The 49,772-nt window shown below is 60.3% G+C and carries 50 protein-coding genes, 2 pseudogenes and 1 riboswitch; of the genes and pseudogenes, 27 read left to right on the forward strand and 25 right to left on the reverse strand.

Features of this window, described 5'->3' with window-relative positions; translation table 11 throughout:
• Window positions 1–24: 24 nt before the first annotated feature.
• A riboswitch (cobalamin riboswitch) is annotated at window positions 25–166 on the reverse strand.
• An 81-nt stretch (window positions 167–247) separates the two neighbouring features.
• The 3 genes from NW860_RS09875 to NW860_RS09885 all read right to left on the reverse strand — a co-directional run bounded on the left by NW860_RS09875 (window position 248) and on the right by NW860_RS09885 (window position 4,489).
• Complete coding sequence (locus tag NW860_RS09875; protein WP_414424960.1) at window positions 248–814, reverse strand: formylmethanofuran dehydrogenase subunit E family protein; 567 nt, start codon at window positions 812–814, stop codon at window positions 248–250.
• A gap of 94 nt (window positions 815–908) precedes the next feature.
• Window positions 909–3,506, reverse strand: a complete 2,598-nt coding sequence (gene leuS / locus NW860_RS09880; protein ID WP_414411969.1) for a leucine--tRNA ligase — start codon at window positions 3,504–3,506, stop codon at window positions 909–911.
• Window positions 3,507–3,598: 92 nt separating this feature from the next.
• Entirely contained in the window at window positions 3,599–4,489 is an 891-nt protein-coding gene (locus tag NW860_RS09885; RefSeq protein ID WP_414396182.1) for a ferredoxin--NADP(+) reductase, read from the reverse strand.
• 269 nt (window positions 4,490–4,758) lie between these two features.
• On the opposite strand from NW860_RS09885, the gene NW860_RS09890 reads away from it, so the two are divergent.
• The 6 genes from NW860_RS09890 to NW860_RS09915 all read left to right on the forward strand — a co-directional run bounded on the left by NW860_RS09890 (window position 4,759) and on the right by NW860_RS09915 (window position 9,468).
• Window positions 4,759–5,766: a phosphoribulokinase gene (locus tag NW860_RS09890; RefSeq protein ID WP_414396180.1), complete on the forward strand. Its 1,008-nt coding sequence runs from the start codon at window positions 4,759–4,761 to the stop codon at window positions 5,764–5,766.
• 40 nt (window positions 5,767–5,806) lie between these two features.
• A complete protein-coding gene (gene pgl / locus NW860_RS09895; RefSeq protein ID WP_414411971.1) occupies window positions 5,807–6,538 on the forward strand; it encodes a 6-phosphogluconolactonase in 732 nt (243 codons plus the stop codon).
• A 92-nt stretch (window positions 6,539–6,630) separates the two neighbouring features.
• Window positions 6,631–6,825: a hypothetical protein gene (locus NW860_RS09900; RefSeq protein WP_414513933.1), complete on the forward strand. Its 195-nt coding sequence runs from the start codon at window positions 6,631–6,633 to the stop codon at window positions 6,823–6,825.
• A gap of 171 nt (window positions 6,826–6,996) precedes the next feature.
• Window positions 6,997–8,151, forward strand: coding sequence for a homocysteine biosynthesis protein (locus tag NW860_RS09905; protein WP_414513935.1), 1,155 nt, complete (start codon window positions 6,997–6,999; stop codon window positions 8,149–8,151).
• A gap of 91 nt (window positions 8,152–8,242) precedes the next feature.
• Window positions 8,243–8,764 (forward strand): thermonuclease family protein, encoded by a 522-nt coding sequence (locus NW860_RS09910; protein ID WP_414513937.1) that lies wholly within the window; start codon window positions 8,243–8,245, stop codon window positions 8,762–8,764.
• 50 nt (window positions 8,765–8,814) lie between these two features.
• Entirely contained in the window at window positions 8,815–9,468 is a 654-nt protein-coding gene (locus NW860_RS09915; protein ID WP_414513939.1) for a cofactor assembly of complex C subunit B, read from the forward strand.
• 33 nt (window positions 9,469–9,501) lie between these two features.
• Here the strand turns inward: NW860_RS09915 and bchI are convergent, their stop codons facing one another.
• The gene (gene bchI, locus NW860_RS09920) at window positions 9,502–10,560 is read right to left on the reverse strand and encodes a magnesium chelatase ATPase subunit I (RefSeq protein WP_414396168.1); all 1,059 of its coding nucleotides are present in this window, start codon (window positions 10,558–10,560) and stop codon (window positions 9,502–9,504) included.
• 261 nt (window positions 10,561–10,821) lie between these two features.
• Here bchI and NW860_RS09925 point away from each other — a divergent pair, with 261 nt between their 5' ends.
• Together NW860_RS09925 and NW860_RS09930 are read left to right on the forward strand one after the other, a co-directional pair.
• Window positions 10,822–11,226 (forward strand): DUF4168 domain-containing protein, encoded by a 405-nt coding sequence (locus NW860_RS09925; protein WP_414513941.1) that lies wholly within the window; start codon window positions 10,822–10,824, stop codon window positions 11,224–11,226.
• 112 nt (window positions 11,227–11,338) lie between these two features.
• Entirely contained in the window at window positions 11,339–11,878 is a 540-nt protein-coding gene (locus NW860_RS09930; RefSeq protein ID WP_414405007.1) for a DUF3611 family protein, read from the forward strand.
• 111 nt (window positions 11,879–11,989) lie between these two features.
• Here NW860_RS09930 and NW860_RS09935 read toward each other — a convergent pair whose 3' ends face one another.
• Together NW860_RS09935 and psaK are read right to left on the reverse strand one after the other, a co-directional pair.
• The gene (locus tag NW860_RS09935; RefSeq protein ID WP_414396163.1) at window positions 11,990–12,127 is read right to left on the reverse strand and encodes a photosystem II reaction center protein K; all 138 of its coding nucleotides are present in this window, start codon (window positions 12,125–12,127) and stop codon (window positions 11,990–11,992) included.
• Between the two features lie 572 nt (window positions 12,128–12,699).
• Entirely contained in the window at window positions 12,700–12,945 is a 246-nt protein-coding gene (gene psaK, locus NW860_RS09940; protein WP_414396161.1) for a photosystem I reaction center subunit PsaK, read from the reverse strand.
• 315 nt (window positions 12,946–13,260) lie between these two features.
• Between psaK and NW860_RS09945 the strand changes: the two genes are divergently transcribed.
• Window positions 13,261–14,238, forward strand: coding sequence for a fatty acid desaturase (locus tag NW860_RS09945; protein ID WP_414513944.1), 978 nt, complete (start codon window positions 13,261–13,263; stop codon window positions 14,236–14,238).
• Between the two features lie 159 nt (window positions 14,239–14,397).
• Here the strand turns inward: NW860_RS09945 and NW860_RS09950 are convergent, their stop codons facing one another.
• Window positions 14,398–15,090, reverse strand: a complete 693-nt coding sequence (locus NW860_RS09950; protein WP_414405009.1) for a J domain-containing protein — start codon at window positions 15,088–15,090, stop codon at window positions 14,398–14,400.
• Window positions 15,091–15,162: 72 nt separating this feature from the next.
• Between NW860_RS09950 and NW860_RS09955 the strand changes: the two genes are divergently transcribed.
• Window positions 15,163–15,465, forward strand: a complete 303-nt coding sequence (locus NW860_RS09955) for a DUF3082 domain-containing protein (protein WP_414396155.1) — start codon at window positions 15,163–15,165, stop codon at window positions 15,463–15,465.
• Here the strand turns inward: NW860_RS09955 and NW860_RS09960 are convergent.
• Together NW860_RS09960 and NW860_RS09965 are read right to left on the reverse strand one after the other, a co-directional pair.
• Window positions 15,361–17,550, reverse strand: coding sequence for a transglycosylase SLT domain-containing protein (locus NW860_RS09960; protein WP_414513947.1), 2,190 nt, complete (start codon window positions 17,548–17,550; stop codon window positions 15,361–15,363). The genes NW860_RS09955 and NW860_RS09960 overlap by 105 nt on opposite strands.
• Before the next feature lie 69 nt (window positions 17,551–17,619).
• Entirely contained in the window at window positions 17,620–19,551 is a 1,932-nt protein-coding gene (locus NW860_RS09965) for a prolyl oligopeptidase family serine peptidase (protein ID WP_414513949.1), read from the reverse strand.
• A gap of 137 nt (window positions 19,552–19,688) precedes the next feature.
• Here NW860_RS09965 and mnmH point away from each other — a divergent pair, with 137 nt between their 5' ends.
• The 5 genes from mnmH to NW860_RS09990 all read left to right on the forward strand — a co-directional run bounded on the left by mnmH (window position 19,689) and on the right by NW860_RS09990 (window position 24,761).
• A complete protein-coding gene (gene mnmH, locus NW860_RS09970) occupies window positions 19,689–20,804 on the forward strand; it encodes a tRNA 2-selenouridine(34) synthase MnmH (RefSeq protein ID WP_414513951.1) in 1,116 nt (371 codons plus the stop codon).
• 188 nt (window positions 20,805–20,992) lie between these two features.
• Window positions 20,993–22,210 (forward strand): MFS transporter, encoded by a 1,218-nt coding sequence (locus tag NW860_RS09975; protein ID WP_414513952.1) that lies wholly within the window; start codon window positions 20,993–20,995, stop codon window positions 22,208–22,210.
• Window positions 22,211–22,214: 4 nt separating this feature from the next.
• The gene (locus NW860_RS09980) at window positions 22,215–23,051 is read left to right on the forward strand and encodes a SpoIID/LytB domain-containing protein (RefSeq protein WP_414405015.1); all 837 of its coding nucleotides are present in this window, start codon (window positions 22,215–22,217) and stop codon (window positions 23,049–23,051) included.
• Between the two features lie 35 nt (window positions 23,052–23,086).
• Entirely contained in the window at window positions 23,087–24,184 is a 1,098-nt protein-coding gene (gene chlG / locus NW860_RS09985) for a chlorophyll synthase ChlG (protein WP_414396143.1), read from the forward strand.
• 136 nt (window positions 24,185–24,320) lie between these two features.
• Entirely contained in the window at window positions 24,321–24,761 is a 441-nt protein-coding gene (locus NW860_RS09990) for a hypothetical protein (protein WP_414513955.1), read from the forward strand.
• On the opposite strand, the gene NW860_RS09995 is transcribed toward NW860_RS09990, so the two are convergent.
• The 5 genes from NW860_RS09995 to NW860_RS10015 are packed head-to-tail and all read right to left on the reverse strand — an operon-like array spanning window position 24,754 to window position 28,616.
• Window positions 24,754–26,133: an MFS transporter gene (locus tag NW860_RS09995; RefSeq protein WP_414396139.1), complete on the reverse strand. Its 1,380-nt coding sequence runs from the start codon at window positions 26,131–26,133 to the stop codon at window positions 24,754–24,756. The genes NW860_RS09990 and NW860_RS09995 overlap by 8 nt on opposite strands.
• A gap of 49 nt (window positions 26,134–26,182) precedes the next feature.
• Window positions 26,183–26,638 (reverse strand): Uma2 family endonuclease, encoded by a 456-nt coding sequence (locus tag NW860_RS10000; RefSeq protein ID WP_414513956.1) that lies wholly within the window; start codon window positions 26,636–26,638, stop codon window positions 26,183–26,185.
• 10 nt (window positions 26,639–26,648) lie between these two features.
• Window positions 26,649–26,924, reverse strand: a complete 276-nt coding sequence (locus NW860_RS10005) for a hypothetical protein (RefSeq protein ID WP_414513958.1) — start codon at window positions 26,922–26,924, stop codon at window positions 26,649–26,651.
• 39 nt (window positions 26,925–26,963) lie between these two features.
• Complete coding sequence (locus tag NW860_RS10010; protein WP_414396135.1) at window positions 26,964–28,367, reverse strand: aspartate ammonia-lyase; 1,404 nt, start codon at window positions 28,365–28,367, stop codon at window positions 26,964–26,966.
• Window positions 28,368–28,376: 9 nt separating this feature from the next.
• On the reverse strand, window positions 28,377–28,616 hold the full coding sequence (locus NW860_RS10015; RefSeq protein WP_414396133.1) for a hypothetical protein: 240 nt from the start codon (window positions 28,614–28,616) through the stop codon (window positions 28,377–28,379).
• A 274-nt stretch (window positions 28,617–28,890) separates the two neighbouring features.
• On the opposite strand from NW860_RS10015, the gene infC reads away from it, so the two are divergent.
• The 4 genes from infC to raf1 all read left to right on the forward strand — a co-directional run bounded on the left by infC (window position 28,891) and on the right by raf1 (window position 33,100).
• The gene (infC, locus tag NW860_RS10020) at window positions 28,891–29,460 is read left to right on the forward strand and encodes a translation initiation factor IF-3 (RefSeq protein ID WP_414405020.1); all 570 of its coding nucleotides are present in this window, start codon (window positions 28,891–28,893) and stop codon (window positions 29,458–29,460) included.
• 15 nt (window positions 29,461–29,475) lie between these two features.
• Entirely contained in the window at window positions 29,476–29,940 is a 465-nt protein-coding gene (bcp, locus tag NW860_RS10025; protein WP_414396129.1) for a thioredoxin-dependent thiol peroxidase, read from the forward strand.
• A gap of 76 nt (window positions 29,941–30,016) precedes the next feature.
• Complete coding sequence (locus tag NW860_RS10030; protein ID WP_414513961.1) at window positions 30,017–31,894, forward strand: serine/threonine-protein kinase; 1,878 nt, start codon at window positions 30,017–30,019, stop codon at window positions 31,892–31,894.
• Between the two features lie 126 nt (window positions 31,895–32,020).
• Complete coding sequence (gene raf1 / locus NW860_RS10035) at window positions 32,021–33,100, forward strand: RuBisCO accumulation factor 1 (RefSeq protein ID WP_414411986.1); 1,080 nt, start codon at window positions 32,021–32,023, stop codon at window positions 33,098–33,100.
• A 38-nt stretch (window positions 33,101–33,138) separates the two neighbouring features.
• On the opposite strand, the gene sppA is transcribed toward raf1, so the two are convergent.
• From sppA to NW860_RS10060, 5 genes are all read right to left on the reverse strand, one after another.
• On the reverse strand, window positions 33,139–33,945 hold the full coding sequence (gene sppA / locus NW860_RS10040) for a signal peptide peptidase SppA (protein WP_414513963.1): 807 nt from the start codon (window positions 33,943–33,945) through the stop codon (window positions 33,139–33,141).
• 75 nt (window positions 33,946–34,020) lie between these two features.
• Entirely contained in the window at window positions 34,021–34,725 is a 705-nt protein-coding gene (gene fabG / locus NW860_RS10045) for a 3-oxoacyl-ACP reductase FabG (protein WP_414396123.1), read from the reverse strand.
• A 31-nt stretch (window positions 34,726–34,756) separates the two neighbouring features.
• Window positions 34,757–35,602 (reverse strand): 16S rRNA (adenine(1518)-N(6)/adenine(1519)-N(6))-dimethyltransferase RsmA, encoded by an 846-nt coding sequence (gene rsmA / locus NW860_RS10050; RefSeq protein WP_414513965.1) that lies wholly within the window; start codon window positions 35,600–35,602, stop codon window positions 34,757–34,759.
• A 22-nt stretch (window positions 35,603–35,624) separates the two neighbouring features.
• A complete protein-coding gene (locus tag NW860_RS10055; RefSeq protein WP_414513967.1) occupies window positions 35,625–37,316 on the reverse strand; it encodes an ATP-binding protein in 1,692 nt (563 codons plus the stop codon).
• Between the two features lie 42 nt (window positions 37,317–37,358).
• On the reverse strand, window positions 37,359–38,465 hold the full coding sequence (locus NW860_RS10060; protein WP_414513969.1) for a PIN/TRAM domain-containing protein: 1,107 nt from the start codon (window positions 38,463–38,465) through the stop codon (window positions 37,359–37,361).
• Window positions 38,466–38,670: 205 nt separating this feature from the next.
• Between NW860_RS10060 and NW860_RS10065 the strand changes: the two genes are divergently transcribed.
• From NW860_RS10065 to nth, 3 genes are all read left to right on the forward strand, one after another.
• Window positions 38,671–38,913, forward strand: coding sequence for a NifU family protein (locus tag NW860_RS10065; protein WP_414396728.1), 243 nt, complete (start codon window positions 38,671–38,673; stop codon window positions 38,911–38,913).
• Window positions 38,914–38,993: 80 nt separating this feature from the next.
• Window positions 38,994–40,094 (forward strand): RIP metalloprotease RseP, encoded by a 1,101-nt coding sequence (gene rseP, locus NW860_RS10070; RefSeq protein WP_414424981.1) that lies wholly within the window; start codon window positions 38,994–38,996, stop codon window positions 40,092–40,094.
• A 6-nt stretch (window positions 40,095–40,100) separates the two neighbouring features.
• A complete protein-coding gene (gene nth / locus NW860_RS10075) occupies window positions 40,101–40,769 on the forward strand; it encodes an endonuclease III (RefSeq protein ID WP_414423395.1) in 669 nt (222 codons plus the stop codon).
• A 70-nt stretch (window positions 40,770–40,839) separates the two neighbouring features.
• On the opposite strand, the gene sixA is transcribed toward nth, so the two are convergent.
• Window positions 40,840–41,385 (reverse strand): phosphohistidine phosphatase SixA, encoded by a 546-nt coding sequence (gene sixA, locus NW860_RS10080; protein ID WP_414396736.1) that lies wholly within the window; start codon window positions 41,383–41,385, stop codon window positions 40,840–40,842.
• A gap of 125 nt (window positions 41,386–41,510) precedes the next feature.
• Between sixA and trxA the strand changes: the two genes are divergently transcribed.
• The 3 genes and pseudogenes from trxA to NW860_RS10095 form a co-directional block, all read left to right on the forward strand.
• Entirely contained in the window at window positions 41,511–41,852 is a 342-nt protein-coding gene (gene trxA, locus NW860_RS10085) for a thioredoxin (RefSeq protein ID WP_414396739.1), read from the forward strand.
• A gap of 120 nt (window positions 41,853–41,972) precedes the next feature.
• Window positions 41,973–43,037 (forward strand): TIGR00730 family Rossman fold protein, encoded by a 1,065-nt coding sequence (locus NW860_RS10090; protein ID WP_414513973.1) that lies wholly within the window; start codon window positions 41,973–41,975, stop codon window positions 43,035–43,037.
• 11 nt (window positions 43,038–43,048) lie between these two features.
• A pseudogene (locus tag NW860_RS10095) lies at window positions 43,049–43,675 on the forward strand (phosphoribosylanthranilate isomerase); the annotation flags it as partial.
• Between the two features lie 70 nt (window positions 43,676–43,745).
• Here NW860_RS10095 and NW860_RS10100 read toward each other — a convergent pair.
• The 4 genes and pseudogenes from NW860_RS10100 to rbfA all read right to left on the reverse strand — a co-directional run bounded on the left by NW860_RS10100 (window position 43,746) and on the right by rbfA (window position 46,222).
• A complete protein-coding gene (locus tag NW860_RS10100; protein WP_414514024.1) occupies window positions 43,746–44,336 on the reverse strand; it encodes a DUF4115 domain-containing protein in 591 nt (196 codons plus the stop codon).
• 45 nt (window positions 44,337–44,381) lie between these two features.
• Window positions 44,382–44,594 (reverse strand): annotated as a pseudogene (locus NW860_RS10105) (helix-turn-helix domain-containing protein); the annotation flags it as partial.
• Window positions 44,595–44,709: 115 nt separating this feature from the next.
• Window positions 44,710–45,492 (reverse strand): pseudouridine synthase, encoded by a 783-nt coding sequence (locus NW860_RS10110; RefSeq protein WP_414513975.1) that lies wholly within the window; start codon window positions 45,490–45,492, stop codon window positions 44,710–44,712.
• Window positions 45,493–45,778: 286 nt separating this feature from the next.
• The gene (gene rbfA / locus NW860_RS10115; RefSeq protein ID WP_414513977.1) at window positions 45,779–46,222 is read right to left on the reverse strand and encodes a 30S ribosome-binding factor RbfA; all 444 of its coding nucleotides are present in this window, start codon (window positions 46,220–46,222) and stop codon (window positions 45,779–45,781) included.
• A 184-nt stretch (window positions 46,223–46,406) separates the two neighbouring features.
• Between rbfA and NW860_RS10120 the strand changes: the two genes are divergently transcribed.
• Both NW860_RS10120 and NW860_RS10125 read left to right on the forward strand, forming a co-directional pair.
• Window positions 46,407–46,622 carry a hypothetical protein gene (locus NW860_RS10120; RefSeq protein ID WP_414410044.1) on the forward strand — a complete coding sequence of 72 codons (216 nt, stop codon included), beginning with the start codon at window positions 46,407–46,409 and terminating at the stop codon, window positions 46,620–46,622.
• Window positions 46,623–46,671: 49 nt separating this feature from the next.
• Window positions 46,672–48,135 (forward strand): cryptochrome/photolyase family protein, encoded by a 1,464-nt coding sequence (locus NW860_RS10125; protein ID WP_414513979.1) that lies wholly within the window; start codon window positions 46,672–46,674, stop codon window positions 48,133–48,135.
• 127 nt (window positions 48,136–48,262) lie between these two features.
• On the opposite strand, the gene NW860_RS10130 is transcribed toward NW860_RS10125, so the two are convergent.
• Window positions 48,263–49,522 carry an alkaline phosphatase gene (locus NW860_RS10130; RefSeq protein ID WP_414513981.1) on the reverse strand — a complete coding sequence of 420 codons (1,260 nt, stop codon included), beginning with the start codon at window positions 49,520–49,522 and terminating at the stop codon, window positions 48,263–48,265.
• Between the last annotated feature and the right edge of the window lie 250 nt (window positions 49,523–49,772).

Consider the following 49,772-nt stretch of genomic DNA (forward strand, 5'->3'; position numbering starts at 1 on the left):
CGTGCAACGCGGAAGGGCTCTGAGCCCTGAGCTGAAGCCGCAGGCGGGCATCCTGACTGAGGGCTTTTGCCCATCACAGTTGCGGCACAGCGCCGGATTTGCACCGGACTTTCCCCATTGCTTGCCCTGGCTGATCCCCAGAGCAACCTAGCGGCACAGCTTTCTCCTTAGTCCTTCTGGAAAAAGCCGTGCTAGGCATCATACCTCTCCCGCCCTCGAGTTCCCATCCTGCTGGGGGGGATCGGCGCTAGGGTCTAATCGTGAGACGGAAAAGAGCCTCGTCGGCCATTTGAAGAACTTCCTGCCCCGCTGCCATAAGCCGTTCTGGGGGCAGCTCTCGGTACTTAGCAATAAACTCAGGCAAAACTTGAAACTCCACCCGCTTGCCAGTTTCTCGATGGATGACAACACTGCGCATTTTGTCTAGGGAGTCCACCTCCACCAGCTTTAAGTTCAGCTTGCCCAAGCTGGCTCCGGTGGCGGCGTGCAACCCATCCACGATGCAGGCAAAGGGAATCTGGAGCGGCGACTCGTGAATGACTTCCACCACAAAGCGACTTGGGGAGGTGGGGGGGAGGGGACTTGCCAAGCCCAGCTCCTTGAGAGCCCGCATCCCCATGCGATAACCCACCACCGCCCAGGGGCCAGCACCCCCGTGGATTTCGGTAACTCGCTGGGTGGCAGCCTCAAGGGCAGCCGGAGGATTGGCAGAGCTGCTGCTGGGGTGGGCCAGGGCAGGGATCCCGACCGCTAGCTGAATGGCCATCCACAGCAGAGGAAGCTGCTGCGGCTTGAGAACCCATCGCTTGCGCATAGGCAGACAAGAACTAAACCCCAAGGCAGTATCCTAAGCCCTGCTCCTGGGTCTTGCCTATGCAGGGGGGGAGGTTACCTGAGCAAACGGAGAGCTAGACAACCACGTTGACCAGCTTCTTCGGCACCACGACGACCTTCTTCGGCGTCGCCCCTTGGAGATACTTCTGGGCCGCTTCCGACTGCAGAGCTAGCCGCTCCTGCTCCTCCGGCGTGACATCGGCAGGGGCTTCAAAGGAGCCGCGCAGCTTGCCGTTGACCTGCACCACAATCGTGACCGTATCGGCCACCAGCGCCGCCGGGTCGTAGCTGGGCCAAGACTGGCGATGCACCGAGTCGGTACCGCCCAGGGCCTGCCACAGCTCTTCGGCAATGTGGGGGGCAAAGGGCGCCAGGAGCAAGACCAGGGTGCGGATCCCTTCGGCGTAGACGGGCGAGTCCGGGATCCCCGCCTCGGCTAGGGCATTGCTCAGCTTCATCAGCTCGGCAATGGCAGTGTTGAACTGGTACTCCTCCAGATCCTCACTGACCTCCTTGATGGCCGTGTGGACGGCGCGGCGCAGATCCCTTTCCGCCTTGGTCAGGGATCCCGCCTCGACCTTGGCCTGCAAGGACGCCGTTCCGCCACCGCGACTGACAAAGTCGTACACCTGCCGCCAGACGCGGTTGAGAAAGCGAAACTGCCCTTCCACGTCGGCATCGTCCCATTCCAAGTCCTTTTCCGGCGGCGCCTTGAAGAGGATGAACATGCGGGCCGTGTCTGCCCCGTAGTTGGCCAGCACCTCTTCCGGATCCACGCCGTTGCCCTTGGATTTGGACATCGTAGCGTAGATAACTTGCAGAGGCTCGCCGGTTTCGGGATCCCGCGGATCGTTGGGATCCTTAACCAGCGCTGTGGGGATCCAGCGATCCTTGCCGGACTTGTTGGGGTTGTAGTAAGTGCGCGCCTGCACCATCCCCTGGGTTAGCAGGCGGGAGAAGGGCTCATCGAAATTCAGCAACCCCAGATCCCGCAGCACTTTGGTGAAAAAGCGGGCGTAGAGCAGGTGCAAGATGGCGTGCTCGATGCCGCCCACGTACTGATCCACCGGCAGCCAGGCGTTGACCAGATCCTTGCGGAAGATCTCGCGGTCGTTGCGGGGATCGCTAAAGCGCAGGAAATACCAGGACGAGCAGATGAAGGTGTCCATGGTGTCCGTTTCCCGGCGGGCCTCCGCACCACAGGTGGGGCATTTCACCTTCACCCACTCCTCCAGTTGGGCTAATGGGGATCCGCCTCGCCCCGTCAGCTCTACATCTTCTGGCAAGAGCACTGGCAGATCTTCTTCCGGCACCGGCACAATGCCGCAATGGGGGCAGTGGATGACCGGGATGGGGCAGCCCCAGTAGCGCTGCCGCGAGATGAGCCAGTCGCGCAGGCGGTAGTTGACCTGCCGTTCCCCTAGCCCCTGCTCCTCCAGCCAGGCGATGGCCCTTTCCACACTTTGCCCTGGGCCCTTGCCCACCGGGATTCCGTTCAAGGGGCCGGAGTTTATCAACACCCCCTCCCCTGTCCAGGCCGCCTGCAGATCTTCAGCAGTCTCCACCCCACCCTGAGGCGGCTGCACCACCAGCTTGATAGGCAGGCCAAACTTGCGGGCAAACTCAAAGTCCCGCTGGTCGTGGGCCGGCACGGCCATGATGGCCCCTGTGCCATAGCCCATCAACACGTAGTCGGCAATCCAGATGGGGATGCGCTCTTGGTTGACGGGGTTGATGGCGTAGGAGCCCGTCCAGACGCCCGTCTTTTCCCGATCCTCAGCGCTGCGCTCGATCTCGCTGCGGGCAGCGGCCTCGGCCTGGTAGGCTTTGACGGCAGCCTGCTGCTCGGGGGTGGTAAGCTTCTCCACCAAAGGATGCTCCGGCGCCAGCACCATGAAGGTGGCTCCCCAGAGGGTATCAGGCCGGGTGGTAAACACCGGCAGCTCTTCCCCTGTTTCGGTTTTGAAGAGAACTCTAGCCCCTACCGACTGGCCAATCCAGTTCTCCTGCATGGTGCGCACCCGCTCTGGCCAGCCGGAGAGCTTCTCCAGGTCAGCCAGGAGTTGGTCGGCATAGGCCGTGATCTTGAGAAACCACTGCTTGAGGAGGCGCTTTTCCACCCGAGCCCCAGATCTCCAGGATCTCCCTTCCGCATCCACCTGCTCGTTGGCCAGGACGGTCTGATCCACGGGATCCCAGTTCACCGGCGCTTCCTTTTGGTAGGCCAGGCCTGCCTTGAAAAACTGCAGGAACAGCCACTGCGTCCATTTGTAGTAGTCGGGGGCGCAGGTGGTGATCTCCCGCTCCCAGTCGTAGGAAAGCCCCAGCCGCTGCAGTTGATCCCGCATCTGGGCAATGTTCTGGTAGGTCCACTTGGCCGGCGGGATCCCCCGGTCAATGGCGGCGTTCTCTGCCGGCAAGCCAAAAGCGTCCCACCCCATGGGGTGCAGCACCGCATACCCCTGCATCCGCTTGTGGCGGGCAATGACATCCGTGATGGTGTAATTGCGCACATGCCCCATGTGCAGGCTGCCGCTGGGGTAGGGGAACATCGACAGGGCATAGAACTTGCGGCTTTCTGCTGTTAGCTCTGGCGTGCGATCCAACCCAATTTCACGCCAGTGGGCCTGCCATTTCCTTTCAATGGCCTGGGGATTGTAGCGCGCGTCCACAGCTTAGGACTCCTGGAAAACCTTTTGCTCTGGGGAGCCTAGATACCAGCATTTTGGCATGCTTTGGCCGCTCCAGAAACCTCCAGGACCCCCTAGTAGGTTTCCTCGTTCCAGCGGCTAGCTTTCTTGAGCTCCTTCTGGAAGCTGCTCCAGTCTTGGCCTGCTTGTTGGGCTACGGCAGCCATGACGCTGTTGATGCCATCTTCCATCCCCTTGAGACCACAGATGTAGACGTAGGTGTTGGGTTTTTGCAGCATCTCCCACAGCTCGGCGCCGTACTCGGCCATGCGGTTTTGCACATACATCTTTTTGCCATCGGGGGTTTGCTGCTCGCGGCTGATGGCGTAGTCGACGCGAAAGCGATCCCCATGCTCAGCTTTCCAGGCTTCCAGGTCGCCCCGATACAGCAGGCTGGAAGTGGTGGGTACCCCAAAAAACAGCCAGATCCTGCCTTGGTAGTTGGGATCCTCCTCGAGCAAATGCTTGATGAAAGCCCGAAAAGGAGCAATGCCCGTGCCAGTGGCAATCAAGATCAGGTTGGCGTTTGGATCCTCCGGCAGGAGGAACGTCTTCCCAGCCGGCCCCGTGATCATCACCTCATCCCCAGCTCGGAGATCGGTGAGGAAGCCCGAGCAGACTCCCACTCCCGGCTGGCCGGTTTCCTTATCCACGTATTCGGCCCGCTTCACGCTCAAGGAAACCGTGCGTCCCTCGCCATCGTCGCCGTAGCGGGTGGAGGCTATCGAGTAGAGTCGGGGCTTGTGGGGCTTGCCTTGGGCATCGACGCCAGGAGGAATAATGCCAACGCTCTGGCCCTCCAGGTAGCGGAAGTTGGGATCGGGCAGGCTAAGCACAATGTGCTTGGTTAGGCCAGGTGCCCCTTCCTCAACAAGGGAGTAGGTTTCCAAACACTGGCCAACTAGAGGGGCATTGGGGCGGTAGAGATTGACCACAACTTCTCGTTTTTGGGCGCTGGCAACCATGACTGGGACTGCTCCTGGCAGTGGTAGCTACAGCAAACACCTTAGCAGGCTGCCTTTGCGGAAGGGAACTTGCCCTGTCAACTGGCGGCGTCTCCCTTGCCCATCCAGAAAAACGCCTGCACTGCCCAGGAAATGGTTTATCTTCTGCCAGCGCCAGCTTTTCCAGCCTCAGGCTCGCTTGCGGTGGAGCGTCTTGTGGTAATATGCAAATCCATAAAGTTTTAGAAGCCTCCTTGCAGTTTTGCCCCGCCTATCCCCAAGGAGTTCCCATGGCAAGCAGTCCCGAACGCATTGTGATGATTGGTGTTGCTGGAGATTCTGGCTGTGGCAAGTCCACGTTTTTGCGGCGGCTGAGTGACTTGTTTGGCCGGGATCTCATCACCACCATTTGTCTAGATGACTACCACTCCTTGGATCGCCAACAGCGCAAGGAAAAGGGCATTACGGCGCTGGATCCCCGCGCCAACAACTTCGACCTCATGTACGAGCAGGCCAAGGCCCTCAAAAATGGCCAGAGCGTGATGAAGCCCATCTACAACCACGAGACGGGGACCATCGACCCCCCTGAGCGGGTGGATCCCAGCCCCATCATCGTCTTGGAGGGCCTTCACCCCATGTACGACGAGCGGGTGCGGGAGTTGCTGGACTTTAAGATCTATCTGGATCTGGCGCCGGAAATTAAGGTTGCCTGGAAGGTTAAGCGGGACATGGCAGAGCGGGGCCACACCTATGAGGATGTGCTGCGCTCCATCGAGGCCCGCCGCCCGGATTTCGAGGCCTACGTCGATGTGCAGAAGCGCTATGCCGATGTGGTGATTGAGGTGCTGCCCACTAAGCTCCTGCCAGAGCTGGATCCAGAGCACAAGGTGTTGCGGGTGCGCCTGATCCAGCGCGAAGGGGTGAAGTACTTTGACCACGTCTATTTATTTGACGAAGGCTCCACCATTGACTGGATCCCGTGCGGCAAGAAGCTAACCTGCTCCTATCCCGGCATTCGCCTGCACTACGGCCCCTCCACCTATTTCGACCATCCGGTCTCGGTGTTGGAAATTGACGGCAGCTTCGACAAGCTGGAGGAGGTCATCTACATCGAGAACCACCTGAGCAATCTGTCGACCCGCTATTACGGCGAGCTGACAGAGCTTCTGCGCAAGCACCCCGAATATCCGGGATCCCGCAACGGCTCCGGGCTCATCCAGGTCATCGTGGGCCTAAAGCTGCGATCCCTCTACGAGAAAATCCAGGCGGAAACCAAGAAGATGGCGGTCGCTTCTTAGGGGGATCCCTTTGGCCCGGCTAAGGCAGTAGAAGGCACCGATGCAAGGGTTCCAGTTGGAAATCTGGCCGGAGGGGGCAGCTCTTTTCCGCCGGGCGGTGGAGATCTGGCAGGAGCAGGCTGCGGCGGCCATTCGTCAACGGGGTCGCTTTACGGTAGCTTTGGCAGGAGGAAACACCCCGCGAAAGTTGTATGCCGCTTTAACCCAGACGCCAGGGATCCCTTGGCAGCAAACCTGGTTGTTCTGGGGGGATGAGCGCTACGTTCCCCCGGATCACCCCGAGAGCAACTACGGCATGGTACGGCGGATCCTGCTGGAGACGGTCGGGGTTCCTGCCTCCCAGGTCTTTCCCATGCCTACCCAGGCAGGGGATCCCTTGCGAGATGCAGCGGAATACGAGGCAACCCTGCGGCGGGTTTTCGGCAACGAATGTCCTGCCTTTGATCTCATCTGGCTGGGAGTGGGGGAGGACGGCCATACGGCTTCCTTGTTCCCCGGCACAGCTGCCCTGCAGGTGCAACACCGCTGGGTAACCGTGGGGCAGAAAGGAGAGGAGCCGCGCCTGACCCTGACCTATCCTGTCCTAAACCAAGCGGCCCAGGTGGTGTTTTTGGTTGCCGGAGCTAGCAAAGCCGAGATTGTCAAAAAGGCGCTGACGACGGAGGCCCACCTGCCCTGTCAGAGCGTCAACCCTAGAGGGCGGCTGCTGTGGCTGCTGGATGCGGCAGCGGCGGCAGAGTTGCCCCTGCCGGCAGTGGGCTTGCTTGGCTAGGCCCTGGCTGAGGATGGCCATTTGACTTGGATCACGGCTGTCTCCTCCTCCTTCTGAATTTCATAGGGGTAGTTGAGTTAGAGCGCTGCCCCATGTCCATTCGCCCAATTGTCGAATCAGTTCTCCAGAGTGCCTGCCTCACCCGCGAACAAGAATCCCAAATCTGCTTTCTTCTCCAAGAATGGTTCTACGACGAATTGGATCTGGAGGCCCTTGACCGGCTGACCCTGGCTTTGCTGGAAGGGCAAGTCCACCTGGAGGGAGAGGAAAGAAGCCGCGCCGCCTAGCCAGATCCTCAAGAAGCCCGATAGTTTGGCGGCCCGCCTGGCCTACCCTGCCTAGGGACGCCCTACCGCCACCGCTAGCAGCTTGCCTCCCTGAGGCCTTCTTGCCCATCTAAGCTATTGATAGCCATTCGAGAGCGCTGCCCCAAAGGAACGCGGACTGCCTGCAGTTATATGGAAAGAACTCTAGACGAAATTAACCGGCGGATTCTCCAAGGCCAGGTGCGGGTGTGGACGGCTCAGGAGGCCAAGGCCAAGCTAGCTACCCTTAGCCTTGAGGAGGCCTTCGAGCAGGTGGACGTGGTAACCACCGGTACCTTTGAGCCGATGGAGTCCTCGGGAGCGATCCTTAACCTAGGGCACACGGATCCCCCAATCAAGATTCGCCAGGCCTGGTTAAATGGTGTGCCCGCCTATGCCGGCTTTGGGGCTGTCGATCTCTACATCGGGGCAGCTCAGCCCAGTGAGCAGACTGACCAGCCCTATGGAGGGGGCCATGTCATCGCCGATCTGGTTGCCGGCAAGCGGGTGCATCTGCGGGCCATTGGCCAAGTAACCGACTGCTATCCCCGCGCCGACTACGAGACCTTGCTGACGCGGGATCAGCTTAACCAGTTCTACCTGTTCAACCCCCGCAACGCCTACCAAAACTTCATTGTCGGCGTCAATGGCGGCGATCGGCCGCTGTACACCTACTTGGGCCTGTTGGAGCCCAACCTGGGCAACGCCATCTATTCCAATCCCGGCGAGCTATGCCCCCTGCTCAATGATCCCCTCCTGCGCCGGGTGGGGATTGGCAGCCGCATCTTTCTAGGGGGCGGCATCGGCTATATAGCTTGGGAAGGTACCCAACACTTTCCGCTGCAAAAGCGGCTGCCCAACCAAACTCCCATTGGCCCCGCCGCCACCCTGGCCTTGATTGGCGATGCCAAACAGATGCAAGCCGAATGGGTGCGAGGCTGCTACTTTCGCAACTACGGCCCCAGCTTGATGTTAGGGGTTGGGATCCCCATCCCCATCCTTTCCCCCAGCGATTTGGAGCCCATTGCCATCCGGGACAAAGATTTGGTGGCGCCCGTGATTGACTTTTCTATCCCCCGGCGGGTGCGGCCCACCTTTGGCCTGGTGAGCTATGCCCAGCTCAAATCCGGCTACATTGTCCTCAATGGCCGCAAGGTGCGCACTGCCCCCCTAGTCAGCCTGCGCCGCTCGATGCAAGTTGCCGAGATTCTCAAACAGTGGATTGCCAGCGGTCAGTTTACCCTTACCCAGCCAGTGGCTCCCCTACCGCTAGATCGGGAGTTCCTCACCCAAAATCCCTATTCATGAGAGAACCTTGGCTGGCAAGGAGTTGCCTAGCTGAGAGTTGCCGCTACCATTACGCCTTAGGTGTCCCTGCGGAAAGAGGATGTTCCGGCGTATGGCTTTTGGCTGGGCGGTGTTGGGATGGCTCCTAGCCCTGCCTGTTCTTCCCGGCCACGGGTTTGGGGAGCGGCGGGTTGTGCCTGACACCCCCTTCTACTTCGATAACCACTACTTTGATCGCTACCCCGAGGCAGTGGTGGTGGGCGTGGTCAATGGCGACACGCTGGTGGCGCAGATTGAAGGGGAACAGAAATTGCGCTTGATCCGGCTGGCCGGGATCCAGGGCCTTAGCCCCCAGGAGGATCCTTTTTATCAGCAGGCGCTTGAGCTGATGCGTGAGCGCATCCTCCGCCGCACGGTCAAGCTGGAAGGGGATAAGCTGCTGCGCAACGTCGATGCCACTGGCTTGGTGGAAGCCTATGTCTGGCTGGAGGGCCAGCAGATGAACGCCCTGCTGGTGCGCAACGGCTTGGCTCGCATTGCCCCCTATACCCATAACATCAAGTACGACAGCTACTTCCGCGGCCTGGAAAAAAGAGCTCGCCAAGAGCGTCTCGGCATCTGGAGCCGCCTCTAAGACCTTGGGTAGCTCTAGACTGGACTTAGCGCTAGACGTCTCTTCCTGCTTTGAGGGTCAAGCGAGATCCCAATCGCTGGCTGCGGCGACTGCCTTTGGTGGCAGGCGTTTTGGGCAGCATTCTCCTAGTCATCAACCGGCTGGCCTTTACGCCGGAACTGCTGGCCAGTCAATCCCGCTCTGACGCCTTGGGAATCCTCCTCAGCGCCGTCTTAATCCTAACTGGCCTTTTGTGGCAGCAGGTTCAGCCCCGTCCTCCCCAGGCCGCTCCCCTGCAGGGGAGTCCAGGTTGCGATTGGCATCCCGACCTGTCTGAACGCGAAAAACTGGAGCTGGCCTGGGCCTCCCACACTCTCCTTAGCACTACCGCCGCCCGCACCGTGGTGATCTGGGTGGAGGGACGCACTCTGCTGCAGCGAGGGATCCTAGCTAGCCCTGGCCAGTTGCCCTCCCTCCAGCCCCAAGGCACTCTGCAGCAGGTGTTGAAGACGGGGCAGCCGGTTTACCTAGGGGATCTGCGATTTTTCCCCGCCCGCGCCGAGTTCGAGGGCCTGTTGCCGCCCGGATCCCAGGCGGTTCTCTGCCAGCCCATTGGCCAAAAGGGATGCCTTATCTTGGGCAGTGACAGGCCGCGCAGCTTCAGCCGCCAGGAGCAAGCCTGGATTGCTGCCATCGCCAACAAACTAGAAACCCTGTTTGCCTAACTCCCCCCCTGGAGGAGGGGTTGGGAGCAAGGGCTAGGCAGCGCTCTCCAGGCTCACCTGAAACACCTCGCTAAAGGCCTTCTCGACCTTGTAGCCGGAGTCGATGGTTTCCAGAGGATCCTTGCGCAGGCGGTGGCGCAAGCACAAGCTAATCACCCGGCGAATGTCGGCAACAGTAACTTCCGTACGCCCTTCTAGAGCCGCTAGGGCCTTGGCCGCCCGGTTGGTGACGATATCTCCCCGCAGCCCGTCGACTTCCAAGGCCGCACACACGCCGGAGATCTTCAAGCGCAATTCGGGATCAATCCCCACCTGCGGCAACAGGTGTTGGGCTTTTTCAATGCGCTCCCGCAGGCGCTGCTGGGCATCGGCGTATTTGGCCAGGAAAGCCTGGGGATCGGCGTCGAACTGGCTGCGCTCTTCCACAATCTGCACTCGCAGGGCCGGATCCCGCACCGTTTCGATGCGGACAAACATGCCGAAGCGATCCAGAAGCTGGGGGCGCAGCTCCCCTTCCTCGGGGTTGCCGGATCCCACGAGCACAAAGCGGGCTGGGTGGCGAATGGAGATCCCCTCCCGCTCGACGGTGTTCCAGCCGGAGGCCGCCGCATCCAGCAGTACGTCCACCAGGTGGTCGTCCAGGAGGTTGACCTCGTCCACATAGAGGATGCCGCGGTTGGCCTTGGCCAGAAGCCCCGGCTCAAAGGCCTTCACCCCTTGAGAGAGAGCCCGCTCGATATCCAGGGTGCCGCAGACCCGGTCTTCGGTGGCCCCTAAGGGCAAGTCCACCATCGGCACCTGGATCCAGGTGGTTTCCAGGGTTTCTCCTGCCTGCAGGCGCTCCCACACCTGATCGCTCATCAGATCCCGCTGCCGCGGATGGCTGTTGAAGGGATCCCCTTTGACGACCTCAATTTTGGGAAGGAGATCGGCCAAGGCGCGGATGGTGGTGGATTTGCCCGTGCCCCGATCCCCCATGATCAGCACGCCGCCGATGCGGGGATCGATAACGTTGAGGAGCAGGGCCAGCTTCATTTCTTCCTGGCCAACAATGGCCGTGAAAGGAAAAACCGGGCGACGTTCCAAGTTCATAAAGCCACAACCAGCAATCCACCCTCATTATCCCCCTTCTGGGCTGTTCAAGGCCCCAGCAGGAACCTCAGGGCCACTTTTTGGTCAAAAGAAGTAGGCGCCGGCGACAACTGGCGGTGGCTTGCCTGGGGTAGCTTGAAGCGGGTTGCAGACAAAAGCTACACCTAGGAGAAGATCCCAGCGACACCGGCAACGCAGTGATTGGGTGGGGAGATAGTAGCGGTGTTTGGTCAAGCAGGTCGGAAAGGAGGAGCGGCACTCTTGCTGGCAAGCGTGGCCCAGAAAGGGCTGGTGGGCTTGATCTGGGTTTGTACCTGGATCCCGCTGGTGGGTGTTTCCCTGGCTGTAGCCCAAACCCCTGCCACTCCCCTAGCTCTAAGCGATGAACAGGTTACCAAGTATGCCCGCATCGTCTTGGAGATGGAGCCCCACCGGCAGGAAGCCCAGCAGCGCTCTCAGGCTACCGAGGATCCGGCCACCAAGGATCAAATCCGGCGGGAGTTCATTCGCACTGCCACCGAGATCATCACCCGCCATGGCATGACCGTGCCGGAATATAACCGCATCACCTTGTGGATTCGCTCTGAAGAAGGAAAAGAGCTCAAACAACGCATCGAGGCGGAAATCCTGCGCCTGCAAAGCAGGGACTCCCATCGCAAGCCCTAGCCTTCTAGATGACCCCACGGCTTGAGGTAGAGGCTTCTGCGCCGCGCCTTTCGGTGACGGGGGGCAGAGGATGGGGATAGGCTGGAAGCAGATAGAGAGCGGGGGAAGAAGGATGAGCGGACCCATGTCGCAGCTAGGAGGGGCGACGGTTGAGCGCATGCGGTCTCGCTTGCGCTTGACGCGCCGCTTTGGGTTCTGGTTTCAGGGGGTTCTGGGGGCAACGGCCCTGCTGCTGTGGCTTGGTTTTTTAATTGGCCAGAATACCGTCTATCGAGATGACTCGCTGGGGGCTACTATCGCCTTCTGGTTTACTCTGCTGACTCTACTCACTCTAGCAGCCGGCCTCTTCCTCAACTGGCGCTACTTGCTGCACGCAGAGCGCCGCTCAGCTTCCGCTACTGCCTCAGGCCAATTCGATTTGCCCAAGCAATTGCAGTTGGTTACCTACGTCAGCCTCATTGGAGCGTTCCTGGCTTTGATTGGCATGGAAGCCCAAGTCGGCGAGCTATTGGCACGCATTTTCGCCCGCACCCAGGCCAACCAGGTAACAGGAGTACTGCTCTTGGCTGCCAATATCAACGTCACCTTCGCCCACTTTGTCTGCTTGGCAGGAGTGCTCTGGATTACCGGTGTCCTTGACCGCGATCTCTGACTCCTCTAGAAGAGCTACTAGCCTGGGGCAGAGCATTCTGCAAAGACAACTAACCCCTCCGCGAGTGCAAGAGGGGCGAGCCAGAGCTACCGATTCCAGCCGACTGGGACTTTACTTAAAGCCCACCGCCGCCTGCCAGACAAAGGCAAGCAGGAAAAACAGAACGGGGATGATCGGCAAAATATCGACCAGTGGGTCGAACAGTTCATAGCCTTCTGGCAAAGCAGCCAGGAGCATCGTTACAGGCATGACACCAAACCTCACCAGCAAGGAAGTGGGACTAGAGAAACGAGTTCGTTAGGGATTTTCCTATTGGCTCCAGATCTTGGCTGGGTCGCAGTTTTCCTGAACCGCTCTGAAAGACTTATTCAACCCCGGGCAAAAGCAGACTTTCGCTCGGCGTTGAGGCTTTCTTCCTGCTTCCACGACCCGTAGCTAGTAGTAGAGTTCACCTCTGCTACCCCGCCAGAGGGATCTCCACAGGCGTCACTTCCCCGCGAGCTGCAGGTAGTTGCTCCTTGCTCTTGATCGAGCACACAGGCTAAAGACGGAGCCAACTTTAGCCTAGGCAAAACGCCTACCCAAGAAGATGTACCTGCTAGCCTACTAGCTCAGCCCATCTACGTCAAGGCAGAAGGTTAGTTAGGTCCGGTGAATCAAGGACTAGAGGAGAACCCTGAGGGCAGGAGTGCTTTCAAGAAGCTGCGTCGCCACCTTACTGGCAGAGCCATAACTAGGCTAGCACAAGGCGACTTGTCCTCGGTCGCGGCAGCAGTGCAGAGCGCTTGGCACGAAGGCCAGGGCTTGCGTTGCCATGCAACCTAGAGAACCCCCATGTTGGAGAGGCCCAAGATTACTCCTACCCCCAGCAGATGACCAAAGCTGGCAACTCCCAGGACTTCTGGCCAGGTCATCCCCAACACCGGTCCAGTTTCTGAAGCGACCCCCGAAGAGGACTTGAAGCTCAGGTATGCCAGTCCTGTGCAGAGCAGAATGATCACCGCGCTTAGGGGAGACCAGGGGCTGGTGTGAGCGGTTATAGCTAGCGGCGCAACAAGGAGCAGCATGGTTTTCCTCCTTGGCTTAGGTTAACCGCCCCCTAGATTACCCCCGTTTTGCAAGGCTTAAAGGGATCCCCCCGCGATCTTCACATGAATTGCAATAGAGGCCGCAACAAAACCTCACAACAGTTCTTGCCGGGATCCCTGTCGGCGGCAGTTGGGGTTGGCGGGAAAATCAGGCCTGACGGGACAAGCTGAGCGGTTCTGTGCCGTATACTAACGAAAGTTAACAAAGTTTATCCCTGCCGCTTGCTGAGGTTTGGCGGGTTGGCTTAAACCATCCCCACCGTCTGCGCTGTGCACACTCGAGGATGGCTGCCGATGACTGCTGCTGTGACTCCGCAACCGGACTCCAGGCCTTTTACCTTACCTCGTGAGCTGCTGGGGCCGCCGCCAGAATTTTGGAATCCCACCCTATTGATGTTTCTAGGGTCCGTGGCGCTGTCAGCCGCCTGCTTTTGTGGGTATGCCTTTTGGCATTGGCCCCGCTGGTTGGTGTTCTGGCTAAACTTTGTCGCCCTCTATGTGCTGGGCACGGTAATCCACGATGCCTCCCATGGCTCAGCCCACCGCAACCGCTTTTTGAACGAGGCTATGGGGCATGGATCTGCTCTGTTGCAGGGCTTTGTCTACCCTGTCTTTAAGCGGGTGCATATGCAACACCATGCCCACGTCAACCATCCTGAGAACGATCCGGATCACTACGTCTCCACGGGGGGGCCGCTGTGGCTCATTGCGCCGCGCTTTTTCTACCACGAGGTGTTTTTCTTCAAGCGGCAGCTCTGGCGCAAAGGCCGCTGGGACCTGCTGGAGTGGGCTTTGAGTCGGCTAGTCGTGGTCTTGACCTTTGCCTTGGCCTTCCACTTCGGCTACACCGACTACCTCCTGAACTACTGGCTGCCCCCTGCTTTTATCATGGGGCTTCTATTGGGCTTGTTTTTCGACTACCTGCCCCATCGCCCCTTTCAATCTCAGGAGCGGTGGTACAACGCCAGGGTCTACCCTAGCCGGCTAGCCAACATCCTCCTGTTGGGACAGAACTACCATCTCATCCACCACCTCTGGCCTTCGGTTCCCTGGTACAAGTATCAGGCGGCCTACTGGGTGGCTAAGCCAGAGCTGGACGCTCGCAACTGCCACCAAACCCTGGGCATTTGGCAAAAGGGTGAGTTTTGGAGCTTTCTCTACGACGCCCTAATTGGCCTGCACTGGCACAAGCCTGCCCCTGCGGCTGCCCAGGCCAAGTCACTAGGAGCGTCATCCTCTGCGGATCCTCAGCAGGGCGAAGAGGCCGATTGAGAGGGTCTTGCCCACGCCCGGATCCCTCAGTTGCTGCTGTTTGTCGAGGCAGCTAGCTCGCTGCAGGACGCCGGCCAAGCCGTTGTGGGCGCAGGTGCGCGGGTCCAGGGTCCGGCGGCACCGCTATCGCGAAGGCAAGCCAGCATGGGCTCGATCCCGCTAGAGGGAGATCTTGGCATAGGCCTGGCCAGCCTCTCGGCGCAGCTCTTGGGCCCGTCGAAACAGCTCTTGCCCGGTGTGCAGGTGGCGGTCGTCGAAGTTAAGCGGAAAATGGCTCAGCTCCTCCAGAGCATCTTCCAGGTGGTTGAGGGCGTAGTAGAGGCAGGAAGCCACTTTCCCCAAGCTGCTGGGGTTGGGAAGACGGCGAAAGATCTGCTGAGCTTGGGCCAATTTCTGCGCGCATTCCTCTAGGTATAGGCCAAAGGCCGCCAGCAACTCGGGATCGAAGGGATCGGCGGACAGAGCGTTTAGCTGGGGTTTTAGGGAAGCCAACAGAGATCCCAAGAGTCGGTTCAGGGGGGTGTAAACCTGCCGAATCCAGGCTTCGCGGAGGAGGGCTTCTTGGCTGACCGTCGGCGGCGGGGAGGCTATCGGCTGAGAGCGGCGCCAGGTCTGGCTGGCAAGCAGTTGCCGGTCGTATTCGCGGCGGGCTTGGGGATCCCGGAGCACGGCGTAAGCGGCGTTGATCTGGCGGATCCGCTCAGCAGCGGCCTGATCCTTTTTGGCTAGCAGACTATCGGGGTGGTAGTACTTGACCAAGCGGCGGTAGGCACGCTTGATCTCGGCTGCCGTCGCCTGCATGGAGACTCCCAGAACCTCGTAGTGGGAAACCGCTTCCAATCCGCTCCCCATCGTCTTCCGCTAGCAAACCTTCACATTCTACGCTGGAGCCTACAATAAAGGTGAGCTCTCCCGTGTTGCCCCATGTCTTCCTCCTCTCCGGGATCCCCCCATCCCCTCAGCGCTCTCTTGGGGGCCACCTTTGCTGCCGGCCTAGGCTACGGTTTCCTGCAATTGCTGCTCTCGATGCTGGCCAAGCTGCCGCCTGTTGATCTAGACAGCGGATCCCTGGCACGGGGAGTCGGCATTTTGGTGCGCTACCTGTTGGTGGGCTCCGTTTCTCTAGTTGCCTTCATGTTTGTCATGGTAGGCTTGGGGCTGGCGGCCTACTCGGTGCAACTGCTGAGGGAGCGGCTGACCTCTTCCCGGCACCGGTCTAGCCTCTAGCTGGAGCGCGCTGGCCAGGGTGCGTCCTTCCCGCGTGTAGAGCTGCCAGTAGTTCCAGTAGTTGCCGAACACCGCCTTGACATAGCCGCGGGTTTCGGTAAAGGGGATCTGCTCCACAAACTCGTCGGGATCCTCAAAGCCAAATTGGCTCAGCCACTTGGCGACGTTGCCGGGGCCGCCGTTGTAGCTGGCCAGGGCCAGCAGGGTGTTGTCTTGATAGGCCCGGTGGGTGTAGTCGAAGTACCAGGATCCCAGGCGAAGGTTGTCGGCAGGGTTGGTGAGGCTGTACTGGGCTAGGCCAATTTTTTGGGCAATCCAGCGGCCGGTGGCAGGCATCACCTGCATCAAGCCCAGCGCTCCTGAGGCCGAGACGATCTCCGGCTCAAAACGGGATTCCTGGCGAATCAAGGCCGCCACCATCAGGGGATTGAGGCTAAACTGTTGCGCCCAGTGGGCCAGGCCAGGCTGGGCATGGGGATCCCTCTCCCACCTGTTCTCGGGGCTGGCGTAGTAGTGCAGCGGGTAGAGGGCCTGCCAGAAGTCTTGCCGTTGCCTTAAACTCTCCAGCAGCGGATCCGCCTCGGTGCTAAAGCGCAGGGCAGCCACCTGGTTGATGCCCCGCAGGTGCTCGCCGGCGTTGTTGCGCAAAATGCCACTTGCAAAGCGCTCGGCCACACTCATCTGGCCCGCATCCCGTCGCTGCAAAGCCATTTCCCCCTGCCAGCGCTCCCAGGCCAGTTGGCTAGCGCCGAGCAAATGCAGGGTCTGGGTAGCCTCGGAAACCGCAGGCAGAGGTTGGCGAACCGGCTGGAAATCCACTTCAACCCTTTGGCGCCCGCTGGAGAAATCTCCTACTGGCCAGCCCAGTTGCGCCGCCGCCCGCCAGCCGTAGTAGGTGCGAGGAAATCGCTGCAGCACCTGCTGATAGGTTTGCCGCGCCGCCGCCATGTCCCCCAGTCGTTCCCGCCATTTGCCTGCCCAGTAAAGTAGTTGCGCCCCCATTTCCGTATCCCGCTGCGCCAAGCCAATCGGCTGAGCCACAGCAATAGCTGCCCTCAGGTTGCCCGCCTGCGCCTGGCGCCAAGCCACTGTCCAGGCGGCGTTGGCTGCTGCTTCGCTGGCCGGGAAGCGCTCCCAAAGAGCCTGCCGCACCGCTTGGGCCAACTGGGGGCTGTTGTTGCGCTCATGAAGCTGGCTGAGGCTGAGGAGAGCCTCTGGGGCCTCTGGATCCGAGCCGGATCCCACCTGGCGAAGTAACTGGATTGCCGTCGGCAGGTCGCTCAGCTCGGCCAGGCGACGCCGGGTGAGGGAGGCCTCTGCAGCGTTGGGAAATTGCGCCAGTAGCGCTTGGTAGGCGGCCCTGGCCTGGGGAAACTCCCGCGAGATCTGGTGGCTGCGGCCCCAGCGGTAGAGGTTCCGCGAGGTGGCAGGGGCGTACCTGTAGGCGCGGGCGGCTTTGCCGTACTCCCGTTGCTCCCAGTAGGCATCGGCCAGGATCTGCCAGTCGGAGGCCGTGAGGGATCCCTCTTGGGCTTGCCGCCAGCGATCCAAGAGGGGGGTTAACCCAGGGGTTTGCGGGTGATGTTGGGCCAAATCCCGCAGCAGGTCATAGCGGTTGGGATCCTGCTCCAGCAAGTGCTTGAGGGCGCGAGCAGTCAAGGGGTGGGTGGGAAATTGCTGCCGCAGTTGCTCCACCTGGCCTATTCCCCAAAGAGCATAGGCGGCTACAGGACTGTGGGGGTACTCCTGCAAAATCTTGGGCCACCAGACCCTCTGAGCAGTTTCTCGATCCCCCAGCTTTTCGTAGGCCTGGGCCCTGAGCTTCCAAATCTCATCGGTTAGAACGGGTAGCTTCTCTTCCAAGCCTTGCAAGTCCTCCAGGGCCGCTTGGGCTTGGCCGGCCTGCAAAGCTCTGTAGGCGCGCAAAAAGGCCGCGCCAGCAGTCGAGCTCAGGGGTGCTGGAGGCACTGCTGCCATCTCGACAGGTTCTGCCCAGGTGTAAAAGCCCCAAAGGGCACCGCTCAGCGCTCCGCCTGCGGCTAAAGCGCCAACAACCCATCGCCTCCAGCGTCCTCGGTTGCTCATTGGGATCCCCATGCCTTTACGATACTCAACGGCAAAGTCTCGAGCTCCTTACCGGCTGGGAGCCGGTCCTCAAGGGGAAGCGCTCCAGTTTTTGATCGCAACTGGCTCGATGGGCTCTACCAGGGGAAACCCCAGGATCTGGGCATAGAAGTAAAGCTCTGCCTCCAGGGCCCGTTTGAGGTTGGCTGCCTGGCGAAAGCCGTGCTGCTCTCCAGCAAAAGGCACGTAGGCCACTGGGATCCCTTTGGCCTGTAGGGCAGCCACCATCCTCTCCGCCTGGTTGGGGGGGACGATAGCGTCTTCCAGGCCCTGAAAGAAGATAACCGGGCAATTGAGGTCCTCTAGGTGGTAGATGGGAGAGCGTTCCCGGTAGAGATCCTGCCGCTCCGGGTAAGGACCGATGAGGCTGTCGAGGTAGTGCGACTCGAACTTGTGGGTCTCTTTGGCCAAAGCTTCCAGGTCGCTGATGCCATAGTAGCTAGCGCCGGCCTTAAAGACGTTGTGAAACGTCAAAGCCGCCAGGGTGGTATAGCCGCCAGCGCTGCCGCCGCGAATGAGCAATCGCTCCCCGTCCACCCGGCCTTGTTGGGCCAGAAACTTGGCCCCAGCGATGCAATCTTCCACGTCCACCCGGCCCCATTGGCCCTTGAGGGCCTCCCGATAGGCCCGTCCATAGCCGCTGCTGCCGCGGTAGTTGACATCCAAGACGGCAATCCCGCGACTGGTCCAGTACTGGATCCCGAGATCGAGTACGGCTGCCGTCGCCCCTGTGGGCCCACCGTGGCTCTTGACCAAAAGAGGCGGCTTCTCGCCGGCAGGGGCCACGAAGTCGCGGTTCTTGGGGGGATAGAAGAAGCCGTAGGCCACTGCCCCGCCTGAGGTGGGAAAGGCGATGGGCTCGGGGATCGACAAATACTCTGGATCGACTGCCACATGGCTGGAGCGGGCCACCACCTCCAGCTGTCCAGACGGCAAATGCAAGCAGACTAGGGCAGGGGCTTCGCTAGGGGAGGCGGCCAGAAAGGCAGCTTTTTCGCCGCTAACTTGGAGGTTGTGCAGCTCGGTGTAGGACAAGGGGATCTCCTGAAGCTCTCCTGAAGGGGGATCCAAAAGCGCCAGGTGGCAGAGCCCCTCTTGGCGATAGATGGCCAGGATCCGCCCGTCCTCACAAAAGCCGTAGGTGCTCAAGCCAAACACCCACTGGGGTTCTCCAAACTCGGCTTCCATAGGGCAGAGGGGAAGGGGGCCCTGGGGATCCCAGCGGTAGAGGTTCCACCAGCCGCTGCGGTCAGAAACCAAGTAAAGCTCCCCCTGCGGCGACCACTGGGGCTGGAAGATGGACTCAGCCGGGCCGCCAGCAAGTTTCTGGGGCTCTCCCAAACTGCCGTCGGGGGCAACCTCAGCCCGCCACAGCTCCGTGCCGTCCCAGGGCATTTGGGGGTGATCCCAGGTCAGCCACACCAGGACTTGACCGTCTGGGCTGAGCCGCGGGCTGGCGTAGAAATCGTGGCCCCCGGCCAAAACCTGCTGAGCTCCGCTTTCAAGGTCAATGGCAACCAGCGTGTTTTCTGGCTCTCCCTGGCGGCTATGATCCTCGCGCACACAGAGAATGCGCCGGTGCCTCCTGTCCACCACCCCGTCGGCATAGCGGTAGGGGCCAGCTTCGGTGAGGGGCCGGATCTCCTCCCCTGGGGACAGGTAGTACAGCCGTTGATCGGCAAAGTTGCAGAAATACACCACTCCCTCAGAAACCCAGTAGGCGCCGCCACCGTACTCGTGGACTCGCGTGCGCACGTTAAAAGGCTCCGGTGTCAGCTCCTCCACCTTTCCGTTAGCCAAGCGCCGCCTCAGGACGTTGCGCCCTTTTTCCTGGGGCCGGCCCTCGATCCAGTAGAGATCCTGCCCTTCCCAGACCGGTTGTCCCAGGCGCAGGGATCCGGCTACCACCAAATCCGCGCTAATCGGGGACCGCCAGGATCCATAGCCAGCCTGTTGCACCATCTCCCCCTCCCTGCCAGCGACACGCTAGACCAAGAGCTTTATTATGGCGGACGCAAGGGATCCCTGCAAAAGGGAGTATTCTACTGCTCCCGTAGGCAGAAATCTGTCAGGATCGAGCAGGAGAGAATCTCACGCCCGTGGCTGCTCCCATTCACGTCACCGCCGAGCCCTGGCTGCACACCTACAGCGAGATTATCGACGTGCGCTCGCCAGCAGAGTATGCTGAAGACCATTGGCCAGGGGCCATTAACCTGCCTGTGCTTGACGACGCGGAACGGGCGGAGGTGGGCACGCTCTACAAGCAGGTGGATCCCTTCACAGCCCGCAAGCGGGGGGCCAGCCTGGTGGCCCAGAACATCGCCCGTCACCTGCAAACCCACTTTGCTGACAAGGACCGGGACTACCACCCCCTGATCTACTGCTGGCGGGGAGGACAGCGTTCGGCCAGTTTGGCCTTGGTGTTGTCCCAGGTGGGCTGGCAAGTAACCGTCTTGCAAGGCGGGTACAAAACCTACCGCGCCTGGGTGCGTCGGCAACTGCAGAGCTTGCCCCAGCAATTTACCTACCGAGTGCTCTGCGGGCCAACGGGGAGCGGCAAAACCTTGTTGCTCCACTATCTCCATCAGCAGGGGGCCCAAGTCCTGGATCTGGAAGAGCTGGCCTGCCATCGGGGATCCCTTCTGGGGGCCGAGTGGGGGAAGCCCCAGCCCAGCCAGAAGAGCTTTGAAAGCCAGTTGGTCCAGGTCTTCCTCAAGTGGGATCCCGCCAAGCCAGTTTGGGTGGAGGCAGAGAGCGCCAAAGTGGGCCAACTCCACCTGCCCCCTGCCCTTTGGCAAGCCCTCACCCAAGCCGACTGCATCGAGGTGCAGTTGCCCCTAGAAGAGCGCGTGAAGGGGTTGATTGCCCACTATCCCCACTGGATAGCCCATCCCCAGGCGCTCAAGGAGAAGTTGCTGCCCCTGAAAGCCCGCTATGGCCAAGCGCGTCTGCAGCGCTGGTTTGAGCTCATCGACGCCCAAGACTGGCCGCAGTTTGTCCAGGAGCTGCTGCTGCAGCACTACGACCCCACCTACCAGCACGGCCTGCAGCGGAACTTCAATCGTATTCGGGCCCGGCTTGAGCTCCCTGACCTCTCCGAGACCAGCCTTAAGAAGGCTGCCACCTGCCTCCTTGAGGGGCAGTTTGAGGTTGGCCTGACGGGGATCCCTGCACTTCAATCTCCCAGCCCGCCTCTAGCCTGGATATTAAGATAAGTAAATCAGCACCCAAAGAATTGTCTGGGCCTGAGCCTCAAGGGAGGCTTGCAGTTGGTGCAGAAGTCTCCAGGGGTGCCCCTCTAGGTTTAGCAGGAGTGCATGTGAGGAAAGTTGGGCAGCTACCGTCGGCGCAGCGACGCAACTTAGGCGTCCTGTTCGTAGCCGGCTTGCTCTTTTGGGCTAGTTTGTCCTCGCTGCTACCCACCCTGCCCCTCTATGTCCGGGATGCCGGCGGCACTAGCCAACAGGTGGGCTTGGTGATGGGATCCTTCTCCGTTGGGCTGTTGGCTCTTCGGCCTTGGTTGGGGCGCCTGGCAGATGGCCACAGCCGTCAGATTGTGCTTCTTATCGGCATGGGGGCAGCAGCAGTGGCTCCCTTGGGGTACTGGCTTTCGGACTGGATCCCATGGGTAGCGCTGGTGCGGGCCTTCCATGGAATTAGCATTGCTGCTTTTGCCACTGCCTACGTGGCTCTAGTTGCAGATCTTGCCCCCGAGGAAAGACGCGGCGAGATCCTAAGCTTCATGAGTTTGGTCAATCCTCTGGGTATTGCCATTGGTCCCGCTTTGGGGGGCTTCTTGCAGGAACTGGCTGGCTATGGGCCCCTATTTTTCTTCGCTGCTTTGCTGGGAGGGGTGGGCTTTCTCTGTACCTGCGCCGTCCAAGAGCAGCGGCGGGGACAAGGGGGATCCCTGGCCTGCAAGGGGGCCTTCTGGAGCCTTTTGCTTCACCCAAAGGTGTGCTCCCTCACGGGAGTGATGCTGCTGGTGGGGTTGGCCTTCGGCACCCAAACAACTTTTGTGTCTCTGTTAATGCAGGAGGCTGGAGTTCCCTTGAATCCAGGTCTTTTCTACACGGCAGTGGCCTTTGCCAGCTTTGGCGTGCGCCTGCTCACGGGTCCCGCTTCCGATTGCTACGGGCGGGGGCCGTTTATCGCTCTCAGCTTGGCCACCTATGCGCTGGTTATGGGAGTGCTGCTTGTAGCCAACAGCGCTTGGACCTTTCTGGCTGCTGGGATTGGGGTGGGATCGAGCTTTGGCACCCTGATCCCGCTCATCTCTGCCCTTGTAGCCGACCGCTCTGAGCCAGCAGAGCGCGGGCGCCTGTTTAGCCTGGTGATGTGTGGGTTTGACTTGGGCGTGGGCCTGGCAGGGCCCATTCTCGGCACCCTGGCGGTTGGGTCTAGCTATCGAATCCCGTTTGGCTACGCCGCTCTCCTGGCCTTTGCCTCCTGGGTCTGTTTTGTCTGCTTCTGCAACGGTAAGCTGGTCTCCTCCCTGCGCTTTGCTTTAGGTTGGGAGCCGGATCGCTACAGGTGGCAAGACAAGTCCCCTCAGCGGGATCCCGCTAATTTTCCCCGTCTCTTGCCCTATCCTAAGCTGAGGTGGCTGGAGAAACCCTAGCTAGATGAAAGCACGGCGTTGGCTGGCCTTCCTCGGATCCCTGCTGCTGGGCCTCTGGGGGGGAGAGGTGGAAGGCGCTTGGGCGGTAACGGTGCGGGTTCAGTTGGCTGATACCACCACTCCTTTGGTGGTGGGGGTTTCTCTGCCTGCCCGGCTGACCAATGGTCGCGGAGAGGTGTTGGCAGATCTGCCGCCCCTACGGGGGTTTTGGGCCCGCCCCAGCCGCCGGGGAGTACACCTGCACGAGGCTGTGAGCCCAGTGCTGTTCATCGAGCCGCCGGAGGGGGGTCTTGTGGCAGTCAACGGCCGTTGGTATTCCGGCAAGGTGCTCTTGATGGGCTACAACCGCGTGCAAGCCATCAATTACGTTCACCTCGAGGACTATGTGGCCAGTGTAGTGGAAGCTGAAATGGGAGCCCGCTTCTTGCCGGAGGCCCTGAAGGCGCAGGCGGTAGCTGCTCGCACTTATGTCCTCTACCACCGCAATTCCCGGCGCTGGTTTGATGTGTTTAGCGACACCCGCTCCCAGGTGTACCGCGGCCTCTCGCAGCGCTCGGCAGCCGCCCTAGAGGCAACACGGGCTACCCGCGGCGTGGTCTTGGTGTATGGAGGAAAGTTTGTCAATGCCATGTACAGCGCCAGTGCCGGAAGCCGAACTGTGGGAGTGGACGGGATCCCTTACCTGCAGAGCCTGCCGGACTTTAGTCCCTACCCCAAGTTTGGCCATGGCATTGGCATGAGCCAGTGGGGTGCCCAGGAATTGGCCCGCCGGGGCTGGAGCTACCGCCAAATTTTGGCCTACTACTACCCAGGCGTTAGACTTGCCCGCTTGCCAGACTAAGGCACCTCTTGAGGTCTTTTGAGGGAAGGGGGGAAATGCTGCAGAATAGGGATGGCTATCCCCGCTTAAGTTTGCTTGCGCACCTCACCATGAACGAAACGACTTCCTACGATCCAGCCACAGCGGCCCCTGCTGGGGATCCTGCCGCTCCCAAAACTGCCGCGGGCTCTGAAAAGGGATCCCTTGGCCGCCGTCTCCGCCAATTGCTGGGCATGAAGGGGGCGGAGGTAGAGTCTCGCTCCGTCTGGCAAGTCCACCTGCAACTGATGAAGCCGGTTACCTGGATCCCGTTAATGTGGGGCTTGATCCCGGGAGCGGCTTCCTCTGGCCACTTCACCTGGACTTGGGAGAACGTGGCGCTAGTCTTGGCGGGCATGGTCCTAGCCGGCCCTCTGATGGCAGGTTACACGCAAACTCTGAACGAGTACTATGACCGCGACATCGACGCCATCAACGAGCCCTACCGCCCCATCCCTTCCGGGGCCATTTCCCTGCGGCGGGTGGTCATCCAAATCTGGGTGCTGCTGATCCTGGGACTGGCGCTGGCCTATGCCCTCGACTGGTATACTGGCCACCCCTTCCCGGTGATTACCAGCATTGCCCTGGGGGGAGCCTTGCTGGCCTACATCTACTCGGCGCCGCCCCTGAAGCTGAAGCGCAACGGCTGGCTGGGCAACTACGCCCTGGGCGCTAGTTACATCGCCCTGCCCTGGTGGACGGGCCACGCTCTATTTGGTGAGCTGAACTGGACGGTCTGCATCCTAACCCTCCTCTACAGCTTGGCGGGCCTGGGGATTGCCGTGGTCAACGACTTCAAGAGCATGGAGGGAGATCGGCAGTTTGGCCTGGCCTCGCTGCCAGTGATGTTTGGCGCCATGGGGGCGGCCTGGATCGCGGCGCTAATGATCGACCTGTTTCAGCTTGGCATGGCCGCGTTTTTGCTGGGAGCTGGTCTAAAGCTCTACGCTGCGATTTTGGTGCTGCTCATTCTCCCCCAGATCACCTTCCAAGACATGTACCTGCTGCGGGATCCGCTGAAGAACGACGTGAAATACCAGGCCAGCGCTCAGCCTTTTTTGGTATTGGGCATGCTAGTGGTGGGACTGGCGTTGGGCCGCTCAGGGCTGTGGTAGTCAAGCTAAGGTGCCCATTCTGGCAACCGAGGTGACGGTTTCTGCCCTAGATTGCCCCCGCTGTCTGGGCCAAGATCAAGCCAGGGATCCCGCTGGGATGAACAGTGGGATGGCCTCGGGCCAAAGGAGGTGTTCGATGAAGCTGTTTCTTCCCCTCCAACTTAGCCTGAGCCTGGCTTTGCTCTTGGGGACTGGCGCTCCTGCCCAGGCACAGCGGACTGTTACCGACGAGCGCGGGATTGTGGTTGAACCCAGCCCAGGTGGCCTGCTCATTCCCAACCAGCCGCTTTTTGCTCCGATCCCACCCGGGAGAGCTCCTTTTTCCATCGATGCAGAGGGCCAAGTGGTCTCTGCCCCTGGCTATCGCTGCAGCCCCGCTACTGCTGCCGACAACTCTCCCATCCTCTGCCGCTCCCAGTTCAACCCTAGCGAGGTGGTAGTGTACGAGCGGGATGGCCGCCCCAACACCCTCTTTGCCGACAACGTGATCCGGCCCACCGGCAGCGGCCTGCGGATTCTGCCCAACCCTGGGCCGGGGCAGTCCTCCGGCAGTGGCCTGCGCATTATCCTCAACTAAGAGGCGAGGAGCGTCCAGCCCGTCTTGCTTCCAGTTCCTGCAGGATCTGCCGATGGCGCTGCCGGGTAATGGGGTAAAGCCACACTAGACAAATGCCGCCGATCAAAGCCACTGCCGGCAGGGGGCCGATGGCGAGGCGGATGGCCAGCAAGGCTGATTCGGGCTGGGAAGGCAGAGGCTCTCCGGCTACCGAAGGGATAAAGCCAGCCCAGTCTAGAACTTGCCCCAGGAAAAACAGCCCCAGCCCCAGGCCTACCTTTTGCAGGAACACCATCAAGGCATAGAAGATCCCTTCCCGCCGCTCCCCCGTTTGCAGCTCGTCCAGGTCAATGACATCTGGCAACATCGACCAAGGCCCGAGGTAGGCCGTGGCTGAAACCCCTGCTCCTGCCAACAACGCCAGCGCAATCATGAGCTGCTCCTGGCCGGGCTGTAGGAAGAACAGGCCTGCCTGCGCGATCAACCAGAACCCCGCCCCGATCAGGTACATGGCGCGCTTGCCTAGCCGGGCGCTCAGTCGCGTCCAGGCAAACAGGGTCAGCACGGCAACGCTCTGAACCGCCAGCACCACCAGGGAAATCCACACCTCGGGCAAGTCCATCCAGAAAACGATGAAGTAGGGGATGATGGTGGCCGTAAACTGAAATGCCAGCCAGGAACACAGGTAGATGCCGCTTACAAATAGATAGGGGCGGTTGCTGAGGGCCACCCCCAACTGCTGGAGCCAAGGCAGCGGATCCCGCCAGGACTGATGCCGTTCCCGCACCCCCCAAAAGCAAAGCACTAGAGGCAGAGTGGAGATCACCCCAAAACAGCTCCCTGCCAGCAAATGCCCACTAGCTCGATCCGGCAGCAGGTTAACCAAGAGGGGAAAGGTGGCCACCGCAACCATGCTGCCCCCCACCGAGAAAGCAAAGCGGAATTGGTTAAGCTGGGTGCGCTCGTCGTAATCCTGGGTCAGCTCCGCCGTCAGGGAGGCATAGGGGATGTTGGCAGCCGAGTAGAAGGCGTTAAACAGCAGCGACACCGCCAGGTAGTAGGCAAACAGAAGCCCAGTTCGACCGGGAAAAGGGATCCACCACTGCGCTACAAAGGTTAGGCCAAAAGGGATGGCTGAAAACAGGAGCCAGGGGCGGCGGCGACCCCAACGGCTGCGAGTGCGGTCGCTGAGGAGGCCGATGATGGGATCGTTGATGGCATCCCAAAAGCGGGTGAGGGCGGAGATGCTGCCGGCCAAGCCTGCTGCCATGCCGACGGTGTTGGTGAGAAAGGGCAGCAGGAAAAAAATGAGGATACTGGCCGTCATGCCCGTGCCCAGATCCCCCACCCCGTAGGCCAGCTTTGTCTGCAGGCTGAGTTGTTGTCTGGTCATCATCCTCCCTGGAATGCCAGGATTCCAGTGTAGGGGGTATGGGGACCCTTTAAAGCTCAGGGTCTTCTCCCAGCTCTCGGAGCCGCTGGGCCAGTCGTTCGGCTCGGGAGCGTTCTAGGTCTGCCCGCTGCCGCTCCATTTCTGCTCTCTGCCGTTCCAACTCTGCCCGTTGCCGCTCTAACTCCGCTGCCGTGGGCAACAATTGCCCTGCTCTGTCGTACCAGCGCACCCAAAAGCGTTCTCGCCCCTCGTAGGATCCCCACCACCGACCGATACTCAAGTCCAAATCGGGCAACAGGATTGGGGGATGTTCCCCAGCGCCGGAACCGGGGAGCAGCTCATAGTGTCCGCCTTGGAGCTGATAAACGTTCAACTCACTGGTCTCTAGCTCGAAGGTGACGTAGTAAGGGATCCGCAGCCGCCTTTCATAGAGCTGGAACTTGGCCTGTCCGGGTTTTTCTTCCCCCAGGTCGTTGCAAATGATCTCCAAGATGAGGACAGGCAAGATATTCCCTTCATCCCACACCACATAGCTTTCGCGGGCAGTGCCATCCCGCCAACGAGGAACCCCTAGCACTAGCAAATAAATCTGGAACAACGACCTGCCGGGGTAGGGCGTAGTAAAGGCCCATATTGCAAGCCACAAAAAAGTCTTGCCGGTCTGACCAGTGCAGCAGCAGCGGTTCCCGCAGCAGGGGGTATTGGCGGCCTTGATCCTCGTTGTCCAAGGGAGTGTCGTCTGTGTCGGGCAGGTCGTGCTGGGTGGGCCAGCGATAAGGGGTAACGGTCATGGTCAGGCGGAAGCAGTACACCTCCACTCTAGCAATGGGTCAGGCCTGCATCTGGCTCATCGCCTCCAGATCCAGTACCTTGGCCACTTCTTCCGGGCTCATCAAGTTGCGCTCCAACAGGATCTGGCGGATGGGCTTCCCGGTTTCCAGGGAGATCTTGGCCACCTCTGCCGCCTGCAGGTAGCCAATGTAGGGATTGAGGGCAGTCACCAAAGCCAGGGTTCCCTCGGCATAGCTGCGACAGCGATCTGCCTGGGCCTTGATGCCGCGGACGCAGCGCTCAGTAAAGACGCGCAGGCTGTTGTTGAGGATCTGCAAGCTATGCAGGAGGTTATAGGCAATCAGCGGCATCATCACGTTGAGCTCAAATTGCCCTGCCTGAGCTGCCAAGGTGATGGCGGTGTCTAGCCCGATTACCTGAAAGCAGACCATGTTCAGCATCTCAGCTATCACCGGGTTGTACTTGCCAGGCATGATGGAGGAGCCAGGCTGCACGGGTGGCAGTTGGATCTCTTTGAGGCCAGTTTTGGGGCCAGAGTCCATCAGGCGTAGGTCGTTGGCCACTTTGATGCCGTCTTGGGCCAGGTTGCGCAGGGATCCCGACAGGTGCACAAAGGGAGCCATGCTCTGCATAGCCGCCATGGGATGGGGAGCCGGTGTGAGGGGCAACTGGGTGTACTCTGCCAGCCGCTGCACCACCTTCTGCCGGTACTGGGGATGGGTGTTGAGGCCGGTGCCCACGGCGCTTCCCCCTAGCCCCAAGCTGCACAGGGCTTGGCTGGCCTCCTCGATCCACTGACGATGTTGGGCAAAGATGGCTGCGTAGGCGCCGAAGCTGTCTCCCAGGCGCACCGGCACGGCATCCTGCAAATGGGTGCGGCCCGCCTTGAGGATGTCGCGAAACTCCTGGGCCTTTTGCTCCAGCGCCGCCACCAGGTTGTCCAGCGTGCCCAAAAGATCCCGCCGCACCCGCAGCAAGGCCGCTAGGCGAATGGCGGTGGGAATGACATCGTTGGTGGATTGGCCGTAGTTGACATGGTCGTTGGGGCTGACCCGCTCGTACTTGCCCTTGGGCTCCCCTAGGATCTCCAAAGCCCGGTTGGCCAGCACCTCGTTGACGTTCATGTGGTGGGAGGTGCCTGCCCCGGCCTGGTACACATCCACCACAAACTGATCCCGCAGGGATCCCTGCAGGATCTCATCGGCTGCTTGAACAATGGCCCTGGCCACCTCCACTGGAATGCAGCCTAGCTCGCCGTTGACCTCCGCCGCCGCCTTTTTAATCAGCACGCAGGCTTCCACGTACTCTGGCAGCGGCTTGAGGCCGCTGATGGGAAAATTCTCCAGGGCGCGGGCCGTTTGAATGCCGTAGTACACCGACTGGGGCAGTTGCCACTCCCCCATCGAGTCTCGTTCGCTGCGCACCTGTGAAGGCATGGCCATTTGGCTGGCTTAGCTGGCGGGGTTGGATCCCTTTTCCTGCAAAGCAGCCAACTGCTGGCTGAGGCGCTCGTTGTTTTCCGCCAAGACCAGCACCATGGCTGCACAGGCCAAGTGAACTGCCGCCCGAAACTCTGCCGAAGTCTTATACTGGGCCAACGCCTCGCTGTCGCCTTCGCGGGGGCTGAGGATCAGTTGGACGGACTTTTGAGCCAGCTCTTTCAGTTCTCGTTCCGTTAAACCCAGTTGCACCGCTTTTGCCCTCCCTGTAAACTAGAAGGCTAACTTTGCCCCACCCTCTTTGCCAGCAGGGCTGCCACCTGGCTATCCTACCGCAGTTGTTACCCCAATCCAGCAGTATTTTTCCCGTGGGCAAGCCCAAAGCTTCTAGAAAGAAACAGGAAATACCGGCTAGTATAGGTGCAGAAGCTTCTGCCCTTCTGGCCAATAACAGGGTTTTTTGCCCATTGGCCGGCAGCGGCGCAAAGTAAACTAAATTCTGTTGTTCGTTCAGAGAGAGGAGAACTTGTCCGTCGAACGTCCACTTGACCCCTCTTCCCCCAAGCAGCGCGCAGAGCTGCCCGCTATCAACGAGCGGATTCGCTTCCCCAAAATCCGTCTCATCGATACCGATGGCACCCAGCTGGGGATCATGAGTCCTCAGGAAGCGCTGCGCATAGCAGAGGAAAAGGATCTGGACTTGGTCTTGGTGAGTGACAAAGCGGATCCTCCTGTCTGCCGCATTATGGACTACGGCAAGTTCAAGTTTGAGAAAGAGAAAAAAGAACGGGAGGCCCGCAAAAAACAACACACTGCCGAGATCAAGGAAGTGAAGTTTCGCTACAACATCGGCGAGCACGACTACCACGTGCGCCTGCGGAGTGCCCAACAGTTCCTGGGGGAGGGAGACAAGGTGAAGGCTACGGTAATGTTCCGTGGCCGCGAGGCACAGCACGCCGAGCTGGGGGAAGAGTTACTGCACCGCTTGTTCAGAGACTTACAAGAGGTGGCGGAAATGCAGCAGCCTCCCCAGAAGGAGGGTCGGAACATTACGATGATCCTTGCTCCTAAACCTGCTCCTAAAAAATCAACCTGAGGAGGGATCTTGCCCATGCCCCTTGCTGTTGGGGATCCTGCCCCGGAGTTTACCCTGCCGGATGCCGAGGGTAGGCCGATTAGCCTCAGCCAACTGCGGGGCCAGCGGGTGGTGCTCTACTTCTACCCACGGGACAACACTCCCGGCTGCACCAAAGAAGCCTGCGGCTTTCGGGACACCTATGCCGACTATCGAGCCCACGGGATTCAGATCCTGGGGGTGAGCCCCGACGATGCCCGCTCCCACCAAAAGTTTGCCCAGAAGCTGCAACTGCCCTTTCCGCTGTTGGTGGATGAGGGGGCTAAGGTAGCCACTGCCTACGGGGTCTACGGCCCGAAAAAGTTCATGGGCAAAGTCTACAACGGCGTCCACCGCACCACCTTTGTTATCGACCCGGAGGGGAAGATCGAGGCCGTTATCACTAAGGTCAAGGTGGAAACCCACGCGGCAGAACTGCTCAAGCAGCTAACCGGCTCCTAGCCTTTGGAGCTGGGTAGAGTTGCTGCTGGTGGATCCCGCCCCAAGCAAGGAAAGCGATTCCCCTTGGGCTAGAGCTGTGTCCCAGCGCACCCGCACCACCAAGTCAATCCACGACAGCTACCAGATCCTAGGCTTGGCTGGACAAGGACAGTATGGGCGAGTCTTCTGCGCCCGGCCCCGCCAAGGAGGGAAGCTGGTGGCTCTCAAGGAGCTGCCGCTGGAGCGCTTTCCCACCCCTAACCTATTGCGGGAGCTGCGCTATCTGTTGACGTTAAACCACCCCAACATCACCCGCTGTTACGCCCTGGAACATGCCCGCGAGGGGCGCTATCTGGTGTTGGAGTACTGCGAGGGAGGTACCCTGCGGGAGCTGATCAACCAGGTGGAGCAGGGGCTGTGGCTGCCCGTCAAGCTGGTTTTGGGCTTTGTGGATCAGATCCTGGCCGGCCTAGACCATGCCCATGGGCAGGGAGTCATTCACTGCGATGTAAAGCCCGAGAACATTTTGCTCAAGCCCACGCCCCAGGGCTGGCAACTGAAGTTGACCGATTTTGGCATTGCCCGCCAGCCGCAGCCAGTTCCTCGGGAGAGCGCTGCTACCGGCTCACCGGCCTACATGGCTCCCGAGCGGTTCTACGGTCAGTTTAGCCCTGCCTCGGATCTCTATGCGGTGGGAATCATCCTGCTGGAGCTGTTGACGGGCCGGCGGCCCTTTTCCGGATCTCCCCCCCAGTTGATGCACGCCCACCTCAACCAGCGGTTTGTCTGTCCGGAGGGGATCCCGGCGCCTTTGCAAGAGGTGCTAGAGGTGGCTTTGCGCAAGCTGCCCCTGCGGCGGTTCCGCACAGCAGCGCAGATGCGTTCGGCCCTGGCGGCGGTTGCCCAGAAGTGGCAAGAGCCAGCTGCCTGTTGGGTTGGCCCGCGCCTGCTGCGCCAGTCCCCCCCCGGGGTTCAGGTTTGGGACCTGCCAGCCAACGGCGGCTTGCAGAAGTTTTATGTCTGTGAGGATCCCAGCGGCTGCCGTTCCCCCCTGCTGCTGCGAGTTACCCCCCAGAGCTTAGAGTGGCTGGAACTCCAGACCCTTGCCCTAGGGGCGCCGCCGCTGGCCTGTTTTCCCTTGGCCGAGCCCCTGCAGGAGGTGGTGTTCCTGGGGACTTTTCCAGAAGCCCTGGCTGTTTCCAAAAGTAGCCTTCTGCACCTCAGTCCCACCCGCATCCGCACCCTCCTGAGTTTTGAGGAGAGGTGGCAAGCCACCTGGCTAGAGGAGCGCCAGGAGCTCATCTGGGCCACTGCCAAGGAAATTGGGGCAGTGCAATGGCTGCCAACTGGGCCAACTGCAGCTCAACCTTTTCCCGAGTTCCACTGCTACTTCCGCTGGCCTTGGCAGGTGCCAACGGGATCCCTGCCCCGTTTACTGGCCCTCTCGGAGCAGCTGGTGCTGCTGGTAGGGCGGGGACGGCAATGGGTGGACATGAGCGTGTTGCCCTATCCAGGAGTTGGGCAGACGGGAGTGCAGCCGCTTTGCTATCGCCTGCCGCTAGATCCCCGAGGGGAGGTGCTCAGCTTGGGAGAACGGCTGCTATTCGCCCCTAGCGAGGGCGAGAGACAGGGCGGCTGCCCCCACCTTGGCGTAGTCCAGCTCAACCCGCTGCGCCTGCGCCGCTGGTTTTTAAAAGGGTGGCCTGTCCAGATGGCCAAGGCCCCTTGGGGCGTGCTGCTGCTGTGTCAGGAGGGGGAGGGGTTCTTGTCCCTCTGGCTGTACAGCAAGGGGGGGGATCCCTTGGCTCAGGTGGCCGTGCCTGCCGCCTCCAAGGTGTTGCAGGTGGGAAAAAAGGGACGGGTCTGGCTGCAGGTGCCCAAGGCCGGGGAGCTGCAGGGCTTTGAGCTGTGGCAATTGGATTTCAACCAGTTGCCAGGGGAGGGCCATGCTGCCCGAGTAATTCCCTTGGACTAACTTGGCCCAGGGAAAGTCCCTAAAATCGTACTCTAACCTGGCCTCGGCGTGGCCAGCTGCTGCCCTTTGGGATTCCAGTGGATCTTTGCCCTGCTTTCTGGTAGTGGTTGCGGAGGAAGCTTTGCCATGAGTCAGCATTTGCCTGAACCCTCCCCCAGCGGGTTGCTGGAGCAGCTGCGGCGCAGGGAGGGAGGGTGGTTGGACTGGGCCAAGGCCTGCCAAAGCTTACAGCACCAGAAAATGACCCCCCAGGCCATCTTTGAGGCCACGGGGCTTGAGCCTGCCCAACAAAACCAGATGGTTGTTGCCGCCCAAGTCTACGAGGGAATGGCCAAGGCAGGCGCCAGCGCGGCCCTCTTGGAGCACTTTGCCCAGCGAGGTAGCGACATCCTCTACGAGCTGCGCATCCTCTCCCCCAAGGATCGCATCCGGGTAGCGGAGCTGGTGGTCAGCCGCAACCTAGGTGCCGGGGAGGCCCACGAGATTGCTCGGGCTGTGAAAAGCTATGCCCAACTGCAGCAGCTTCCGGAAGGGTTTACGGATCACCCCGGCGATGCGGTGGCCTATCAAGCCTGGAAGACTGCCCAGCAAAGCCGCGATCTGCAGGAGCGGACACGGGCCATTGGCCGGGCTCTCCAGTATGTCCACAGCGAAACCGCCCGCCGCCAGATCGAGCAGCTCCTGACGACGCTGGCTCTCGGCTCCCGGCGCAAGCTCTTGCCCAGGCTGTCGGTATTTCGCCCGGAAGAGGAGTTGCCTCGCTTGTTGCCCGTGGCCGGATCCCTGCCGCTAGCCACCGCCACTTGGGAAGGGATCCCTCCTGCTGCACCGCAGGGGCCTTTTGGCTGGGTCAGCAGTGCCGCTGGACAGATGTGGATAGCTTTGCCCGCTTGGCCAGCCCTTCAGAGGGCCGCTGATCCCGTGGCCCTGCAGGTGGAAAATCAACTCTTGGGATCCCTCTTGGACCAGCCGGTGGCCGCTGAGGAGGAGCGGGATCCCGTCCTGCTAGTGGTCGATCGCGCCGTTCGCACCTGGGAAGGGAGAGCGGGGGTTTTTCTAGTGGATCGGGAGGGATGGCTCTCCCTGGAGTGGATCGACGAGGACTTGCCCCCCTCTCCCCTCTTGGGTCAAGTGCTAATGGCCATACGTCCGCCTCGCATCTTCGATGAGGAGGTGGCCCAAGATCCCTGGCAGCTAGAGGAGTAAGCAGCGGCTCTTTTCACGCGACCGCTAAGAGGGGCCCTTCAAGGGCCGGTGTAAAGCCACAGGGGCAAGCCAGAAGTACTGACCTCAAAGTGCAACCGTTCCAGGGCCTCTGCGACGGGCAGGAAGCGGGCCCACCCCCTGCGCCGGGGCAGCAGATCGTAGAACTTGGCCTCTGGTGGCAGCCCTGCGAGTTCAGCCGCCCAGAGGCGAGCATCTTCTTCCGTTCCCAAGCGATCAACTACTCCCAAGTGCAGCGCTTGCTCGCCACTGAAAATGCGGCCATCGGCAAAGGTTTTGACCACACTCACGCTCAACCGTCGCGCCGCTGCAACGGTGTGCACGAACTGGCTGTAGGTGATGTCGATCAGCTCCTGGAGGATGTTGCGCTCTTCGGGAGTCAGCTCGCGATCAAAGGAGAGGATATCTTTGTAGGGGCCGGACTTAATTACCTTAAAGGAGATCCCAATTTTGTCTAGCAGCTTTTCAAGGTTGTTGCCGCGAATGATGACACCAATGCTGCCAGTGATGGTGCCAGGGTTGCTGACAATTTTTTCCGCTCCCATGGCAATGTAAACTCCCCCCGAGGCTGCGATGTTGCCAAAGCTAGCCACAATGGGGATACCTTTTCGCTCCCGCAGGCGCACAAGGGCGCTGTAGATTTCCTGCGAGTCCGCCACCGTCCCGCCAGGACTGTCGATGCGCAGCACCAGGGCAGGGATCTGTTTTTCTTCCACCTCTTTCAAGGCTTTGAGAACCCGCTCCCGGGTTTTGCTATCGATAACTCCCGCCACCTCAATGCGGCCAATTTGCCGACGTAAACCACCCGAGAACCATTGCTTCAGCATAGTAAAGAACGGCACAAAAATAAGCCCATATCTCCTATCATGGAAGGTGCTTGGTGGCTGGGTCAACCAACTGGATTAGACATTGCCATACACCGGGATCGCTGCCCCTCTGAGATCGCGGGCTGCTTCCGAGACCAAAAAGGCAATCACCTGCCCAATCGACTCCGGCTTCACCCACAGCTCTGCCTGCTCAGATCCCATGGCGGCGCGATTGGCGGGGGTGTCAATAATGCTGGGCAGGATGACGTTGGCGGTGATGTCGGTGCCTCTGGTCTCGGCGGCAATGGTGCGGGTGAGGGCCACTACCCCGGCTTTGGAGGCACAGTAGGCCGCCAGCTGAGATCCCGGTTCTACTGCCCCTCGGGAGGCTATCGTTACGATTCGTCCATAACCCTGTTGCCACATCTTGCGCAGGCTGTGCTTGCAGGCCAAAAAAGTGGTGGTGAGATTGAGGTCGAAGTCGCGCCGCCAAGCTTCTAGGCTGTACTCGTGGGTGGGGCCCATGGCAAAGCCACCCACCAGGTGCACCAAGCCATCGACGCGGGGCAGATCGTCAATGAGCCGGGCCACAGCCGCTTCGTTCAGCAAGTCCACCTGCACAAAGCGCACCCGATCCAGGCTATTGGCTGGCAGGCGCTGCCGCAAAGCAGCCAGCTCCTCTTCTTGGCGGTAGGTCAAGGTCAACGCTGCCCCTGTGTCCAGGAGCACAGGGGTTACCCCCAGCCCCAGCCCACCGGTACCTCCAGTAACAAGGATCTGTTTGCCCTGGTTGTTGAGCATAGGTTGTTCTGGGCGAGAACTCCCTCTCACCCTACCGCGGTTTTCCCTTGCCGGAAACGGCAGCCATCCTAGGCATCTGCTCCAGCAGTAGATTGCTCAGGGCCAGCCAATCGCCCAGATCCAGCTCTTCGGCGCGCGCCGTGGGGCTGAGGCGGAGTTGGGCCAGAGCGGCGGCCACGGTCTCGCGATCCACGAGCCCTCTTAGAGCGTTGACAAGTTGCTTGCGGCGGGCAGAGAAGCCCCGGCAAACCAGTTGGGAGAACCAGCGGGGATCGCGGGCGGGGGTGGGGGCAGGGCGGGGAGTGAGGCGAACCACTGCTGACTCCACTTGGGGAGGAGGCTGGAAGGCGCTAGGGGGCACGCGGCAGATGAGCTCGCACTCAGCTAGGTAACGCACCCGCACACTCAAAGCGCCGTAGGCTTTGCTGCCGGGGCCGGCCTGCAGGCGCTCAGCCAGCTCTTTTTGCACCATCAAGACGATGCGCTCAAACTGCCTCACCGGCTGGGCTGGGGATCCCAGAACTTTCTCCAAAATGGGGCCAGTGAGGTTGTAGGGGATGTTGGCCACCAGCAGGCGGGGCTGAGGCGGGAGCGGCAGGCGCAGAAAATCTCCCTCCAATAGCTGAAAGCGGGACTCGTTGGCAAAGCGCTTGCGCAGCAACTGGCACAGATCCCGATCGATCTCCACTGCCACCACCTGAGCGCCTTGGGCCAACAGCCGCCGTGTTAACTGCCCCGTGCCTGGGCCAATCTCCAGCACCCAGGGGGGATCCCTGCCCTCTTGGGGTGGTGGCAACTGGGCGGCCTCCACAATTGCCGCGTGGACAGCAGGATCTTTGAGCCAATGCTGGCCAAAGCGCTTGCGGGGATAGGGCATGGGTGGGCTGTCGGCTGGAGAATCAGGGTGAGACCGGCGTCTTCTCCTGGGGCAGATCGGGATCCCTCCCTGGGAGAGGCTGGCGGTAGAGCGGCACGGTAAAGGTAACGGTGGAGCCCAATCCCTCTCCCAAGCTGTAGAAATGGATCTCCCCCCCCATTGCCTGCACCAGGCGTTGGCTGATGGCCAAGCCTAGGCCGGTGCCCCCGTACTGGCGAGTGGTGGAGCCATCTACCTGGGTAAAGGCCTGGAACAGCTTTTGCTGCTTTTCCAACGACACGCCGATCCCGGTGTCGATAACGCGAATGCGGGCCATCCCTGGCTCGCCAGGCAGGAGGTCTGCTCGCACCGTTACCGAACCCTTGGGGGTAAACTTGATGGCATTGCCCACTAGATTCAGCATCACCTGCAGCAGGCGTTGGTAGTCGCCGTAGAGCACAATGGGCTCCGCCGTGGGGGGCAGGTGAAAGCTGAGCTGCAATCCCTTTTGACTGGCCTGCAAACTGGTTTTGGCCTCCACATCCTTGAAGAGAGCTTGCAGGTCGCAGGGTTGAAACTGCAACTCCAGTTTGCCGGCTTCAATTTTGGCAATATCCAGCACGTCGTTGATTAAGGCCAACAGGTGCAGGGCAGAGCGGTAGGCTTCCTGCAAAAAGTCCAGCTCCTCTTCCCGGCTTTCGGCCATTCCATCCAGTACCAGCCTAATAAAGCCGATGATGCTGTTTAAAGGGGTGCGCAGCTCGTGGGAGGTGTTGGCCAGAAATTGGCTTTTGAGTTGGTTGGCCGATTCTGCTTGGGCGCGGGCCAGCTCTAGCTCTTTGTTTTTCTGAAGCAAGGTTTGGTTAGCCAGTTGCAGACGGGTGGCCAGTTGTCGACTTTGTTCGAGCAACCTGGCGTGGGCAATGGCAGTACCCAAGTAGGTGGCAATAATCTGCAGCAGCTGGAAGTGGCCGGTCTGCCAGGCAGGAGCTGTCTTGGGGGGCAGCACTTCTAGCCAAAGCAAGCTGTTGGGATAGCTGCGGTAGCACATGGCCACGGCTAGGTGGCGTTCTGTTACCACTGGCTCTTCCTGTCTAAGGGCCTGGAGCAAATGGGGGTGATCTCCTAGCCGCAGCGTCTGGTTGAGCAGCGAGGGAGTTTCCGGATAGCGGCGGTACTCGGCGTTAACCGTCAGGAAATCCTGCCCCAACTCGTAGAGGGCAAGTAGACACCGATCCACCCCAAACAACTGCCCCAACTGTTCTACCGTCTGCTGGCACAGCTCGCGGATACCTGCCGAGTGGCCAATGCTGCGCAGAAGCTGAGCTGTAACCGCCTGGAGCGGCTCACCGTCACTGAAGGAATAGGGCGACCTAGGAGTCTTGCTTGTCCCTCCAGCCAAGTTGAAGGGCGTTGCCCCCAGCACCCTGCCCACCACCGCAACAGCTACTACCTCCCCCTCTGCATCCCGCACGGGGTTGAGGCAAAGGTGCAGATGCAGCTTGTAGCGAGGCGAGAGGACTTGGCCTTCGTGCTGCAGGGGCTCCCCTGCCGCAAACACCTGGCTGAGCTTGGCTTGGTACTCCTCCCCGTTCACCAACTCCCATCCCTGCTGGGCAGCCACAATCTGCTGCGGGTAGATGCCGTAGCTCTCAGCACCTTCCCAGTAAAAACTTTGAAAGCGCTGCTGGCGATCCTGCGTGTAGAGGATGAGATCCGGTCGAAGCACACCCACCTTGTTTGAGCTTTGAAAAACCAAGCTCTTGGGATCCAGAACTTAGGTTTTTGCAGAGGAAGCTGAGGTAGTGGGGTTGGAGTCTCTGTCGGCAAGGCGGGCAAAGAGCATTCGCCCTGCCGAGGTCTGAATGGAGCCAGTAACCACGACCGAGCGAGTTTTGCCCACGGCCCGCTGTCCCTCTTCCACCACCACCATCGTGCCATCTTCCAGGTAGCCTACCCCCTGGCCTGGCTCCTTGCCCTCACGAGTAATCTTGATGTCGAAGCTATCCCCAGCGATGTAGATAGGCCGCAAAGCCTCGGCCAGCTCGTTGACATTCAGCACCTTGATCCCTTGCAGCAGAGCTACCTTCTTTAGGTTGTAGTCAGTGGTTACCAGCATCCCGCCCACACTTTGGGCAAGGCGCACCAGCTTCTCGTCGACGGTGTTTAGGTCAGAGTAGTTGGCTTCGTGGATAACAAAGCAGTTGGGGTTGGCCTGGCGAAGGGCCTGCAGCGTATCCAGCCCCCTCCGACCCCGCTCCCGTTTTTGGGGATCGGCCTTGTCAGCGATGGCCTGTAGCTCGGCAATCACAAAGCGGGGAACGACTAGCGTTCCCTCCAGAAAGCCCCTCTCAATCAGCTGAGCCACGCGTCCGTCAATGATGGAGCTGGTATCCAAAACCTTGGGGCTGGCTGCCACCACACTCCCTTCTGCTGCCGCCTGTAGGGCATAGTTAGGGTTGAATAGGCGCAATAGCGCCGGGCCGTGGGTATCGGCCAAGCTCACTCCCAAGTAGGCAAAGGAGAGGCTAAAGAAGACAGAGGCCAGGGGTTCCAGAAAATTGTTCAGCTGCTGGGGCAGGGGCAGCAAATAGACAGGAGCCATAGCCAAGTTGGCAATCACCAGCCCAATGACCAATCCCACTGAGCGGCTAATCAGCACATCCGGTGGCAGCGAGCGCACGTTGGCCTCGAAGCGGCGGTAGCCCCAGCGCACCAGGGATCCCAGCGCCAAACCTGCCAAGGCCCCAAAGCCGCCAGTAACCACGCGCGCCCCTTCGACGTTGGCTCCTTCAAGAGCAGCAGGGGGGAGCAAATCCAGGCCGTAGAACCCAAGGCCCGAGCCCGCTAAGATGAAGATGGCAATGAGTAAAACGTCCAACATGGCGCGGAAAGTGCCCCTGCTGGGAATGGCAAGCTGTCAGCAAGGGGCAAACCTGCCCCCTATTCTAGTCTCCGAGCTGAAGGCGGATCTCCTCCCCAAACTCTAGAAAAAGGAGGCTATGCTAAAAAAGGGCGATCCCTGGCCGGCTTAAGTGCTAGTCAAGCTTAACGCCACCAATCAAGGTCTGAGCAAGCTAGAAGGAACCATGGCCCAAACCTTAGAACTAACTGCCGAAAATGTGGAAAAAGTCCTCAACGAGCTGCGCCCCTATCTACAAGCTGATGGCGGCAATGTAGAGCTGGTGGAGATCGATGGCCCAGTGGTGAAGCTGCGCCTGCAGGGGGCCTGTGGCGCCTGCCCCAGTTCTACCCTAACCCTGAAGATGGGCATTGAGCGCAAGTTGCGGGAGAGGATCCCCGACATCCTAGAAGTGGAGCAGGTGTTCTGAGGATCCCTGCCCCGAGGACTTTGGGCTGAATTCCCCTCTCTTGCGAGGGTAGCTGTCTCCTCTTTTGTTGTTGCCAGCACATGCCGATTCTTCTCTCCATCGCCATCCTAGCCCTCCTCATTCTGGTGCACGAGGCGGGCCACTTCGCAGCAGCCAAACTGCAAGGGATCCACGTCAACCGCTTTTCGCTGGGGTTTGGCCCCGTGCTGTGGCGCTACCAGGGCAAGGAAACAGAGTATGCCATTCGCGCGCTGCCCTTGGGAGGCTACGTCGGGTTTCCTGACGATGACGAGCGCTCCCCCTACCCCCCCGATGACCCGAATCTCTTGAAAAACCGCCCCCTTGCGGATCGCCTGGTGGTGATGAGTGCCGGAGTGCTGGCCAACTTGGCCTTTGCCTACCTGGTGCTGGTGCTGATGTTTGCTCTGCTGGGGATCCCCTCGGTTACCCGCATCCAGCCCGGCATTCTCATTGCTCAGGTAATGCCAGGTAGCCCGGCAGAGCGGGCGGGCCTGCAGGCAGAAGATGTGGTGCTGCGGGCAGCTGACCACGACTACAGCGACCTTGCCGATGCCGCCTCGGCCTTGGCGGCCCTCAACGATTTTCAGACGCTCATCCGCAGTAGCGAAAACCAACCCGTTCCCCTGCAGGTGCGACGAAGGGAAAAAGAAGCGCTGCTGGAGATTACCGTAATCCCGGAGCGGCAAGGGGAGAAGGTAGCCATCGGGGTTAGCCTAGCGCCCAATCAGGAGGTGAACCTGCGCCCAGCCCAAAACCTGGGGGAGATCCTGACGGAAGCTGGAAACGCCTACCAGCGCTTGGTGACGATGAATCTCACTGGCCTGCAGGAGCTGCTGCGGAACTTCCAAAACACCGCTACTCAGATATCCGGGCCGGTGGGGATCGTCAAGATTGGCGCAGACCTAGCGCGGGATGACGTTGCCAGCTTGTTGAATTTCACTGCCTTGATTAGCATCAACTTGGCCGTCCTTAACCTGTTGCCCCTCCCTGGCTTGGATGGAGGCCACATTGCCTTTTTGATCTTGGAAGCCATCCGTGGCAAGCGGCTGCCCAAGGAGGTCGAAGAGCGGGTGATGCAGACAGGCTTGGCGCTTCTCCTAGGGCTGGGAGTGTTCCTAATCTTCAAAGATACTCTTGCCATTGTCACCGGGTCGGGCTAGTTGCCAATGACCAGCAAGCGGGCTTTGCGCCAAAGAGCCTTGGAGATTTTGCTGCGCCTGAAGCGCCATTACCCCAACTCCAAGTGTACTCTCCACTACCAGACGCCGCTGCAACTGCTGGTGGCGACGATTTTGTCAGCCCAGTGCACTGACGAGCGGGTTAACCAGGTAACCCCAGAGCTGTTTCGCCGCTTCCCCGATGCCCAGGCTCTGGCCACAGCCCCGCGGGAGGAGATTGAGGCTCTAATTCGGCCCACTGGCTTCTACCGCAACAAGGCCAAACACATCCAAGAGGCCTGCCGCAAGATCTTGACAGACTTTGGCGGCCAGGTGCCGCGCACCATGCCGGAGTTGCTCACCCTGCCAGGAGTGGCCCGCAAGACGGCCAACGTGGTACTAGCCCATGCCTTTGGCATTAACGCTGGCGTAACGGTCGATACCCACGTCAAGCGCCTCAGCCGCCGCCTTGGCCTTACCGAGCACGAGGACCCCGTGCGCATTGAGCGGGATCTCATGCAGCTGCTGCCGCAGGTGGATTGGGAGAATTGGTCCCTCCGCCTTATCGAGCATGGCCGAGCCATCTGCACCGCCCGCCAGCCTCTCTGCCAGCAGTGCTTCCTAGCTGATCTCTGCCCCAGCGCCTCCCTTCTAAAGCCGGAGGCAGCTGCCAATTGAAATCCGCAGGAGCTGGCCCTCTCTCCGGAGGGAGTCCTCAAGCCCCTGCTTTGGCATGAACGCGGTCACGCTACCCCAGCATCACCTTGGGAGAGAGCAACAGCGTCAGGGATCCCTGGCCACAATCAATGCGCCCTTGAGCAAAGCGCACGCGAGCCAGGCCTGCTTTCTTGAGGGTAATGGCCTCGGGATGGGCTGGCTGTAGCCCAATGGCTGCCTGTACCCAGAGGCTCAGATCCGGCTGGTGGCCAACTACCGCCAGCGAGGTGAAGGGATCCCGCTCCGTCTGCCAGCGCACCAAGTCGGCAAAGCTGCCGCCGGGGGCCAACGGCTCAAACACTTCCAGGGCTTCGGCCAAGTTCTCGTCCAAGAAGATCTCTGCCGTCTGCCGCGCTCTGACCAGAGGACTGGTGAGCAGGAAATCCCACTTCCAGCCCATGCTCCTGAGCTGGCGGGCAATTTTGCGACAGCGCTGGCGGCCTTTATCGGTTAGGGCGCGCAGGCTATCCTCCTTCCCTGGTTGGGGCTCTTCGGCTATGCCGTGGCGAACAAAATCCACGGTCACTGCCCTGCCTGTTACCTGACTGTTGTCGTCTGGTTCAAGCTCAAACACCATCGGCACCCGGCAACCTTTCACGTTCCTCCTAGGATACCTTGCCCTGCTCGGGAAAAGCCCAGTGGCGACCCTAGTTGTGATACGATAACTAGGATACTAGATGATGTTTTAGGAGTTCCCCAGGCATGTCTGCGGCAATAGATATTGCTGATGCTACCTTTGAAGCCGAGGTGCTGCGCAGTGAGATTCCAGTTTTGGTTGATTTTTGGGCACCCTGGTGCGGCCCATGCCGGCTGGTAGCTCCTGTGGTGCAGGAGATAGCAGAGCAGTATGCTGGTAAAATCAAGGTTGTAAAAATCAATACCGACGAAAATCCCCAAACTGCCAGTCAGTACGGCGTTCGGAGTATTCCTACCCTGATTCTCTTCAAAGGTGGCCAAAAGGTAGATGTGGTGGTTGGCGCCGTTCCCAAGGCAACGCTGACCACGATTTTGGAAAAGCACCTTGGAGCCTCTGCCGAGGGCTAAGGTTTTGGCCAAGACCAGGGATCTTGCCGGCTCTCCACCAGAAGGCAAGTCCTCCAGCCGGGGGAGCCTATTGCAGTAAAAGTGGGTAAAAGAAGTAGACAGAGGATTCTGGATCCCAGCTTGACGGATTCTCTTTCCTTGCTGCTGCAAGAGATTTTTTCCGGTGCGGAAGCTCGTCTCAAGCAGTTACACCACCCCAACCGAACAGCTTGGTTGCGGATCTTGCGGTCGCTGCAGCGGATGGGATCCCTGAAGCTCAGCCGTCTGGACGCCAAGATCCTGGCAGCTACGCTTGAGGATCTGGAGCAGGGTTTTGCCACCTTCCAAAACTACACCCATCGGCGCAAGGTAACCGTCTTTGGCTCGGCGCGTCTAGGGGAGGACAGCCCCGAGTACCAGCAGGCGCAGCTATTTGCCCACCGCATTAGTCAGCTAGGCTTCATGGTGCTGACAGGGGGCGGCGGCGGCATCATGGAAGCCGGTAACCGGGGGGCGGGGCAAGAAAACTCGTTTGGGCTGAATATTCAGCTGCCCTTTGAGCAGGTAGCCAACCCTTTCATTGCCGCCAGCGACCGGGTCATTAACTTTAAGTACTTCTTTTCTCGCAAACTTTTCTTTGTCAAGGAAACAGATGCCCTAGTGCTGTTTCCTGGCGGCTTTGGCACCCAGGATGAGGCTTTTGAGTGTCTGACCCTGATGCAGACCGGGAAGACCAAGCTGATGCCGCTGGTGCTGGTGGACAGGCAAGGCGGCTGCTACTGGAAAGAATGGGATGAATATGTGCGAGAGCACCTGCTCAGCCGCGGCCTAATCAGCCCCGAGGATCTCCACCTTTACTCCCTAACTGACGATGTCGAGGAGGCCTGTCAGCAGATTGTCGATTTCTATCGCATCTTTCACAGCAATCGCTACGTGCGGGAGCTTTTGGTTTTGCGCTTAAACACCAAGCTTTCACCGGAAGCCCTAGAAATTTTAAACCAAGAGTTTGCTGACATTCTCGAGTCGGGCCGGATTGAGCAAACAGAGGCTCTGCCCGAGGAAGCTGAGGAAGACATTGCCCATCTGCCGCGGCTAGTAATGCGCTTTAACCAGCGCAGCTTTGGGCGGCTGTGGCAAATGGTGCGCCGAATCAACAAGCTCCCTCCCGAAGGGTCAGAGCCTTTGATGCACCCTGAACAAAAGTAGCATCAATCCCAATGGGCCGGTTGTTTGTCAAAATCTGCGGCATCACGCGGCAGGATCAGGCGGAGGCCATTGCGGCGCTGGGGGTAAGCGCCCTAGGGTTTGTGGCCGTGCCCAACACGCCGCGCTATTTGCCTCTTTCGGCAGCGCGCTGGGTGGGATCCCTGCCCCGCCATGTGGAAAAGGTAGGGGTTTTTCTGGATCAGGATCCCGGCACCATCGCCACCTGGGTGGAAACGGCTGGCCTCACGGCTGTTCAGCTTCACGGCCAGGAATCTCCAGAGATGTGTCGGCAACTGGGAGAGTGGCTCCCCGGCATCCGCCGCATCAAGGCCCTGCGCATTCGGTGCCCAGCAGACCTGGAGGTGGCCGACCTCTACCGCGACTGTGTAGAGACCTTACTGCTGGATGCCTATCACCCCCAACGGGCAGGTGGCACTGGGCAAACGCTCAACTGGTCGGAACTGGCCTCCTGCTCTCTGCCCTTGCCCTGGCTTCTGGCCGGTGGCCTCAACCCAGACAATGTTCTGCAAGCGCTCAGCCACCTTCAGCCTGCCGGCATCGATCTCTCCAGCGGTGTCGAACGCCAGCCGGGCGACAAAGACCTAGACAAAGTCCGGCGTCTGCTGCAGCAGTTAGCATCCCAAGGTTGGGCAATCGCCCCTGGCCAGTCTCAACCCCCTGCAAGCCAGGGAGGCTCGCGCCCGATCCCTACTGCAGGGATCGAAGGTCCAGCCCTGGCTCGAACCTCACCTCTTTCACCTCTCCAAACCGTCCCATCAGTCCCAGAGGGCGATCGTTGAAGGTCACCAGCACCCCGCCCGCATTGCCAGTGCGCAGCACAATCGATCGCTCGGCCTCCCAGTTCAGCTCCGCCCCCGGCTGTAGGGTAGCCTCAAAAACAGTTTTTCCGTCGACAATAACCCGCAGCCAAGAAGGATGTTCCACCACGCGAATATCAAGGCGCACTGGCTTGCGCTGCTGGGCTTCCAAGACGTCGGGGAAAACCCCCTCGATGCGCGTCCATTGCTCTAGGGTAGGAAACATCTGGCGAAGGGTCGGCTCGGGGTCTGGCTTGCGCTCAGAGGAGTTGGCCGCCGGCGGCTGTAGCTGGGATCCCTCACCGCCCGAACGGCTAGCTAGCCACTGCCCAAAGGGATTGCCCCTGCTCTCCAAAAAAGCCGACAGCCCTCCCACCGCCAGCACGACTAGCCCCACATAGGCAGCCCAGAGGTGGAAGGGTCGCAAAGCAAAGGCGGGCTGTTCGCCAACAGCAGTTCGCGGAGGTGAGGCAGAGGGCATTTTGGCCGATAGCAGCGGCAACGCTTGCCGAGATAGCCTTTCGCCATCCAGCCCTAGGTAGTTGGCGTAGCGTTTAATGAAGCCTTGCACGTAGACTGGCTCCGGCAAGCGGCTTAAGTCGGCTTCCTCCAGGGCCTGCAGGTATTGGGAGCGGATGAAGGTATCGTTAGCTACCTCTGTCAACGTCAGCCCCCGTGCCTCCCGTGTTTGCCGCAACAGGGATCCCAGAGCTTCTAGAGAGTGTGCTGGCTCTTGCATCGTCGCTTACCTGTGAACGCACACTCAGGTAACATCCTCCCCCCAATTCACGGGAGATGCCTGACACGCATATGGTAACGTACCCCAAGATGGGATTCATGCAGATCGCGCTCCCCTACTCTCTGAGCGCTTGGGCATTGCCGGCAAACGAGGCCAGCAAAGCCTGAACCTCCTGGGGCTCCAACCGGCGAAACTGACCTGGCTTGAGGTTGCCAAGGCGCAGCGGACCAATCGCCTCCCGGTGTAAGCTGAGCACAGGATGGCCCAGTTGCTCGGCCACCCGCCGAATTTGCCGCTTACGGCCCTCAAACAAGACCACCCTCAGCCAAGAGGAGTTGGAGTTTCTTCTATTTCCAAAAGGGGGCGGATCACAAAACTCCACCACTGCCGGCAGAGTGGTAGACCCATCCAAATCAACGCCCTCCCGCCACCGTTGTAGCGTGGCTTGGCTAGGGCGACCCTGCACCTGCACCCGATAGGTCTTGGGCAGATGATAGCGCGGGTGGGTCAGCTTCAGGGTCAGGTCGCCGTCGTTGGTGAGCAGCAAAGCGCCACTGCTGTCAGCGTCCAGCCGGCCCACTGGATAGAGACGGATCTGCTGGTTCCAGGGTGGCGGAAGCAGATCCAGGACGGTCTTGCGCCCCCAGGGATCCCTGCAGGTGGACAGGACCCCCCGGGGCTTGTGCAGGAGCAAAACGTAGCGGGCCAGATCCCCGCAGGAGATTGCCCGCCCATCCACTTCGATGCAATCCCGTTCCGGATCGGCTTTAAAGCCCAGCTCGGTGACCACCTTCCCATTGACCCGAATGCGCCCGGCCAGGATCCAGGCTTCCACCTGGCGGCGGGAAGCTAGCCCCTGCCGAGCCAAAAGCTTCTGGAGCCGCTGGGGTGCTGCCATAGGCACTGGGTAGCAAAGGAAGCAGAACCTTACCTCCTAGGAGGAGGCGGGTGTGGTGCCGGCTCTGGGCAGATAACTGGAGGAAGAGCTGTAGGACACCTTAAGCCTAACAAATCCTAGAACTTTGCGGTGAACTTTGCGGTTGCTAACCTCTCAAAAGGCAACCGATGAGCTATCGCCCTGCTGGGCTGAAAGGTTCACCAACCGGTTGCGGCCTCCTAGGCGGCAAGACGGATCTCCTCTTACCTCCTGCAACCCGCGATGGTTAAGGGCTGAAATGGTGCAGCTACTGGCCGCCCAACTCCTCGGCCTCGCCACCATCCCCCTCTTCAACCGTTTCCTGGTCTTTGGAGGAGGATCCCTGCTGTCGAGCCTCGGCTTCCCGTTTCAGTTGGTTGAGTAGGGCCAAGACTCGGGACCCCCGTTCCAAGGAGCGATCTTGTAAAAACACCACCGTCGGCACTCGTCGCAGGCCCAGCCGCTGGCCAATCTCCCGCCGCACGAAGGGAGTGGCGGCGACCAACCCTTCCATTGCTTGCCGCTGGGCTGCTTCGTCACCATAGATGCTGACGAAGATGCGGGCGTTTTGCAGGTCGCTGGAAACCTCTACGTCCACAATGCTGACCATGCCCGCCCCCACGCGGGCATCCTTGATCTCCGAGAGCAGGATCTGGCTAACCTCCCGCTTGATCTGCTCGGCTACCCGGGCTACCCGTCGCTCTGTTGCCATTTTTCGATCCTCAGGTTCCTATCCTCTGCAAACTTCGGCCCTTGGGGAGTGCTGACTTCTCTGCGCCATGTTCTCAGAACAGTAGCAGATGCTACGCGCCTCTTCTCCTTCCCCTTCTATTTTGGGTCAATGTCCACCCTCTCCTGAGTAGGAATACCTAAAGCCAGCGATGGATGGAGACAAGGTGATCAAAACCCCAGAGGCGCTGCGGCGCTCCGTGGAGCAGTTCATGCTCGATGTAACGGAGCCGCTCGATCCGCTACTTGCCCTCAAGCTAACTCAGGTGGTGGTGATGCTGGGAGATACAGCTTACGCCATGGGCTACAGCGATGGCCAGCGAAGTCTCTGCCCTGGCCGTCTTTTGGGAGATAGACACTGCCGGCAGCCTGAGGGGAATTGAAGAGAGGAAGGAAAAGCAGCCAAGATGGGATCCAGTTGCTTGGCCTCCTATGACTTCCCTGGTTCTCCTCTGGCATCGCCGCGATCTGCGCCTAGGAGACAACACAGCCCTCCATGGGGCAGCCCAGCGCAGCCCCCAGGTAGTGCCGGTTTTCGTTTTCGACCCCCAACTCCTGCAGCGGGCAGACATGGCCCCAGCCCGGGTGGCGTTTCTGCTCCAGGCGTTGCAGGAGCTGCAGGAGCGCTACGCCCAGATGGGGATCCCACTCCTGTGGCGGCGGGGAGATCCAGCCGTGGAGCTGCGGCAGTTGGCCGCCGAGCTGGGAGCGCAGGCCGTGTTTTGGAACGAGGATCTGGATCCCTGGGCTCGGCAGCAGGAGAGTCGGGTGCGGGCCAGCTTGGCGGAAGCTGGGATCCCGTCTTTTTCTTACCAAGATATGCTGCTGCACGGGCCAGGGGAAGTGTTGACCCAGGCGGGGGAGCCCTACTCGGTTTTTACCCCTTTCTGGCGCCGCTGGTCTAGCTTGCCCAAGCCGGATCCCCTCCCCATCCCAAAGAGTCTGCAGCCGTTGTCCAGCCTGAAAGCCCAACCTCTGCCCAGCTTGGCGGATCTGGGCTTTGTCTGCAGTCAGCGGATCCCAGCCGCGGGTGAGAGTGTAGCTCAGAGGCTTCTAGAGGATTTCTGCCAGGGCCTGCGCATTTTCGAGTACGAGCGGGCTCGCGACTTCCCCGCCGAGCAGGGCACCTCCCTCCTCAGTCCCCACCTCTGCTGGGGAACCATCGGCATTCGGCGGGTGTGGCAGGCCACCTGTGAAGTGGAAGCGGAGGCCCGCAGCGAAGAGGCCGAGAGCAGCCTGCGCACGTGGCGGCAGGAGCTGTGCTGGCGCGAGTTTTACAAGCATGTCTTGGCCCACTGGCCCCATGTGGAAAGCGGAGCCTACCGACGAGCCTTTGATGCGCTGGAATGGGACAACCGCCAGGACTGGTTTCAGGCCTGGTGTGCCGGCCAGACGGGCTACCCCATTGTGGATGCGGCCATGCGCCAGCTCAACGAAACTGGCTGGATGCACAACCGCTGCCGCATGATCGTGGCCAGCTTTTTAACCAAGGATCTCCTCATCGACTGGCGCTGGGGGGAGCGCTACTTCATGCAAAAGCTTGTAGACGGGGATCTGGCTGCCAACAACGGCGGCTGGCAGTGGAGCGCCGGTGTGGGCACAGATCCCAGGCCCCTGCGCATCTTCAACCCAGCCACCCAGGCGGCCCGCTACGACCCGGAGGGAGAGTATATCCGCCGCTACCTGCCGGAGCTAGCGGGGCTGGATACCCCAGCTTTGCTGTGGGTGGGGAATGACCCCAAGGGATCCTGGGCTCTGCAGGAGCGGCGGCGCTGCGGCTACCCGGATCCCATCGTGGATCACAAGGTGCAGCAGCAGGAGTTCAAGCGGCGCTACCAGGCAGTGCAGCACGGGCACTCCAAGCCCGCTCAAGACAGTCTTTCTCCTCCTTTCTGACAAGACGTGGCAAGGACTCCTCGTCACTCCCAGAAGCGCTCCGCGCCGCCAGCAGGTTTGCGACAGCGTTGCGTAGCAATAAAAAAGGGGATCCGAGGGATCCCCGCCAATCCCCACTTGCTTGAGACTACCGCCTTAGCTCGCTGGGGATGCGCTCCCCGAAGAGCACGAAGTAGAGAATCCGATAAATGTCCGTGTTCAGGATTCCAGTGACCGGCACTAGCTCTCGAGCGTTCAGGCCCGCCGCGCGAGCAATGACCCCGCTGCCCACATCGTCCTTGCTGGCCCAAGCCACGGCAAAGGGAAAGCGCTTGCCATTTTTGTCCGGAGCGGAGAGGAAGGGCTTTGTACCAGTGCCGTCCACCCCGTCAAGGGGAGCGCCGCTTTCGTCAGTGGGCGGCAGAGGATTATCGGCAGACTCGACATCCACCAGCTGCATCCCGCCAGCATTGCTGTCGCTGGTGGTGATCATGAAGGTCTTGGGATTCTTCTCGATGAAGTTGAGAATCACCCCAATGGCATCGTCGGCCCGCTTCATCGCCTCCAGGCAGCCGGAAGCATTGAGGTTGTTGCACATGTTATCAGTGCCCTCTTCTTCGATGACAGCCAAGAAGCCCTTGGGATTGCGGGAGATCCGCTCCAGGGCAAACTGTGTCATCTCGGCAACGGTGGGGGCGCTGGCGATGTAGTTGGGCAAGTTTTCTTTCCGCAACTCTTCTTCAGGCTTGTCGTAGAAGGTGTCCTCGACGTTGAACACCCCCAAAACCTTGGAGACATTCGCCGGCAGCTTAAGCAGCTCGTCGCGGGTGTAGACAACGGCGTACCCCTTTTTCTTAGCCTCCTCAATCAGGTTGCGGCCATCCTTGCGCTTCCCTTTGCCAAAGCGGCCCTGGACACCTTCCGGCAGCAGCCATTCCTCGCCACCCCCCAGGATGATGTCTACCCCTGACTCCACCACCTGCAGGGCAATCTCCTCATAGTCGCTGCGCTTGGCAACTTCGGCAACGAAGGCAGCCGTCCCCGGCTCAATGATGGATCCCGTTTGCACCAGAGCCGTACCCAAGCCTGCCGCCACAGCCTCTTCCATGATCGTGTTCAGGGTGCCGTTGGCCGAGGGGTACTCTTTGCCGTTCGGATCCAACCCAAAGCTCTTGGCGTGGACACGGGTTCCCGTGGCATGGGTCACCGCTCCGGCGTTGGAAGTTCCCCCAAGCTGGTCGAGATGGTGCCCGCGATAGGGGGCAATCACGGGAAGACGATCCCAGTTCAGAAAGCCATCGGGGCCGTAGTAGAGAATGCGTGTGATGTCCCAGTGGGAAGCTGAGGTTCCATCTGGGTGAAAGAAGATTGCACCGTTGCCGGTTGGCTTAGGCGCCGCTTGAGCCACACTAGAGGAAAAAACTGACGAGGACAGCAGACACAAAGTTGCAGCCAAAGCCGCCCTCAGAGAATAGCTACGCATAGCTAACACGCCCTTGCTCGTTCGAAGCTGAACGTCAAGGAAAGTAACACAGCCTTGAACGGTTAGCAAGAGCGCGCGCAAATGCTCCTGCAGAACTTACCTGCAGCGACAATCCGCCTTTCAGGTCTACTACTTGGCCGGGGCAGGTTGCGAGGTCTATACCTAGAGTTAACTA

The organism is Synechococcus sp. F70.1 (genome assembly GCF_047502745.1).
In the GTDB taxonomy this organism is placed as follows: domain Bacteria; phylum Cyanobacteriota; class Cyanobacteriia; order Thermostichales; family Thermostichaceae; genus Thermostichus.

Coding starts and splice junctions, on each gene's coding strand:
- NW860_RS09875 (WP_414424960.1), bottom strand. CDS start 814: ATGCGCAAGCGATGGGTTCTCAAGCCGCAGCAGCTTCCTCTGCTGTGG.
- NW860_RS09885 (WP_414396182.1), bottom strand. CDS start 4,489: ATGGTTGCCAGCGCCCAAAAACGAGAAGTTGTGGTCAATCTCTACCGC.
- NW860_RS09890 (WP_414396180.1), top strand. CDS start 4,759: ATGGCAAGCAGTCCCGAACGCATTGTGATGATTGGTGTTGCTGGAGAT.
- pgl (WP_414411971.1), top strand. CDS start 5,807: ATGCAAGGGTTCCAGTTGGAAATCTGGCCGGAGGGGGCAGCTCTTTTC.
- NW860_RS09900 (WP_414513933.1), top strand. CDS start 6,631: ATGTCCATTCGCCCAATTGTCGAATCAGTTCTCCAGAGTGCCTGCCTC.
- NW860_RS09905 (WP_414513935.1), top strand. CDS start 6,997: ATGGAAAGAACTCTAGACGAAATTAACCGGCGGATTCTCCAAGGCCAG.
- NW860_RS09910 (WP_414513937.1), top strand. CDS start 8,243: ATGGCTTTTGGCTGGGCGGTGTTGGGATGGCTCCTAGCCCTGCCTGTT.
- bchI (WP_414396168.1), bottom strand. CDS start 10,560: ATGAACTTGGAACGTCGCCCGGTTTTTCCTTTCACGGCCATTGTTGGC.
- NW860_RS09930 (WP_414405007.1), top strand. CDS start 11,339: ATGAGCGGACCCATGTCGCAGCTAGGAGGGGCGACGGTTGAGCGCATG.
- NW860_RS09935 (WP_414396163.1), bottom strand. CDS start 12,127: ATGCCTGTAACGATGCTCCTGGCTGCTTTGCCAGAAGGCTATGAACTG.
- psaK (WP_414396161.1), bottom strand. CDS start 12,945: ATGCTGCTCCTTGTTGCGCCGCTAGCTATAACCGCTCACACCAGCCCC.
- NW860_RS09945 (WP_414513944.1), top strand. CDS start 13,261: ATGACTGCTGCTGTGACTCCGCAACCGGACTCCAGGCCTTTTACCTTA.
- NW860_RS09950 (WP_414405009.1), bottom strand. CDS start 15,090: ATGGGGAGCGGATTGGAAGCGGTTTCCCACTACGAGGTTCTGGGAGTC.
- NW860_RS09955 (WP_414396155.1), top strand. CDS start 15,163: ATGTCTTCCTCCTCTCCGGGATCCCCCCATCCCCTCAGCGCTCTCTTG.
- NW860_RS09960 (WP_414513947.1), bottom strand. CDS start 17,550: ATGAGCAACCGAGGACGCTGGAGGCGATGGGTTGTTGGCGCTTTAGCC.
- NW860_RS09965 (WP_414513949.1), bottom strand. CDS start 19,551: ATGGTGCAACAGGCTGGCTATGGATCCTGGCGGTCCCCGATTAGCGCG.
- NW860_RS09980 (WP_414405015.1), top strand. CDS start 22,215: ATGAAAGCACGGCGTTGGCTGGCCTTCCTCGGATCCCTGCTGCTGGGC.
- chlG (WP_414396143.1), top strand. CDS start 23,087: ATGCTGCAGAATAGGGATGGCTATCCCCGCTTAAGTTTGCTTGCGCAC.
- NW860_RS09990 (WP_414513955.1), top strand. CDS start 24,321: ATGAAGCTGTTTCTTCCCCTCCAACTTAGCCTGAGCCTGGCTTTGCTC.
- NW860_RS09995 (WP_414396139.1), bottom strand. CDS start 26,133: ATGACCAGACAACAACTCAGCCTGCAGACAAAGCTGGCCTACGGGGTG.
- NW860_RS10005 (WP_414513958.1), bottom strand. CDS start 26,924: ATGACCGTTACCCCTTATCGCTGGCCCACCCAGCACGACCTGCCCGAC.
- NW860_RS10010 (WP_414396135.1), bottom strand. CDS start 28,367: ATGGCCATGCCTTCACAGGTGCGCAGCGAACGAGACTCGATGGGGGAG.
- bcp (WP_414396129.1), top strand. CDS start 29,476: ATGCCCCTTGCTGTTGGGGATCCTGCCCCGGAGTTTACCCTGCCGGAT.
- raf1 (WP_414411986.1), top strand. CDS start 32,021: ATGAGTCAGCATTTGCCTGAACCCTCCCCCAGCGGGTTGCTGGAGCAG.
- sppA (WP_414513963.1), bottom strand. CDS start 33,945: ATGCTGAAGCAATGGTTCTCGGGTGGTTTACGTCGGCAAATTGGCCGC.
- fabG (WP_414396123.1), bottom strand. CDS start 34,725: ATGCTCAACAACCAGGGCAAACAGATCCTTGTTACTGGAGGTACCGGT.
- rsmA (WP_414513965.1), bottom strand. CDS start 35,602: ATGCCCTATCCCCGCAAGCGCTTTGGCCAGCATTGGCTCAAAGATCCT.
- NW860_RS10060 (WP_414513969.1), bottom strand. CDS start 38,465: ATGTTGGACGTTTTACTCATTGCCATCTTCATCTTAGCGGGCTCGGGC.
- NW860_RS10065 (WP_414396728.1), top strand. CDS start 38,671: ATGGCCCAAACCTTAGAACTAACTGCCGAAAATGTGGAAAAAGTCCTC.
- rseP (WP_414424981.1), top strand. CDS start 38,994: ATGCCGATTCTTCTCTCCATCGCCATCCTAGCCCTCCTCATTCTGGTG.
- nth (WP_414423395.1), top strand. CDS start 40,101: ATGACCAGCAAGCGGGCTTTGCGCCAAAGAGCCTTGGAGATTTTGCTG.
- sixA (WP_414396736.1), bottom strand. CDS start 41,385: ATGGTGTTTGAGCTTGAACCAGACGACAACAGTCAGGTAACAGGCAGG.
- trxA (WP_414396739.1), top strand. CDS start 41,511: ATGTCTGCGGCAATAGATATTGCTGATGCTACCTTTGAAGCCGAGGTG.
- NW860_RS10100 (WP_414514024.1), bottom strand. CDS start 44,336: ATGCCCTCTGCCTCACCTCCGCGAACTGCTGTTGGCGAACAGCCCGCC.
- NW860_RS10110 (WP_414513975.1), bottom strand. CDS start 45,492: ATGGCAGCACCCCAGCGGCTCCAGAAGCTTTTGGCTCGGCAGGGGCTA.
- rbfA (WP_414513977.1), bottom strand. CDS start 46,222: ATGGCAACAGAGCGACGGGTAGCCCGGGTAGCCGAGCAGATCAAGCGG.
- NW860_RS10125 (WP_414513979.1), top strand. CDS start 46,672: ATGACTTCCCTGGTTCTCCTCTGGCATCGCCGCGATCTGCGCCTAGGA.